The organism is Saccharopolyspora antibiotica (genome assembly GCF_047200635.1).
In the GTDB taxonomy this organism is placed as follows: Bacteria; Actinomycetota; Actinomycetes; order Mycobacteriales; family Pseudonocardiaceae; genus Saccharopolyspora_C.
Map to the genome: position 1 here is coordinate 1 of NZ_JBJZOI010000010.1, position 57671 is coordinate 57671.

A 57671-nucleotide genomic window follows, 5' to 3' on the forward strand; every position below is an offset into this window, starting at 1 on the left:
GGGGGGGGGGGGGGGGGGGCCCCCCCCCCCCCCCCCGCTCGGGTACCGCGTCGTTCAGACGATCAGGCGAAGGCGTTCTGGACGACCTCGGCCTGCTCGACGTCGTGGACCGCCTTGAGGCCGGTGGCCGGGGCGGCCATCGGACGCCGCGACACGCGCCGCAGATCGCGCAGCCGCTCGGGGAACAGCTCCGGCAGCGCCAGGCCGAGGAACGGCCACGGACCCTGATTCGCCGGCTCCTCCTGCGCCCACCGGACGTCGGTGGCGTTGGGGTAGCGCTCCAGCAGCGCGCCCAGCTTGCGGTGCGGCAGCGGGTACAGCTGCTCCAGCCGCACCACGGCCGTGTCGGTGTGGCCCTGCTTCTCCTTCTCGGCGGCCAGCTCGTAGTAGAGCTTGCCGGAGCAGAGCACGATCCGGCGCACCGCCGACGGGTCGGGCCGTGACGGGTCGTCGATCACCGAGGTGAACTTGCCCTCGGTGAAGTCGGTGACCGAGCTGGTCGCGGCCTTCATCCGCAGCATCGACTTCGGCGTGAACACCACCAGCGGACGGTTGATGCCGTCCAGCGAGTGCCTGCGCAGCAGGTGGAAGTGGTTCGCCGGGGTCGACGGCAGCGCCACCGTCATCGAACCCTCCGCGCACAGCTGCAGCCAGCGCTCGATGCGCGCCGAGCTGTGGTCGGGCCCCTGGCCCTCGTGGCCGTGCGGCAGCAGCAGCACCACGTCGGAGCGCTGGCCCCACTTGGCCTCACCGGACGAGATGAACTCGTCGATGATCGACTGGGCGCCGTTGAAGAAGTCGCCGAACTGCGCCTCCCACGCCACCAGGGCGTCGGGGTAGGCGACCGAGTAGCCGTACTCGAAGCCCATCGCGGCGAACTCGGACAGCGCCGAGTCGTAGACGAGGAACTTCGCCTGGTCCGCACCGAGGTTCTGCAGCGGCGTGTACTCGGAACCGGTCTTGCGGTCGATGAGCACCGAGTGCCGCTGGCCGAAGGTGCCCCGGCGCGAGTCCTGGCCGGTCAGCCGCACCGGGCGGCCTTCCATCGCCAGGGAGCCGAAGGCGAGCAGCTCGCCGAAGCCCCAGTCGATCTCGCCCTCGCGGGCCATCTTCGCGCGCCGCTCCAGCACCGGCTTGACCCGCGAGTGCGGGGTGAAGCCGTCGGGCAGGTTGACGTGCGCGTCGGCGATGCGCTCCAGGGTGTCCTTGGAGATCGCGGTGATCAGCTTGGTCGGCACCACCTGCTCGGACTCCACCGAGGGGCTCGGCTCCGGCGGGTGCTTCTCCAGCTCGCGGACCTCGTTGAAGACGTGCTCCAGCTGACTGGCGTAGTCCTTGAGCGCCTTCTCGGCCTCCTCGACGGTGATGTCGCCGCGGCCGATGAGGGACTCGGTGTAGGTCTTGCGCACGCTGCGCATCTTGTCGATGGCGTCGTACATCGCCGGCTGCGTCATCGACGGGTCGTCGCCCTCGTTGTGACCGCGACGGCGGTAGCAGACCATGTCGATCACGACGTCCTTGCCGAACGCCTGGCGGTACTCCACCGCCAGCTTCGCCACCCAGACGCAGGCCTCGGGGTCGTCGCCGTTGACGTGGAAGACCGGCGAACCGATCATCTTCGCCACGTCCGTCGAGTACTTGCTCGACCGCGAGTGCTCCGGGGCGGTGGTGTAGCCGACCTGGTTGTTCACGATCACGTGCACGGTTCCGCCGGTGCGGTAGCCGCGCAGCAGCGACAGGTTCAGCGTCTCGGCGACCACGCCCTGACCGGCGAACGCGGCGTCGCCGTGCAGCAGCACCGGCAGCACCGTGAAGCCCTCCTGGCCCTTGTCCAGGATGTCCTGCTTGGCGCGGACGATGCCCTCCAGCACCGGGTCCACGGCCTCCAGGTGCGAGGGGTTCGAGGTCAGCGACACCTTCGTCTCGCCGTCGCCGAACATGCGGAAGTACTTGCCCTCCGCGCCCAGGTGGTACTTGACGTCACCGGAACCGTGCGCCTGGCCCGGGTCGAGGTTGCCCTCGAACTCGCGGAAGATCTGCGAGATGGGCTTGCCGACGATGTTGGCCAGCACGTTGAGGCGACCGCGGTGCGGCATGCCGATGACGACCTCGTCGAGGTCGGCGGCGGCCGAGGAGTCCAGCACCGCGTCCAGCAGCGGGACCACCGTCTCGGCGCCCTCCAGCGAGAACCGCTTCTGCCCGACGTACTTGGTCTGCAGGAAGGTCTCGAACGCCTCGGCGGCGTTGAGCTTCGAGAGGATGTACTTCTGCTCGGACTGCTCGGGCTTCTCGTGCGGCTTCTCCACCCGCTTCTGCAGCCAGTCGCGCTCGTCCGGCTCCAGGATGTGCATGTACTCGACGCCGACCGTGCGGCAGTACGAGTCGCGCAGCACCCCGAGCACGTCGCGCAGCGACATGCGCTCCTTGCCCGCGAAACCGCCGACCGGGAACTCCCGGTCCAGGTCCCACAGGGTGAGGCTGTGCGAGAGGACGTCGAGGTCGGCGTGCCTGCGCTGCCGGTAGTTCAGCGGGTCGATGTCGGCCATCAGGTGACCGCGGGTGCGGTAGGCGTCGATCAGCTCCAGGACCCGGGCGGTCTTGTCCACCGCGCCTTCCGGGATGTCCTGGGTCCAGCGGATCGGCTCGTACGGGATGCGCAGCGACGAGAAGATGTCGTCGAAGAACCCGTCCTCGCCCAGCAGCAGCTGGTGCACCTTGCGCAGGAAGTCACCGGACTCCGCGCCCTGGATGACCCGGTGGTCGTAGGTCGAGGTCAGCGTGACGATCTTGCTGATGCCCATCTCGACCAGGGCCCGCTCCGAGGCGCCCTGGAACTCGGCCGGGTAGTCCATCGCCCCGACGCCGATGATCGCGGACTGGCCCTTGGTCAGCCGCGGCACCGAGTGGTTCGTGCCCGAGGGGCCCGGGTTCGTCAGCGAGATCGTGGTGCCCGCGAAGTCGTCCGCGGTCAGCCCACCGGTGCGGGCCTTGCGGATCATGTCCTCGTAGGCCTGCCAGAACTGCTGGAAGGTCATCTCCTCGCAGCCCTTGATGGAGGCCACCACGAGGTTGCGCGAGCCGTCCTTGGCGGGCAGGTCGATCGCGAGACCGAGGTTCACGTGCTCCGGGGTGATCGCCGCGGGCTTGCCCTTGGCGTCCTCCCCGTAGTGCCGGTTCATGTTCGGGAAGTCCCGCACCGCCCGCACCAGCGCGTAGCCGATGAGGTGCGTGAACGAGACCTTGCCGCCCTTGTTCCGCTTGAGGTGATTGTTGATCACGATGCGGTTGTCGAACAGCAGCTTCGCCGGAACCGCGCGCACGCTCGTCGCGGTCGGCACCTCCAGCGACTGCTCCATGTTCTTGGCGATCGCCGCGGCGGCACCGCGCAGCGGCTTGGCCTCCTCGCCGTTCCCGGAGCTCTTCACGGGAGCGGCCTTCGCGGCCTGCTTCGGCGACGGCTTCGCCGCGGGCGCCGCCGGTGCCGCGGGCGCGGCGGCCGGGCGGGCCTGCCCGTTGCCCGCGCTGCGCGGGGCCGTCGCAGTCGTCGTTCCCGACACCGTCGTCGTGGTCGCGGTCGACCCGGCGGCTGCCGCGGTGGACGGGTTGTCAGCGGCTACCGAGACCGAGGTCGCCTGCCCCGGCTTGTAGTCGGCGAAGAACTCGTGCCACGCGGAGTCCACCGAAGCGGGATCCTGGAGGTACTGCTCGTACATCTCCTCGATCAACCACTCGTTGGGGCCGAACTGTGACGCAGGGCTGCTGCTGGACACGGCTGGCGTTCGCCTCGATCCATCTGCTCGTGATGTACACACACTCAAGCACCAGGCTAGCGGTCCGATTCGTGCGGTTGGCACACAGTGCGGACCTGCCGGGGAAGAGCTCGGTCACAGGATCGATCAGGAAAACCCCTCACCAGGCAATCCCGACCCCTCCGCGGGGGCGAGGTGGATCACCGGTCTCCCGTGCTGCGCGCCGACTCCTCACCGGGTACCCGGTCGCTCTCCGATCCCTCTGTCGCACCCGCGCACTACAACGTTTCGGTGACAACCGGTGTTCCCGCCTTGCGAGATGATGTCGTCCGATTCGCGGGAACCGGTCACGCGGCGTGCCCGAACCGCCCTGCTCGGTGATCCCCGGGGCGGGTTCCCGTCACCGCGAGGCCCCGCTCAGGAGGACGAGCGCACGACCTCGTGCGGCTCGCCCGGGACCTCCTCGCCGAGCGCCTGGTCACCGGCCCGCCACAACCGCGCGTAGTGCCCGTCCAGCGCGATCAGCTCCTCGTGCGCGCCCTCCTCCACCACGCGGCCCCCGTCGATGACCACGATCCGATCCGCCCGCGCCGCCGTGCCCAGCCGGTGCGCCACCACGAACGTCGTCCGCCGCGCCGCCGCCCGGTCGCTCGCCGAGACCACCAGCGACTCCGTCGCCGGATCCAGCGCCGCCGTCGCCTCGTCCAGCAGCAGCAGGTCCGGGCCCACCAGCTCCGCGCGGGCCAGCGCCACCAGCTGCCGCTGACCCGCCGACAGCTCCCGCCCCCGCTCACCGACCTGCTGGCGGAAGCCGCCGTGCAACATCGTGATCCCCGGTAGTGCCCCCACGTCCCGCGCCGCGCGCTCCACCTCGGCGTCCGAGGCCGCCGGGTGGCCGTAGGCGATGTTCGAGGCCACGTCCCCCGCGAACAGGTAGCCCTCCTGGGGGACGACGGCCAACCGGTGGTGGAAGCCGGTCAGGTCGTAGCGCCGCACGTCCACCCCGTCGACCAGCAGCTCTCCGTCGGTCACGTCGTAGAACCGGGCCAGCAGCTTCACCAGCGTCGACTTGCCCGCGCCCGTCGGCCCCACCAGCGCCACCGTGGTGCCCGCGGCGACCCGCAACGAGACGTCCCGCAGCGCGGGCCGGTCCGTGCCCGGGTACTGGAACGAGACCGAGCGCAACTCCACCTCACCGGCCAGCCGGGCCGGCACCGCCAGCGGCTCCGCCGCCTGCGGGACCGAGGTCGGCGTGCGCAGCAGGTCCCCGATGCGGCGCAACCCCACCCGAGCCTGCTGGTAACCGTCGAACACGCCCGAGAGCTGCTGCACCGGCGAGAAGAACATCCCCAGGTACAGCAGGAACGCCACCAGCACGCCCGCCGTCAGCTCGCCCTGGGCCACCCGCGTCGCACCGGCCCCCAGCACCACCGCCTGCGCCAGCTCCGAGAGCAGCGCCGTGAACGGGAAGTAGGTGGCGATGTAGCGCTGCGCCCGCAGCCTCGACCGGCGGTAGGCGTCGCTGCGCTGCGCGAACAGCTTCGCCGAATACCTCTCGCGGCGATGCGCCTGCGCCACCCGCAACCCCGAGACGTTCTCCTGCAGGTCCGCGTTCACCGTGCTGACGCGCTCCCGCGCCTCCGCGTACGCCGTCGACGACGCCCGCCGGAAGATCACCGTCGCCACCACCAGCAGCGGCAGCACCGCCAGCGCCAGCAGCGCCAGCGACAGGTCCGTCACCAGCAGCGCCACCGCGATGCCCACGATGGTGAAACCGCTGACCACCGCCGTGGCCAGGCCCGTCTGCAGGAACGACGACAGCGCGTCCACGTCCGTCGTCATCCGCGTCATGATCCGGCCCGCGAGCTCCCGCTCGTAGTAGTCCAGGCCCAGCCGCTGCAGGTGCGCGTAGCTGCGCACCCGCAACAGGTACAGCAGGGTCTCCCCGGTGCGGGCCGTCACCACCGTCTGCGCCTTGATCACCAGCCAGCTGACCAGCGCGATCGCCCCGCCGATCGCCGTCACCTGCCACAGCGTCACCGGATCGCCCGCGCCCACGCCCGAGTCCACGCCCCGCCGCACCAGGGAGGGCAGCGCGATCGACCCCAGCGCGTCGGCCGCCACCAGCAGCACCGTCAGCGCCAGGCCCCAGCGGATCGGGCGCAGCAACCGCGCCAACCGGAACCCCGGATCCGGCGCGGTCGCGTCCACGCCCGGCAACCGCGGCGCGTCCTCCGCCGCCGGGAGCCGGTCCAGCCCGGCCGCCAACTCCGGGGTCAGCGGGGAACCAGCGCCCGCGTCGGCCTCCGGCTCCGGCTGCTTCGGCCACAGCGCCGGAGTCGGCCCGTCGTCGGCGCACTCCTCCGCGCCGCCGGCGCAGGCCGTGTCGATCGACTCGCCCGGGCCCGCCAGCAGCGAGCGGAACAGCTCGCAACGCTCCTCCAGCTCCCGCTGCGTGCCCACGTCCACCACCCGGCCCGCGTCCAGCACCGCGATCCGGTCCGCCAGCGCCAGCGTCGAACGCCGGTGCGCGATCAGCAGGGTGGTGCGCTGCGCCGTCACCGAGCGCAGCGTCTCGTGGATCGCCGCCTCCGTCGCCGGATCCACCGCCGAGGTCGCGTCGTCGAGCACCAGGATGCGCGGATCCGACAGCAGCGCCCTCGCCAGCGCCACCCGCTGCCGCTGCCCGCCCGACAACGTCAACCCGCGCTCGCCGACCACCGTGTCGTAGCCCTCCGGCAGCGCCGAGACGAACCCGTGCGCCTCCGCCGCCCGCGCCGCGGCCTCCACCTCCGCGTCCGAGGCGTCCGGCCGCCCGTAGGCGATGTTGCCGCGAATCGTGTCCGAGAACAGGAACGCCTCCTCGAACACCACCCCCACCGCGGCGCGCAACGACTCCAGCCGCACGTCGCGCACGTCGTGCTCCGGTCCGCCGTCAGCGGCACCGATCCGCACCGCGCCCCGCTGCACGTCGTAGAAGCGCGGCAGCAGCAGCGACACCGTGGACTTGCCCGAGCCCGCCGGCCCCACCAACGCCACCGTCTCGCCCGGCTCCACCTGCACCGAGACCTCGCGCAGCACCCGCCGGTCGCGGGTGTAGCCGAAGTCCACGTCCGCCAGCCGCACCCGCAGCGGAGCCTCGGGCAACCGCACCGCCCCCGGCCGGTCCCGGACGTCGGGGCGGGAATCGATCAGATCCGCGATCCGCTCCACGCCCGCGCGGGTCAGCTGGCCCTGCACCAGCACGCTCGCCATCATCCGCGCCGGGCCGCCCAGCATCGCCATGTACGCCGCGAACGCCACGAACGTGCCCAGCCCGACCTGACCCTGCAACGCCATCCAGCCGCCGAGCCCCAGCACCCCGACCTGGCCCGCCGCGGGCAGCACCGACAGGCTCGCCTGCGGGAACGACGTCATCCGCGCCGTGCGCAACCGCTCCGCGAACAACCGCCGCGCCCTCGACTCCAGCCGGGACACCTCGCGGGCCTCCTGCCCGAAGCCCTTCACCACCCGGACCCCGGCCACGGTCTCCTCGACCTGCTGGGCGATGTCCGCGGCCCGCTGCTGCGCCGACCACGTCGCCGGGAACAACCTCTTCCGGCTGCGCGCCGTCACCAGCGCGATCAGCGGCACCACCACCAGGATCACCAGCGTCAGCACCGGCGACAGCCACAGCATCGCCACCAGCGCGAACACCAGCAGCACCACCGTGCCCGCCGCCATCGGCAGCATCGCCAGCAGCGCGTACACCAGCTGCAGGTCGGTGATCGCCCGGGACGCCACCTGGCCCGTGCGCAGCGCGTCCTGCTTGCCGCCGTCCAGCCGCTGCACCGAGGCGAACACCGCGCGCCGCAGGTCGTGCTGCACGTCCAGCGCCAACCGGCCCGCCGAGTAGCGGCGCACGAACGCCGCGCCGAACCGGACCACGCCCAGCAGCGCCAATGCCCCCGCCAGCCACCACAGCCGGCCCGTGACGCCCGCGACCGCGTCGTCCACCGCCGCCTTCGTGATCAGCGGCACCAGCGCTTCCAGGCCCATCGCCCCCACCGATGCGCCCATCGCGAGCGACACCGCGACCGGGTGGCGCCAGCAGGCGGTGGAGAGCCGACGGATCCAACCAGGACGGGGGTGTTCGCTGCCGGAGTCGCTCACCACGCCAGGTTAGGTCCCCGCACCGACACCCCGCGGCACCCGACCGGGCCCCGGCCCGCGGAGGGGAACCTCCCCGCAACGGGAGCGAGGAGGGGAACCTCCCCGCACCCGAATCGCGGGACCCTCAGGTGATGTCGCGACGCCGGCTGAAGTACCAGCCGCCCACGACGAACAGCGCCACGTAGCCCGCGAAGGTCAGCAGGCTCAGCCACCACGGGTGCGCGTAGGAGCCGCCGAACAGGAAGTGCAACGCCTCGAACAACCCCTGCGGCACGTACTGCTCGTCGGCGCCCGCCGTCGCGCTGATGAAGATCGGCACCGCGAGGTTCCCGACGATCCCGCTGCCCGCCGCGCCCGGCAGGTACGCGCTCACCGCGGTCGCGTCGGACCCGATCAGGAACAGATCCACGACGAACTCGAACACGAACTTGTAGACCAGCAGCACGATGATCACGATCACCGGGTTCGCCACGACCGCGCCGAACCCGACGCCGAGCAACGTCCACAGCACCATCGCCAGCAGGCCCGCCGCGCACACCACGAACCAGTCGGTGCCCTCGCCGAAGCCGTCCACCCCGGCACCGGCCAGCGCGCCCAGGCTCGCGGACAGCACGTTCGCCAACCCGTAGAGCAGTCCCAGGTTGGTGTAGGCGATGAGCTTCGCCACCAGCACCGCGCCCCGCGGGTTCCCCGTGAGGTAGGTGGTGGTGATGCTCTTGTTCCGGTGCTCCCCGGAGAACGCCAGCGCCCCCACCAGCGCGGCGAAGATCGTGCTGAAGTTCGTCGACATCGACATCGTCAGCAGGCCCAGCGGCAGCGGCCGACCGATCTCCTGCTCGATCGTGGACATGTAGCCGAAGCCGGTGCCCATCCAGCTCGCCCCGAAGCTGAGCAGCGCCACCGGGATCAGCAGCGCCCACCAGAGGTTGGTGGTGAAGATCTTCCGGAACTCGGACTTGACCAGGCCGTCCATCAGATGCCACCCCCGAATCCGCTGTGCTGCTGGTACGGGTCGTAGCCACCGCCGGGTGGCGGACCGCCCGGCGGCGAGTACTGGTCGCCGACGTACTGACCGCTGGTGAGCTGGAAGAACAGCCGTTCCAAATCGACCTGCTCCTCCTGCATCCCGTAGATCGCGACCCCCGCCTGCAGCGCCAGCTCGGCCACCGAGCGGGAATCCGAGCCCAGCACCGCGATCCGCCCGTCCGGTACCTGCTCCACGCCGAGCCCCGCCGCCCGCAGCGCCTGCACCAGGACGGCGGGGTCGCCCGCCTGCACCAGCACGCGGCTGCGCTGCTGCGCCCGCAGCTGATCGAGGTCGCCGTTGTAGACGCACTGACCGCGGCTGACGATGACCACGTGATCGACGGTGTGCTCCATCTCCCGCAGCAGGTGGCTGGAGACCAGCACGGTGCGGCCGGAGGCGGCGAAGGACTTCAGGAAGCCCCGCAGCCACGCGATGCCCTCCGGGTCCAGCCCGTTGGCGGGCTCGTCCAGGATCAGCACCTGCGGATCGCCGAGCAGCGCCGTGGCCAGCGCCAGCCGCTGCCTCATGCCCAGCGAGTACCCGCCCGCCGCGCGCTCCGCGGCGCCGCTGAGGCCGACGAGGTTCAGGGCTTGGTCGACCTGCTGGTCGGGCACGTTCATCGCCGCCGCGTAGCAGCGCAGGTGGTTGCGGGCGCTGCGCGACGGGTGGAAGCTCTGCGCCTCCAGCACCGCGCCCACCACGGTGGCGGGATTGCGCAGGTGCGTGAAGGGCACCCCGTTGACGGTGGCGCTGCCCGAGGTCGGGTTCACCAGCCCCAGCACCATGCGCAGCGTGGTCGTCTTGCCGGAACCGTTCGGGCCGAGGAACCCCGTCACCACCCCGGGATGCACGGCGAAGCTGAGATCGCGGACCGCGCTGACCGGCCCGAAGTTCTTGCTCAGGTTCTGCACCAGGATCCGGCCACTGCCGTCGTGCACGCGCTCCTCCATCGTCGTCGGCCCCGCCGTCCCCCGAGCGGAACGCGGACGATCAGACTCGGACGCGGGGCTGTCCCATCCTGCCTGACCGGTCCGGCCGGATGGGGCGGAGTGCGCGAATCATCCGGCGCCGTGCCCCGGCCACGAGATCGGCCACTCGCTCACCGGGGCGCCGTCGGGATCGCGGCGGTGGTGCCGGGCCGAGGGCTCGGCGGGTGAGCGGGCTCCCGCCTGCGGGCCGGGGACGGCCGCACCGCGGGAGCGGGCGTCCGGTTCGGCGCTGCCGCGATCGCCGAGCAGCATCCGGTGCACCACCAGCCACGACTCGCAGGGCCAGGTCCGGCCGCGCACCGCGCCCGAACAGGCGGGACAGCGGCCGTCCGCGTCCGGGCGGTGCGCGTCCAGCAGGGCGCGCAGGCCCACGAGGAGCCGGTGCAGCTCGGACCGGGCCACCGGCAGCAGCGCCTCGGCCTCGCCCTCGTCGGCCACCCGGTCCAGGCGGGCCAGCCGGTCCAGCACCGCGGCCCGCATCCTCGCCTCGTCCACGTGGTCTCCCCGCCTCGTCCCACCACCGCGCGAGGCGCGGAGGTGAGAGCGGACCCGCCGCCCCGCGAGGCCGGTGGGGCGCCACCGGCCTTCGCGCACTCCCATCGGCAGGGCGGCGGGCGGGCTGCACCGAACTCACCGCATCGAGTGATCGTCGCGCATCCTGCGGGCACCGCAGGACGATCACGCAGCGCACGTCGGTAAACACGCTTTCGTGGCCTACACTGGGCAGTGGCGGCCCAGCTCCCGGTGACCCCCAGGCTGGTCGAGCGGGCCGCCTTCACACCAAACGGCGAACCGGTCCCCGGACAGGTGAGCTCGCGTCGCGCAAGCCGATCATGCGAGCACCCGGGCCGGATCGGTGCCGGGCAGTCCGTGGGCCTGCGCCACCGCGCCGCTCAGCAACAACCCGCCGTGCGTGCTCAGCCCCGCCGCCAGCGCCGCGTCCGCCCGGCACGCCGCCCGCCACCCCGCGTCGGCGATGCGCAGCGCGTACGGCAACGTCACGTTCGTCAGCGCGTGGGTCGAGGTGTTCGGCACGGCACCCGGCATGTTCGCCACGCAGTAGAACACCGCGTCGTGCACCCGGTACGTCGGATCGTCGTGCGTCGTCGGTCGCGAATCCTCGAAGCAGCCGCCCTGGTCGACCGCGATGTCCACCAGCACGCACCCCGGCTTCAGCCTCGCCACCAGCTCGTTCGACACCAGCTTCGGCGCCCGAGCGCCCGGGATGAGCACCGCGCCGATCACGAGGTCCGCCGAGCGCACCGCCGACTCCACCGCGTAGCCGTTGGACGTGACCGTCCGGATCGAGCCCCGGTAGTCGCGATCGATCTCCCGGAGCCTGTCCACGTTGGTGTCCAGCAGCTCCACCTCGGCGCCCATGCCCAGCGCCACCCTCGCCGCGTTCAACCCCGCGACCCCGCCGCCGATCACCACGACCCGCGCGGGCGGGACCCCCGGGACCCCGCCCGGCAGCACCCCGCGCCCGCCCTGCGGGCGCAACAACGCCTGCGCCCCCACCTGCGGCGCGAGCCTCCCCGCCACCTCGCTCATCGGTGCCAGCAGCGGCAGGCCGCCCGTCGCGCTCTGCACCGTCTCGTAGGCGAGCGCGGTCACCTCGGCCCGCAGCAGCTCGGCCGTGAGCTCCGCCGACGCCGCCAGGTGCAGGTAGGTGAACAGCACCTGGCCCGCCCGCAGCAGGGGGAACTCCGAGGGCACCGGTTCCTTCACCTTGAGCACCAGCTCGCCCTCGGACCACGCGTCTCCGGCGGTCGGCACGAGCGTCGCGCCCGCCGCGGCGTACTCCTCGTCCGGGATCGCCGATCCCTCCCCGGCCCCGGTCTCCACGAACACCTCGTGGCCGCGGACGCGCAGCTCGTGCACCCCCGCGGGGGTGCACGCCACCCGGTACTCGTGGTTCTTGACCTCACGCGGAATCGCGACCTTCATCCCAGCGGCCTCCTGTCTCAGCCCGTGCTCTTCCCGCATCATCCGCCCCACCCCGTCCCCCTCGCGCCCGGCCGGCGTGTGATCCGGCGCCGGAGAGCGTTGACAGGAGGGGGCGCCCGTCTATCGTTGCCGGGCACGCACACAACCGAACACGCGCCGCGAAACCCGGGCGGGAGAGCCCCTGAGCGATCAGGGCGCCGAAGGAGCAAGCCCTCCCCGCACACTCTCAGGCCCCCATGACCGTCCGGGCGAGGCGACTCTGGAAAGCGCGCGCTCCGGCGCCGCACCCACGGTGCAAGCCGCCACGCAGCGGCGAAGCTCTCAGGTTCCGAAACAGAGGGGGAGGCCCGCGAACCCCAGGGCACACCTGTGCCCGCGATGGTGAGGAGCCTCCATGCCCCTGCCCGAACAGCTCGGCTACACCGAAGAGCACGAATGGATCGAGGACCGCGGCGACCTGGTGCGCATCGGCATCACCCCGTACGCGGCCGAGGCCCTCGGCGACATCGTCTACGTGCAGCTCCCCGAGGTCGGCGAGCGGATCGAAGCCGGCCAGCCCTGCGGTGAGCTCGAATCGACCAAGTCGGTCAGCGACCTCTACGCCCCGGTGACCGGCGAGGTCGTGGCCGTCAACGAGGCGACTGCCGACGACCCCGCGGTGGTGGGCGCGGACCCGTTCGGCGGTGGCTGGCTGGTCGAGGTGCGGGCGGAGTCGCGCGGTGCTGTGCTCACGGCGCAGGACTACGCGCGGCTGACCGGTGCCGAGTAGGCCGGGCGGGGGGACGAGCTGTGGCGATCAGCGTGTTCGACCTCTTCTCGGTGGGCATCGGCCCATCGAGCTCCCACACCGTCGGGCCGATGCGCGCGGCCGGGACGTTCGCCGCGCGACTGCGCGCCGACGGCGTGCTGGAGCAGGTCACCAGGGTGAAGGCCGAGTTGTTCGGGTCGCTCGGCGCGACCGGGCACGGACACGGCAGCCCGAAGGCGGTGCTGCTCGGGCTGGAGGGCCACGAACCCGAGACGGTCGACCCGGCAGCGGTCGAGGACCGGGTGGCGGCGGTCCGCGCCGAGGGGCGACTGCTGCTGGCCGGGGCGCACCGCCTGCGCTTCTCGGTGGACCGCGACCTGGTGATGCACCGGCGCAAGTCCCTGCCGGTGCACCCCAACGGAATGCGGTTCACGGCGTTCGGCGCGGACGGTGAGCTGCGCAGCGCGATCTTCTACTCCGTCGGCGGTGGTTTCGTGGTCGACGACGAGGCCAGCGGTGCCGATCGGATCAAGCCGGACGAGACGCCCGTGAAGCACCCGTTCCGCACGGGGGACGAGCTGCTGGCCGCGGCCGCCGCCACCGGAGCCCGGATCAGCGACCTCATGCTCGACAACGAGCTGTCCTGGCGCTCGCGCGAGCAGGTGCGCGCGCAACTCCTGCACATCTGGTCGGTGATGCGGGAGTGCGTCCAGAACGGTTGCCGCAACGGCGGCGTGCTGCCGGGCGGGCTGGCGGTGCCGCGGCGAGCGGCGTCGATGCGGGCCGGGCTGACCGAGCAGGACGATCCGATGGAGTGGCTCACGTTGTTCGCGCTCGCGGTCAACGAGGAGAACGCGGCGGGAGGGCGCGTCGTCACGGCGCCCACCAACGGAGCGGCGGGGATCGTGCCCGCGGTGCTGCACTACTACGTCCGGTTCGTGCCCGGTGCCGACGAGGACGGCGTCGTGCGGTTCCTGCTCGCCGCCGGGGCGGTCGGTGCGCTGTTCAAGGAGAACGCGTCGATCTCCGGTGCCGAGGTGGGGTGCCAGGGCGAGGTCGGGTCGGCCTGCTCGATGGCCGCCGCCGGGCTCGCCGAGGCGCTCGGGGCGACTCCGCGGCAGGTGGAGAACGCCGCCGAGATCGCCATGGAGCACAACCTCGGCCTCACCTGCGACCCCATCGGGGGCCTGGTGCAGATCCCGTGCATCGAGCGCAACGCGGTGGCCTCGGTCAAGGCGGTCACGGCCGCGCGGATGGCGCTGCGCGGCGACGGCAGCCACGTCGTCTCCCTGGACAAGGTGATCAAGACGATGCGGGAGACCGGGCGGGACATGAAGGTCAAGTACAAGGAGACCGCGCGCGGCGGGCTCGCCGTCAACGTCATCGAGTGCTGACCCCGGCCTCCGGCCGCGCGACCCACCCGAGATCATCCCCCGCGGACTGCGAGGAAGGGAGCTTTCCTGTCACCGGTGACAGGAAAGCTCCCTTCCTCACACATGGTTGTGCGCAACTGAGTTGCGGGCAATCGAAACCGGGGTTAGTGTCGATCTCGTGCAGGAGGCGCGGATGAGTTCGGACTCGAGGCTGTCGCTGGACCGGCAGGTGTGCTTCGCGCTCTACAGCGCGTCGCGCTCGTTCACCAACCTGTACCGGCCCTTCCTCGACGAGCTGGGCCTGACCTACCCGCAGTACCTCGTGATGCTGGTGCTCTGGGAGCACGACTCGCTGGCGGTCAAGGAACTCGGGACGCGGCTGCGACTCGATTCCGGGACCCTGTCCCCGCTGCTGAAACGGCTCGAAGCCGGTGGCCTGGTGGAACGGACGCGGAGCGCCCGCGACGAGCGCTCCGTCGACATCCGCCTCACCGGCGCCGGCCGCGAACTGCGACAGCAGGCGGAGCGCATCCCGCCCCGCCTGCTCGCCGCCAGCGGCCTGGAGCTCGGCGAGATCGAGGAACTGCGGGCGGCTCTGGAACGGCTGACCACCAACGTGGACGAGGCCGCTCGCCGCGCCAAGGCGGCGGTCGCCGCGGGCGAACCCATCGCCGACGAACTCCTGCGCGGAACAACGACACGAGGAGACTGAGATGGCAGCGCTGTACACGGCAGAGGCGACCGCGACCGGCGAAGGCCGGGGCGGACGCACCCGGTCCTCCGACGGGGTGCTCGACCTCGACCTCGCGGTGCCGCGCGACATGGGCGGGCCCGGTGGGGACTCCACCAACCCCGAACAGCTGTTCGCCGCCGGGTACGCGGCGTGCTTCCACGGCGCGCTGCAGCTGGTCGCCCGCAAGGCCAAGGCGGACATCACCGACTCCTCGGTGACCGCCCAGGTCGGGATCGGCAGCAACGGCTCCGGCGGCTACGCGCTCAGCGTCAGCCTCACCGCGCACCTGCCCGGCGTCGAGCGGGAGCAGGCGCAGCAGCTCGTCGAGCAGGCCGACTCCGTCTGCCCCTACTCGAACGCCGTGCGCGGCAACGTGCAGATCGACCTCGCGGTGGCCTGAACCACCGTCGTCCGACCGAGCCGGGCCCGCCGAGGCCCGGCTCGGTCACGTCAGCAGCACGTACAGCGCCGCGATCCCGCCCGCCACCACGGCGAGCCCGGTCAAGGCCGCCTGCAGCACGCCGTCCGGCAGCGGGGCCTCCGCCCGCAGGCATCGCTCCGCCTGCCGGTGCCTGCGCCAGGTCAGCACCGTGATCGTCACGGCCAGCGGGATCGCCACCGCCGCGCACACCGCCGCGGCCACCGCGGAGCGGTGCACCAGCAGCCGCAGCAGCACCATCAGGCCCACCACGAAGGTGAGCCCGGTGCGCAGCCACGCCAGCGTCGTGCGTTCGATCTGCAGGCCCGGATCCCACGGCCCCTCGTGCTCGGCCACGATCAGAACCCGCTGACCAGCAGCAGCACCATCGCGCTCACCCCGATCACGCCCAGCCCGACGCCGAGCACGGGCGCCAGCGCGGGTGGCGGCAGCGGTGCCTTCTTGCGCAGCGCCCGCTCCATCGTCATCCACCTGCCGAACGCCGCCACGCTGCACGCCACGCCCGCGAGCACCAGCAGCACCGCCAACGAGGTGCGCAGCGGATCGGGCCCGGTGGTCGAGGCGGCGTTGAGCGCCTCCACCCCGACGCCCGCGGCCATCAGAGCCAACGCGGTGCGGATCCACGCCAGGAACGTGCGCTCGTTGGCGAGCGTGAACCGGGGATCGGGTTCCTCACCGACTCCGTAGATCCGGCGCGGCCAGCGGCGGCCGGGAGGAGCGTCGTTGTCGAGAGCCATGAACTCCACGGTAGTGCGGCCGGAGCAACCCACCGCCGCAGAGGGCCTCGTCAGGGCTGCTCCGCGCAGCAGGCCGGCCCCCGCGGAGCGCGTGAGCCGGGGCTGTTGCGGATCAGAAGTCGAAGACCGGACCCGCGTTCGTCGCCGCGACGCAGTCGTTGCCGAACTCCTTCTGGAACTTCACCGGGCGGCCCTGCCAGGTCCCGTGCGCGGTGGCCACCACGGGGCGCAGCACCAACGGGCACGGAGCCCCGGCGTGCTCCTGACCGACCAAGTCGAAGTTGCCCGCCGCCGCGAGCAGGCTGGCGCACGCGGCCTGCGCCTTCGGGTGAGTGCCGCCGGTCGGTTCGCAGCGCAGCGACACGGTGCGCGGCGCTTCGACGCGGGACTTGCTCGCGATCGTGAGCGTGAGGTGGCTCGTCGTCGAACTCGCGCTCGCCGTCGCCGGGGTGAGCATGAGGACGGCCAGCGTCGCGAGGAGAAAACCGCGGATGAACCGGGTGCCAGGCATGTCGGTGCGCCTCCAAGAGGTCGAGTGGATTGCTCCGCACAGATTTATCGGCATCGCGCGGCCGATTTCCGCACCTGAACTCGAAGAACACCGGATCGTGCGGAGGTGTCACCCGCCTCGATCACCGAGGGGTGATCAAAAGTGGCTGCAACCGCGGAGGCGGCTCACTCGACAGTGTGCGGAGTGCTCGTCCCCGCAGCTCCACGACGGCCCGTACCCGCACCCGCACGACGAGGCGGACGGTGACAGGAAGGGAACCTTTCTGCCACCGGTGGCAGAAAGGTTCCCTTCCTCGCGGAAGTCGCGGCGTGGGGTCAGCGGTAGAGGGCGTCGAGGAGGTCGGCGTACTTGTCGTGGATCACCCGGCGCCGCAGCTTCAGGGCCGGGCTGAGCTCGCCGCCCTCCGCGCCCCACGGCCGGTCCAGCAGCCGGTGGGCGAGCACCTGCCCGGACGGGCCGAGCCCCGCGTTGGCCGCCGCCACCGCGCGCTCGACCTCCGCGAGCACCTCGGGGTGGCGGGCCAGCTCGTCGAGCCCGCCGCGTATCCCGCGAGCCCGCGCCCAGTCCGGCGCGGAGTCCTCGTCGAGCACGAGCAACGCCACCACGTGCGGACGTCCCTCCCCGAACGCGAGCGCGTGACCGATCAGGGGGTGGGCGCGCAGCGCGTTCTCCACGACGCTCGGCGCGACGCTCTCCCCGCCGGAGCTGATGATGAGCTCGCTCTTGCGATCGGTGATGGTGAGGTATCCGCCCGCCGCGGCCCCGACATCACCGGTGCGCAACCAGCCGTCGCGGTCGGTGGCCGGCCGGATCAGCCCGTCCTCCTGGAGATGTCCCGCGCAGACCTGCGGGCCGCGCACCAGCACCTCCCCGTCCTCGTCGGTGCTCAGCTCCATCCCGGGCAGGGCCTTCCCGACGGTTCCGAAGCGGACCGCCCCCGGGCTGTTCGCGGTGGCCCAGCCGCTCGACTCGGCGCAGCCCCAGGTCTCGAAGATCTCGAACCCCAACCCGGCGAACAGGTCCAGCACCTCGCGGCGGATCGGCGCCGCTCCGCTCGCGCCCCACGCGGTCCCGTCGAGCCCGAGCCCGCCGAGCACCTCCCGCTTCTCCGCCGGAGTGCGCGGGGTGGGCAGGGTGCGCGCGATCGCGGCCAGCCGCTCCCACATCCGAGGGACTCCGAAGAACAGGTGGGGGCGAACCCGGGGCAGCAACCGGATCGCCTCGCTGATGCCGTCGCAGAAGTGCACGTGCGCGACGTCGTGGAGCGCGGAGTAGAGGTTGGTGGCGCGTTCGGCCATGTGCGCCATCGGCAGGTAGCACAGCGAAGTCGTGTGCGGCGGCACGCCGGTCACCTGCTGCCGCGCGGCAGCGGCCGAGAGCACGTTGCGGTGAGTGAGCACCACCGCGCGCTGGCCGCCGAGCGCGTCGGGGGAGTAGTGCACGGTGGCGGCGGCGTCCGGCGTGACGTTCTCGGCGTGGCGGTGCACCACCGCCGGATCGCGATCGAGCTGCGCCCGCCCGCGCGCCCTCAGCTCCTCCCAGGTGCCGAATCGGTCGTCCTCCCCGGGGGCCGCGGACTCGTCGAGCACCACGACGTGACTGAGCGCCTCCGGCTCGCGCAGCGCCGCCGACCAGCGGCGAACCTGGTGGGCGTTGCTCAGCACCGCGATGTGCGCGCGGCTGTGCCGCGTCACCTCCCGGACCTCGCCGGAGCTCAGCGCCGGGTGCAGCGCGATGGGCACCGCCCCGAGGTGGGTGATGGCGACGTCGGCCAGCCACTGCTCGGCGCTGTTGGACATCATCAGCACCGCGGTCTGGCCGGGTCGCAGTCCCAGGTCGACGAACCCGGCGGCGAGCTCGTGCACGGCCTCGGCCGCTTCCCCCCAGGTCCAGGTGCGGCCGTCGGCGGTCAGCGCCGGGCGGTCGGGGTGTTCGGTGGCGTTGCGGGTGAACAAGTGCGGAATGGTCGCGGGCGGCGCCTGCACCGCAGTCTCCGCGGTTGTGCTCATTTTGTTCCTCCACTCGCACGGCCAGTGATGCCAGTCACTGTCGCTCCGGCGATGAAACCGCACGGGAGGTCGCTTTGGCCAGTGGGCGTGCGGGCGCCGTCCACCGGGACGGGCGAGCCCGCTCGCCCGGGGCCGCGCGGACGTTGATCCGGCGGCCCGGCCGCGCCGCCGGGGCACCCGCGCTCCTCGCCCGGCGCGATTCCTCGCTCGCACCGCCGGGCGCCCCGCCCCCGGCCGGGCACCGGAGGGCAGGTGACAGGAAGGGCGCTTTTCTGTCACCGGTGCGAGAAAGGTTCCCTTCCTCGCGGTGGGAGCGCGGGTGGCGGGAGGGGAACTTCCCCGTCACCGGTGACCGGAAGGTTCCCTTCCTCGCAGAAGTCAGACGTGGTCGCGGATGACGTCGTTGACGGCGTTCTGGAAACCGTTGACGAGGACCTGGATGGTGAGCGGCCGGAGCTGGTCGGTGGCGACCCGGACGTGTTCGCGCTCGTCCTCCGGGCGCCCCCGCTCCAGGTAGGGCCGCAGCACGTTGGCCGCGAACAGCTCGCGCAGCTCGACGGCGATCTGCGTGGTGTGCTGTTCGACGATGCCCTTGGCCTGCAGCAGCATGTCCAGCGGGAGCCCGAGGTCGAGAATCTGCAGCCCCACCCCGAGCATCGCGGTGTTCGGCAGCCGAACCCGGCTGAGGTCGTCGTCGAGCTCCTGGAGGATGCCGAGGGAGATGAGCCGGTGCACCAGGTCGTCGTCGAGCTGCCGCCCGGCGCGCTGGCTGAGCTCGTGGCGGGTGAGGTCCTCGCTCTGATCGCTGGTCCACGGCGCGAGCAGCGCTCGCTGCAGCGACAGGTCCTCGGGGGTGGCGTCCTCCGGGATCCGCTCCAGGTGGCGTTCGATCGCCGAGAGCGTGAATCCCAGCGCCTGCAACTCGCGGATGAGGTCGAGGCGCGCCAGGTGATCGCCGCCGTAGAGGCCGAGCCTGCCGCGCAGCCGGGGCGGCGGGAGCAGGCCGCGGGAGGCGTAGAACCGCACGGTGCGCACGGTTACTCCGGCGCGGGTGGCCAGTTCGTCGATGGTGAGCTCTTCGTCCCCGGTGCGGAGCATGGTCGGGAAGGATACTCCTTGACCGCTGTGACACCAACGATGTAACACTAATTGCGTCGCGACACGTTGTCGTGCGCGGCGACGAGCCGCTGGCAGGAGAGGTGCAGGCGTGACGGCAGAAGGCAACGGCGGCCCGCTGGCCGGAGTGCGAGTGGTGGAGCTGGCCGGCCTCGGCCCCGCTCCGTTCTGCGGGATGCTGCTGGCGGACCTGGGCGCGGACGTGATCCGCGTCGGCCGGCCCGGCCGCGGACCGGGTGAGCACGACCTGCTCGACCGGGGCAAGCGGGCGATCTCGGTGGACCTCAAGCACGAGGGCGGCGCGGCGGCGGTGCTGGCGCTGGTCGAGCGCGCGGACGTGCTCATCGAGGGTTTCCGTCCCGGCGTCGCGGAACGTCTCGGCGTCGGTCCCGAGCGGTGCTGGGAGGTCAACCCGAAGCTGGTGTTCGGCCGGATGACCGGGTGGGGCCAGGACGGCCCGCTGGCGGCCACCGCGGGCCACGACATCGGGTACATCGCGCTGACCGGGATGCTGCACGCCATCGGCCGCCGCGGCGGGCCCCCGCAGGTCCCGGCGAACCTGGTGGGCGACTTCGGCGGCGGCGCGATGTACCTGGCGGTGGGAGTGCTGGCCGCGCTGCTCCAGGCCCGCACCAGCGGGCGCGGGCAGGTCGTGGACGCGTCCATCGTGGACGGTGCGGCGCACCTGGGTTCGATGCTGTACGGCTTCGCCGCGGCCGGGAGCTGGAGCGATCGGCGGGGCACGAACCTGCTCGACACCGGAGCCCCCTACTACGACGTGTACGAGACCTCGGACGGCGAGCACGTGGCGGTGGGTGCGCTGGAACCGCAGTTCTACGCCGAACTGCTCGACCGCCTCGGCCTCGCCGGCACCGCGCCGGACCGCGACGACCCGGCCAACTGGCCCGCGCTGCGCGCGCTGCTCGCCGACACCTTCCGGCAGCGCACCCGCGCGGAGTGGACCGAGGTCTTCGACGGCAGCGACGCCTGCGTCGCCCCCGTGCTGTCCATGCGGGAAGCGAGCGAGCACCCGCACGTGCGAGCCCGCGGCACCCTGCCGAGCCCGGGCGGGGTGCTGCAGCCCGCGCCCGCCCCCCGGTTCTCCCGGACCCCGAACGCGCCCCCGCGCCCGATCCCCGCCCCGGGCACCGCCGTGCTGGCGGACTGGGACGTGCGGGGGGCGACCGAACTGCTGGCGTCCGGCGCCATCCACCAGGCCCGAGAGGAAGCGTGACCCCATGCGCAGGGAGCTGTTCGACGACGAGCACGAGGCGTTCCGCGAGACCGTGCGGGAGTTCATCGCCAGGGAACTCACCCCGCACCAGGAGGAGTGGGAGGCCGCGGGCGCGGTCAGCCGCGACGCCTGGCGAGCGGCCGGCGCGCAGGGCCTGCTGGGCATGGCCGTCGACGAGTCCTACGGCGGGGGCGGCGTCGACGACTTCCGGTTCAACGTCGTGTTCGACGAGGAGCTCGTCAGCGCCGGGGTCTACGGCTTCGGCGTGCCCGTGCACAACGACATCAACATCCCGTACCTGACGCGGCTGGCCACCGAGGAGCAGAAGCAGCGCTGGCTGCCCGGGTTCTGCACCGGGGAGATCATCACCGCGATCGCCATGACCGAACCCGGCGCGGGCAGCGACCTGCAAGGCATGCGCACCACCGCGGTCCGCGACGGCGACCACTACGTGCTCAACGGCCAGAAGACGTTCATCTCCAACGGCATCAACGCCGATCTGGTGATCGTCGCCGCCCGCACCGACGCGGAGGCGGGCGCGCACGGCGTCAGCCTGCTGGTCGTCGAGCGCGGCATGGACGGCTTCGAGCGCGGCCGCAACCTGGAGAAGATCGGCCAGAAGTCCCAGGACACCGCCGAGCTGTACTTCAACGACGTGCGGGTCCCGGTCGCCAACCTGCTCGGCGAGGAGGGCCAGGGCTTCATCTACCTGATGCAGAACCTCCCGCAGGAGCGGTTGTCCATCGCCGCCGGCGCCATCGCCGGAGCCGAGAAGATCCTGGAGATCACCAAGCAGTACTGCCGGGACCGCACCGCCTTCGGCCGCCCCATCGGCAAGTTCCAGCACACCCGCTTCGAGCTCGCCGAGATGGCGACCGAGGTGCAGATCGGCCGGGTGTTCGCCGACCGCTGCGTCGCCGACCACGTGCGCGGGGAGCTGAGCGCCGAGCACGCCGCGATGGCCAAGTGGTGGCTCACCGAGCTCAACAAGCGGGTCGTGGACCGCTGCCTGCAACTGCACGGCGGGTACGGGTACATGATGGAGTACCCCGTGGCGAAGGCCTACCTGGACGCCCGCGTGCAGACCATCTACGGCGGCACGACTGAGATCATGAAGGAGATCGTGGGGCGCTCGCTCGGGATCTGACGAGGAAGAGGTGCGGCATGGACTGGACGGTCACGCCCGGCGGAGATCGGACCCTGTCGGCCCTGCTGCCCTCGGCGCTCGGCGCGCTCGGCGTCGCGGGAGGGATCGACCGGATCGGCCTCCCGCGGTGCCGGGCCGTCGCCGTGCTGCTCCTCGACGGGCTCGGCTGGTCGCTGCTGCACGAGCACGCGGACGACGCCCCGTTCCTGGCCTCGCTGGCCACCGGCGCCCCGCTGCGCGCCGGGTTTCCCACCACCACCGCCACCAGCCTCACCTCGCTGGGAACCGGACTCGACTCCGGGGCGCACGGCATCGTCGGCTACTCCTTCGCCGACCCCGCCGTGGGCGTGCTGCACCCGCTCGCCTGGGCCGTGCGCGAAGCCCCCGGGCGGAACCGGAACGTGCTCGACGAGTTCCCGCCGGAGCTCGCGCAACCCGAACCGACCGCCCTGGAGCGCGCCGCCGAGGCCGGGGTGCGGGTGCGGACCGTGGTGCCCGCCGAGTTCCGCGGCACCGGACTGACCCGCGCCGCGCTGCGCGGCGGGGAGTTCCGCGGGGTGCGCACCCTCGGCGAGCTGGGCGCCGAAGTCCTCGACGCGCTCACCGGCGAAGGCCCCGCGCTCTGCTACGGCTACCACGGGCACCTCGACCAGCTCGGCCACGTGCACGGTCCCGGGTCGCCGTCCTGGCGGATCCAGCTCGCGCAGATCGACCGGCTCGTGGAGACCCTCGCGAACCGGCTGCCCGCCGGAGCCGCGCTGCTGGTCACCGCCGATCACGGCATGGTCGGGGTCGACCCCGCCGAGGCGCTCGACGTGGACACCACGCCCGAGCTGTCCGAGGGGGTGCGGATGCTCGCCGGCGAGGCCCGGGCCCGCCACGTCTACGTCGATCGCGGCGCGCGGGAGGACGTGCTCGCGGCCTGGAGCGCCGCCGTCGGCGAGCGCGGGCTGGTGCGCACCGGCGAGCAGGCCGCCGCCGACGGCTGGTTCGGGCCGGTGGTGACCGACCGGGCGCGGCGGCGCATCGGCGACGTCCTCGCCGTGATGCGGGACTCCGCGATCATCCGCGGCACCGCCGAGCCCGCCGAATCCGCACTCCGCGGCCAGCACGGCTCCCTCACGGAGGCGGAGCAGCTGGTCCCCCTGCTCGTCGCCCGGAACTGACGGGCCCGCGCGGGGGAGAGGCGGAACCTAGCGCAGGAAGGAATCGGGGGCGTGGTCGTCGTCCGGGTCGTCGCCGCGCGGGCGGCGGGACGCGGGGGGCGCCGGGGCCGGACGCTGCTCGGCACCCGGCTCGGCGGGCGGGGTCGCGCCGTGGGCCTGGTAGGCCGCGCGGAACTGGTCGGCGCGGTCGCCGAGCACCGGTTCCACGGTGGCGTTCATCGCCTCCGCGGCCTGCTGGGTCGCCTGCCGGATCGTCTGCATGATCGAGTTCTGCAGCTCGGAGTGGGAGCGCCGCATCGCCTCCGGGCTCAACCTCAGGTCGAGCACCGCGCCGGAGGGCGCGACGGTCGCCGACACGGCCCCGTCCTGGCTGCGCGCCTCACCGCGGACCGCCCCCATCTCGTCCTTGAGCCGCGCCGCGGCCGATGCCTGCTCCTCGAAGCGGGCCATCATCTCGCGGATGCGCTGCTGAGCAGTGGACATGCGAAGTCTCCCCCGATCTCGAACGTGTGCCGGAAGAGCCTAACCAGCTGGCGCCGGACGCCGGGACCGTTCGGCGGATCCGGGGGCGCGAGCCCGCTCGGCGGCTCCCAACGAGGCCGCGCGCGAGCAGAATGGGAGGAGTCGGAGCAGCGGTGCGTCCTCTTGTCTCCCAGTCGCCCCGCGCCTACAGTTCCCGTTGTTCGGAACATTAATTCCGAATGGTGAAATCCTCGATGTTGAGGAGGCGTGCCCATGCCCCCGGCCAGCACCCCGGCCGCCGAAGCCGACCTCACCGAACTCGCACGCGCCCTGCGCGCCGCGCTGCCCGCCGAATCGGTGATCACCGATCCGCAGCGGCTGCGCACCTACGAGTGCGACGGGCTCACCAGCCACCGCGTCGTGCCCGGCATCGTCGTGCTGCCCCGAACCGCGGAACAGGTGCGGCAGGTCGTCGCCGCCTGCGCCGCCCGCCGCGTCCCCTTCGTCGCCCGCGGCTCCGGAACCGGCCTGTCCGCCGGCGCCCTCCCGCACGCCGACGGCGTCCTCGTCGTCACCTCCGCGATGCGCCGCATCCTGGAAGTCGACATCGCCAACGAACGCGCCGTCGTCGAACCCGGCGTGATCAACCTCGACGTCACCGCGGCCGCCGCCCCGCACGGGTACTACTTCGCACCCGACCCCTCCAGCCAGCAGGTGTGCTCCGTCGGCGGCAACGTCGCCGAGAACTCCGGCGGCGCGCACTGCCTCAAGTACGGCTTCACCACCCACCACGTGCTCGCGCTGCAACTCGTGACCCCCGACGGCGAAGTCGTCGAACTCGGCGGGCCCGCGCGCGAAGCCCCCGGCTACGACCTCCTCGGCGCGTTCATCGGCAGCGAAGGCACCCTCGGCGTCGTCACCCGGATCACCGTGCGGCTGCTGCGCGCCCCCGAAGCGGTGCGGACCATGCTCGCCGGATTCCGCTCCACCGACGACGCGGGCGCCGCCGTCTCCGCCATCATCGGCGCCGGAGTCACCCCCGCCGCCGTCGAGATGATGGACGCGCTCGCCATCGAAGCCGCCGAACAGGCAGTGCGCTGCGGCTACCCCGAGGGCGCGGGAGCCGTGCTCGTCGTCGAGCTCGACGGACCCGCCGCCGAGGTCGACCACACCTTCACCCAGGTGCGGCGGCACTGCGAGGACCACGGCGCCTTCGAGATCCGCGTCGCCGTCGACGACCAGGAGCGCGCCACCATCTGGAAGGGCCGCAAGTCCGCCTTCGCCGCCGTCGGGCGGATCAGCCCCGACTACATCGTGCAGGACGGCGTCATCCCCCGGACCGCGCTGCCCGAAGTCCTCGGGCGCATCGCCCGCCTCTCCGCCGACTCCGGGGTGCGGGTCGCCAACGTCTTCCACGCCGGGGACGGCAACCTGCACCCGCTGGTGCTGTTCGACAGCGCCGAACCCGGCGCCGCCGAACGCGCTGAAGCCGTCTCCGGGGCCATCCTCGACCTGTGCATCGAGCACGGCGGCTCCATCACCGGCGAGCACGGCGTCGGCGCCGACAAGGTCAAGTACATGGGACGGATGTTCACCACCGACGACCTCGACACCATGCAGCTCCTGCGCTGCGCCTTCGACCCCGCCGGGATCTGCAACCCCGGCAAGGTCTTCCCGACGCCCCGGCTGTGCGGCGAAGTGCCCGGTCCCCGACGCGGCGTGCACCCGCTCACCGAGGCCGGATTGGCGGACGAGTTCTGATGCCCGCGACCGCCGCCGCCCTCGCCGCCGCAGTGGACGACCGCCTCCGCGCCGCCACCGCGGCCGACGACATCGCCGGGATCCGGCCCACCTGGGTCGCCGAAGCCGACAGCACCGACCAGGTGGCGGCACTGCTGCGCACCGCCGCCGCGCACGGCCTCACGACGCTGCCCCGCGGCTCCGGCGGCAAGCTCGACTGGGGCGCCCCGCCCGGCCCCGTGGACCTCGTCCTCGACCTGTCCCGGCACCGCGGCGTCGTCGAGCACGCGGCGGGCGACCTCGTGCTCACGGCCCGCGCGGGCACCCCGCTGCGCGACCTGCGCGAAGCGGTCGCGCGCGCGGGGCAGCAACTGGCCATCGACCCCCCGTTCCCCACCGCCACCGCGGGCGGCACCGTGGCCACCGCCACCTCCGGCCCCGGCCGGTACCACTTCGGCGGCGTGCGCGACCTGCTCATCGGCGTCACCGTCGTGCTCGCCGACGGAACCACCACCACCTCCGGCGGCACCGTCGTCAAGAACGTCGCGGGCTACGACCTCGGCAAGCTCTACACCGGCTCCTTCGGCACCCTCGGCGTCATCACCGAGGTCGTGTTCCGCCTGCACCCGCTCCCCGCCGAACGCCGCTGGATCACCGCCACCGCCGAGAGCACCGCCGACGCCGCCGCCCTCGTCGCCGCCCACCGGCGCAGCCGCGCCGCGCCCACCGCCCTCGAACTCGACCGCCCCGAACCGGGCGCGCCCCTCACCGTCAGCGTCCAGCTCGAAGGCAGTCCCGGCACCACCCACGACCGCGCCACCGAACTCGCCCGCAGCACCGGCGGCCAGGTCAGCGAACGAGCCCCCGCCTGGTGGGGGCAGGCGCCCGCCACCGGCACCCGGCTGCGCCTCGGCACCGAACCCGCCGCCCTGAGCGGCCTCCTCGACACCGCCGACCGCGCCGCCCGCGACACCGGCCTCCCGCTCGCCCTGCGCGGCTCCGCCGGGCTCGGCGTGCTGCACGCCTTCTTGCCGGAGCACGCCGAACCGGGCGCCGTGCGCGATCTCGTCACCGCGCTGCGCGCCCACCCCGGCTACACCGCCGTCGAACGCGCCGAACCCGCCGTGCACGGCCTCCTCGACCCGCAAGGGCCGCGCCCCGCGGTGCTGCACGCCCTCCACCGGCAGATCAAGGACCGCTTCGATCCCGAACACCGGCTCGCCCCCGGCCGCCTAGCGGGAGGAACACCATGACCGGATCGTTCAGCAGCCCCGACCCGGAACGGCGCGCCCTCGTCGACGACTGCGTGCACTGCGGGTTCTGCCTGCCCACCTGCCCCACCTACGACCTGTGGGGCGAGGAGATGGACTCCCCGCGCGGGCGAATCCAGCTGATGAAGGGCGGTCTCGAAGGCGAACCGCTCACCAGCACCGTCGTCGGCCACATGGACGCTTGCCTCGGCTGCATGGCCTGCGTCAGCGCCTGCCCCTCCGGGGTGCGGTACGGGCCGCTCATCAACGACACCCGCGCCCAGATCGAGCGTGAACACCCCCGCGCACTCGGGGAGCGGCTGCTGCGCACCGCGATCTTCACCGTCTTCCCGCACCCGCGCCGACTGCGCGCGCTGCGCGGCCCCCTCGCCCTCTACCAGCGGCTGCGCCTCGGCGCCCTGCTGCGCCGCACCGGGATCAGCGAGCGGCTGCCCTCACGGCTGCGCACCGCGGAATCGCTCGCGCCACCCATCACCCGCGCGCCCCGGCTCGGCCACCGCGTCCCCGCGCGAGGCCGGCGGCGCGCCACCGTCGGCCTGATCACCGGCTGCGTGCAGAGCGCGTTCTTCCCCGACGTCAACGCCGCCACCGCCCGCGTCCTCGCCGCCGAGGGCTGCGACGTCGTCATCCCGCCGAAACAAGGTTGCTGCGGCGCGCTCAGCGAGCACTCAGGACGCGAAGAGGAAGCCATCGCGTTCGCGCGGAACCTCCTCGACACCTTCGAGGACGCCCGCGTCGACCACGTCGTCATCAACTCCGCCGGGTGCGGGTCCACGCTCAAGGACTACCCGCGGCTGCTGCGGCACCACCCCCAGCACGCCGCGAAGGCCGAGCGATTCGCCGGGCAGGTCCGCGACATCGCCGAACTGCTCGCCGAACTCGGGCCCGTCGCCACCCGCCACCCGCTGCCCGTCACCGCCGCCTACCACGACGCCTGCCACCTCAGCCACGGTCAGGGCATCCGCGCCCAGCCGCGCGCGCTGCTGCGGGACATCCCCGGGCTCGACCTCCGCGAGATCAACCGGAGCGAGCTGTGCTGCGGCTCCGCCGGGATCTACAACCTGCTGCAACCCGACGCGGCCCGAGAGCTCGGCGACCGCAAGGCCGCCCACGTCAGCGAGACCGGGGCGCGGCTGCTCATCACCGCCAACCCTGGTTGCTCCATGCACATCCGGGCCGCTCTCGAACGCCGCGGAGACCACGTCGCCGCGGCCCACACCGTCCAGGTCCTCGACGCCTCGATCCGAGGAGCCCCGCCGACCACCCTGCTCACCTGACGCCGGGGTGAGAGGAAGGGAACCTTTCTGCCACCGGTGGCAGAAAGGTTCCCTTCCTCTCACCGGCCAACCGCGCGGAGCGGCCGGCGGTCAAGCCGCTGGACGCACCCCGGGACGGCTCCGGACGGCGCTACCGAGCTGCCCCGGCCGCGGTTATGGTCGCCGTCTCACGGTGGCCTCCGCCCCGAAGGAGTGGTCGTGTACCAACAGGTCCTGGCCCCGCTGTTCGGATCGCTCGGTTGGAGCGCCCTGGCCGCCTCGCTGCCGCTGCTCGTGCTGTTCGCCCTGCTCGGACTCGTGCGGATGACGGCGTGGAAGGCCTCGCTCATCGCACTGGCCGTGGCGCTCGCGGTCGCGATGGTCATCTACCCGATGCCCGCGGACCAGGCGTTGCTCTCAGCCGCGCTCGGTGCCGCGTTCGGGTTCTTCCCGATCCTGTGGATCGTCATCAACGCCATCTGGATCTACCAGATGACCGTGATCACCGGGCACTTCGACGTGCTTCAGCGCAGCTTCTCCCGGATCAGCGGGGACCGGCGCATCCAGGCCGTCATCATCGCGTTCTGCTTCGGGGCGCTGCTCGAAGCGCTGGCGGGCTTCGGCACGCCCGTCGCGATCACCACCGTCATGCTGCTCGCACTCGGGATCAGCCCGATGACCTCCGCGGTCGTCGCCCTGGTCGCCAACACCGCGCCCGTCGCCTACGGCGCGCTGGCCTCCCCGCTGGTCACCCTCGCCAGCGTCACCGAACTGCCGCTCGCCGAGCTCGGCGCCCTGACCGGCAGGCAGACCCCGGTACTCGCGGTGTTCGTACCGGTCGTCCTGGTCGGCATCATCGACGGGATGCGCGGCGTGCGGGAGACGCTGCCCGCCACCCTCACCTGCGGGATCACCTTCGCCGTGGCGCAGTTCGTCGCGGCCAACCACGTGTCGGTTCCGCTGACCGACATCATCGCCGCGCTCGTGGCGGCCGGAGCGACCGTCCTGCTGCTGCGCGTGTGGTCGCCATCCGGTGCCGAGCCACCCACCACCGCGAACCCGGACGGCCGCACCCAGGTGCTGCGCGCCCACGCCCCCTACCTGATCATCATCGCGGTGTTCGTCGCCGCCCAGCTCGGCCCCGTCGCCGACCTGCTCGACGCCACCACGGTCACCTTCGGTTGGCCCGGGCTCGACGTCCGGGATGCCGGCGGGGAGATGCTTTCGATCACGGAGTTCAAGTTCAACTGGCTGTCGGGAGCCGGATCGCTGCTGCTCATCGCCGGCCTGCTTACCATCCCCGCGATCGGGATCGGAGGTCGTGCCGCGCTCGGCCGCTACGGCGCCACCTACCGGCAGCTCGCCTGGCCGATCGTCACCGTGATGACAGTGCTCGCGATCGCCTACGTCATGAACACCTCGGGGCAGACCGCGACGCTCGGGACCTGGATGGCCGCGGCCGGTGGGCTGTTCGCGTTCCTCTCGCCGATCCTCGGCTGGCTCGGCGTCGCCGTCACCGGATCGGACACCTCGTCGAACTCGCTGTTCGGAGCACTGCAGGTCACCGCAGCAGAACACGCCGGGATGGACCCGATGCTGGCCGCCGCCGCGAACGGCTCCGGCGGCGTGCTCGGCAAGATGATCTCCCCGCAGAACCTGGCGATCGCCGCCGGAGCCGTCGGCATGGCGGGGCGGGAGGGCGACCTGTTCCGCCGTGTCCTGCCCTTCAGCCTCGGCTTCCTGCTGATCATGTGTTTGCTGGTGTTCCTCCAGTCGACACCGGTGCTGGCCTGGATGACCCAGCTGTGAGGGGGAGCCCCTCTGCCACCACCCGCCCCACCCCGGGCGACCCCTCCGCCCCGTCGCGGACGCCGCGAGAAAGGGAACCTTTCTGTCACCGTTGGCAGAAAAGCGCCCTTCCTCGCTGTCGCGGGGATTGACTGTGACAGTGGTGGTGTCACACTCTGGATGGAGCATCAGGCCGCAACGAGGAGGCACGCCGCCCATGTCCGAGGCGCTCGTCTACGACGCGATCCGCACTCCGCGGGGTCGCGGCAAGAACACCGGATCGCTGCACGGGACCAAACCGATCAGCCTGGTAGTCGGCCTGATCGATGAACTCTGCAAGCGCCACCCGGAACTGGACCCCGCGCTGATCGACGACCTCGTCCTCGGCGTCGTCTCGCCAGTCGGAGACCAGGGCGCCGACATCGCGAAGACCGCGGCCCTCGCCGCCGGACTGCCCGACACCGTCAGCGGCGTCCAGCTCAACCGGTTCTGCGCCTCCGGCCTCGAAGCCGTGAACACCGCCGCGCACAAGGTTCGCTCCGGCTGGGAGGACGCGGTGCTGGCGGGCGGCGTCGAATCGATGTCCCGCGTGCCGATGGCCTCCGACGGCGGCGCCTGGGCGATGGATCCCGAGACCAACTACGACACCTCCTTCGTCCCGCAGGGCATCGGCGCCGACCTGATCGCCACCGTCGAGGGCTTCGACCGCGCTACCGTCGACGCCTACGCGGCCGAATCGCAGGCCCGCGCCGCGAAGGCGTGGGCCGACGGCCGCTTCTCCCGCAGCGTGGTGCCCGTGGTCGACCGCAACGGCCGCACCGTCCTCGACCGGGACGAGCACATCCGCGCCGACACCACCGTCGACAGCCTCGGGAACCTCAAGCCGTCGTTCGCCGGCATCGGTGACATGGGCGGATTCGACGCGGTGGCCCTGCAGAAGTACCACTGGGTCGAGAAGATCGACCACGTCCACACCCCCGGCAACTCCTCCGGGATCGTCGACGGCGCTGCGCTGGCGCTCATCGGCAGCGAGCGCCTCGGCGAGCGCACCGGGCTGCGCCCCCGCGCCCGCATCGTGTCCGTGGCGCTCAGCGGCGCCGACCCGACGATCATGCTGACGGGTCCCGGCCCCGCCGTGCGCAAGGCGCTGGCCAAGGCGGACATGAGCATCGACCAGATCGACCTGATCGAGATCAACGAGGCCTTCGCCGCGGTGCCGTTGCGGTTCATGCGCGAGTTCGGCGTCTCGCACGAGAAGGTCAACGTCAACGGCGGTGCCATCGCGATGGGGCATCCGCTCGGTGCGACCGGAGCCATGATCCTCGGGACGCTCCTGGACGAGCTCGACCGTCGCGAGCAGCGCTTCGGCGTCGCCACCCTCTGCGTCGGTGGCGGCATGGGCATCGCCACCATCGTCGAGCGGCTCAGCTGACCCCACCCGCACCCGGAGCCGCCCCGGCCGCTGCGCACCGCGAGGAAGGGAACCTCTCTGCCACTGGTGGCGGAGAAGCTCCCTCGCTCGCACCGTCCGCCGCAGCCCGGACCGCGCGCTCGCGAACCACGAAGGACGTTTCCGCCATGAGCGAGCAGAGCACCATCCGCTGGGAGCAGGACGACGACGGCATCGTCGTGCTCACCCTCGACGACCCCCAGCAGCAGGCGAACACGATGAACGACCGCTACCTGCGGTCGATGGAGGAGACCGTCAACCGCCTCCAAGCCGAACGAGACACGATCACCGGGATCGTCATCACCTCAGCTAAGAAGACCTTCTTCGCCGGGGGAGACCTGCGCGACCTCGTGCGGGTCCGCCCGTCCGGCGTCGAGCAGTTCGCCCAGGTCAGCGCTGCCTCCAAGCGCCAACTGCGCATCCTGGAAACACTGGGCGTCCCCGTCGTGGCCGCGCTCAACGGCACGGCGCTCGGCGGCGGTCTGGAGATCGCGCTGGCCTGCCACCACCGCATCGCCCTCGACGGCCCGAAGACCCGCTTCGGCCTGCCCGAGGTCACCCTCGGCCTGCTGCCAGGAGCGGGTGGCGTCGTGCGCACGGTCCGGTTGCTCGGCATCGCCGACGCACTGCTCGAGGTCCTCACCCAAGGGCAGCGGCTGCGCCCCGGGAAAGCCCAGGAGATCGGCCTGGTGGACGAGGTCGTGGCCGACGCGGAAACGCTCCTGAACAGGGCCAAGGAGTGGATCAGGGCCAACCCGGACGCCGTGCAGCCGTGGGACGCGAAGGGCTACAAGATCCCCGGCGGTGCCCCGTCGAACCCGAAGGTCGCCGCGAACTTGCCAGCCTTCCCCGCGAACCTGCGCAAGCAGCTCAAGGGCGCGCCGATGCCCGCGCCGAAGAGCATCCTCGCCGCGGCCGTCGAAGGTGCCCAGGTGGACTTCGAGACCGCGCTCGAGATCGAGGGCCGCTACTTCGTGGAACTGGCCGCCGGCCAGACCTCGAAGAACATGAGCAAGGCGTTCTTCTTCGACCTCCAGCACATCAACTCCGGCGGCAGCCGCCCCGAGGGGCACGAGGCGTGGAAGGCGAGCAAGGTCGCCGTGCTCGGTGGCGGCATGATGGGCGCCGGCATCGCCTACGTGTGCGCGAAGGCCGGTATGCAGGTCGTGCTCAAGGACATCTCGGCTGCCGCCGCGGAGAAGGGCAAGGCCTACTCGGAGAAGATCCTCGACAAGGCCGTCGGCAAGGGCCGCGCCACCGCCGCCGAGCGCGACGAAGTGCTCGCCCGCATCACCCCGACCGACCAGAACGACCGCCTCGCGGGCTGTGACCTGGTGATCGAGGCCGTCTTCGAGGACACCAGGCTCAAGCACCAGGTTTACGGGGAGGTCGAGGGCGTCGTCGAGGGCGACGCGCTGATCGCCTCCAACACCTCGACGCTGCCGATCACGTCGCTCGCCGAGGGCGTGCGGCGCCGCGAGGACTTCATCGGCCTGCACTTCTTCTCCCCGGTCGACAAGATGCCCCTCGTCGAGATCATCTGCGGTGAGCAGACCAGCGACCGGGCGCTGGCCAAGGCCTTCGACGTCGTCCAGCAGATCAAGAAGACCCCGATCGTCGTCAACGACAGCCGCGGCTTCTTCACCAGCCGCGTCATCGGGACCTTCCTGCACGAAGGCGTCGCCATGCTCGGCGAGGGCATTCACCCCGCCACCATCGAGCAGGCCTCGAACCAGGCCGGATTCCCCGCCCCGGTCCTGCAGCTGTTCGACGAGCTCACCCTCACCCTGCCCCGCAAGATCCGCGAAGAGACCAAGCGGGCCGCTGAGGAGGCCGGCGACACCTGGGCGCCGCACCCGGCCGACGCGATCATCGACCGCATGGTCGAGGAGTTCGAGCGCCCCGGCCGTTCCGGCGGAGCCGGGTTCTACGAGTACACCGACGGCGCTCGGACCGGCCTGTGGCCCGGGCTGGTCGAACGGCTCGGTGCGGGCAGCGCGGACCCGGCGCAGGTCGACCTGCGCGATCTCGTCGAGCGGTTGCTGTTCATCCAGGCCATCGAGACCGTCCGCTGCCTCGACGAAGGCGTGCTGCGGTCGGTGCCGGACGCGAACATCGGCTCGATCTTCGGCATCGGCTTCCCCGCGTGGACCGGGGGAGTCGTGCAGTACATGAACGGCTACCCGGGAGGCCTCGCCGGGTTCGTCCGCCGCGCCGAGGAGCTCACCGAACGCTACGGGCAGCGGTTCGCCCCGCCGGAATCGCTCGCCCGCAGGGCCGAGGCCGGTGAGCCCTTCGACCTCGGCGAGCCCGACGCCGAAATCGTCACCGCCACCTCCGCGGCATGACAGCAAGGGGGCTTTCCTGCCACCGGTGGCAGGAAAGCCCCCTGGCACCACCCGGCCCGGCCCGTCCGCGGACGCGGACTCGGGGACTGCGAGGAAGGGAACCTTCCTGTCAGGGATGACAGGAAGGTTCCCTTCCTCGCACCGGGGCGGAGCGCGAAAAGGGGCGCCGGACCGCGAGGTCCGGCGCCCCTTCAACAGCGGGGACGTCCGGGGTGCGCTCGTGCGCGCCCCGGGGTCTGGATCACCGCCCGGGCAGCTGCGGGAGCCCGGTGGCGAGGTCGTGCACGATCTGACCGGGCACGGCGGTGACCTCGTCCGCCCGCGTCATGTCCGCGACCTTTCCGGCGGCGGGCACGACGTCGCCCACCGCGGGCAGGTTCCCGCCGCGCAGGTCGTGCTGGAGCAGTGCGTCGGGCCGGACCGCCGGACCGACCGTGTAGCCCTGCGCCGCGGTGAGCGCGAAGGCGGTGTCACCGGCGGACACGCCCTGGTGGTCCTCCTGGCGCGGTCCGACCTCGGCCTCGAGGAAGCCGCCACCGGGCGAGTGCTTGTCGACGAGCCCGGTGTGCCGGGGTTCGACCTCGACGCCGATGGTGGGGCGGGTCTTGGTGAGCTCCTCCAACCGGAGCCGCTCCTGCCCGATGTGCCGGGTGATGCGGGCGGGCTTGCCCTCGCTGAGCAGCGGTTCTCCATCGCTGAGCTCTCCGGCGACGCCGTGCGTGGTGGTGACGATGTCGGCACCGACCTGCTTGACGACGTTGGGAGCGCCGAGACGCAGCTGCGCGTCCACGCAGGGTGCCTTGGTGCTGTGGAACCCAGGAGCGTCCTGCGCTCGGCAGGCGTCCACCGGCACGGTGGCGCCGATGGTGTCGGGCACCGCGGACAGGTCCGGCTCGGCGAGTGCGGGTCCCGGCGCCGCAGCGGCGGTGCCGGCTCCGGCGGCGGCGAAGCCCGCGGCCACGACGGCTGCTTGCAACGTGCGCGTGGTCCAGGGGCGCAAGATCAGTTCTCCTCGGGGTGTCGCGGGTGTGGCGCGGTTCCCGGCCCGGCTCCGGGGTGCGAGGCCGGGGCGGGAACCTGTGCGTCCGTCCGGTGGGCGCGGACCCGAGCGGGTGGCCGTGCCGTGCTGGACGATCAACGCGCTCCACATCGGCGCATCAAGATCCGCACTTGACACCCCGCTCGCGGATAACCCTCGATCGAGTGGATCTAGCCGATTCATCCGGCGGAGTGAGGGAAGGTCAGTCCGAGGGCAGCAGGCTGGGGCTGATCAAGGCCATGAGGTGCTGGGTGGCGTGCTCGGCGGTGATCTCGGGTCGCTTCTCCCGCCAGTACGCCAGCCGCTCGCAGGCGCCGATGATCGACTCGGCGAAGGCCTCCAGCTGGAGCTGGTCCAGATCGGGGCGGGAGGTCTCCAGCAGTCTCGCGGTGAAGCCGGTCTGCTGCTCCCGGGTGGCCTCGAGCGCGGTGTTGACGGTGGCGACGGGGATCGCGGCTTCGGTCCGCAGCAGCGCCCAGGCCTGGGCGTGGTCGTCGGCGAAGCGGAAGAACGCCAGGATGCAGTCGTGCAGCAGGCGGTCCGGTGAGCCCGCGGCACCCTCGGCCGCGGCCGTGGTGGCGTCGAGCAGCTCCCGGCGCGCGCGTTCGACGCAGGCGAGCAGCAGTCCCTCCTTGGAGCCGAAGTACTCGTAGAGCATCGGCTTGGACAGGCCCACGCCCTGCGCGATGTCGTCCATGGAGGTGGCCTGGTAGCCGCGGGTCGCGAAGACGTGCTCGGCGACGGCCAGGATCTGTCGCTCTCGCTCCGCTCTGGGCAGGCGCTTGCGCCGTTCGGTGGGGAAGGGGCTGTCGCCGGCCTGCTGCACGTTCACGGTCCAACCCTATCGAGAACTGCCCGAATGAACCCTACCGAAGGTAACTTACTGATAGTAGGCTACTGGAAGTAGGGAAATCAGGTCGACCAGGGAGGCTCCAATGGCCCAGGCGCCAGGGCAGCGGCACCACACGTCCGTCGTCATCGTGGGCACCGGGTTCGCCGGTCTCGGCACGGCGATCAAGCTCAAGGAAGCGGGCATCCACGACTTCGTCGTGCTGGAGAAGGCCGAGGACCTCGGCGGAACCTGGCGCGACAACACCTACCCGGGCTGCGCCTGCGACGTTCCCTCGCTGATGTACTCCTTCTCCTTCGAGCAGAACCCGGACTGGTCCCGGTTGTTCGCCGAGCAGCAGGAGATCTCCGACTACCTCCAGCGCTGCGCGGACAAGTACGGCATCCGCGAGCACATCCGCTACGGCGCCGAGTTCACCGGAGCCGAGTACGACGACGAGCAGCACCGCTGGCACGTGTCGACCGCCTCCGGCGCGGAGTACGTCGGCCGGGCGCTGGTCTCCGGCCTCGGTGCCCTGCACATCCCCAGCTACCCCGAGCTCGACGGGCTGGAGCGCTTCCAGGGCGAGGTGTTCCACTCCGCGGACTGGAACCACGACTACGACCTCACCGGCAAGCGGGTCGCCGTCGTCGGCACGGGTGCCAGCGCCATCCAGTTCGTGCCGCGCGTCGCCCAGCAGGCCGCCCGGCTGCACCTGTTCCAGCGAACCCCGCCTTGGGTCCAGCCGAAGCCCGACCGCGTCATCCCGAAGTGGGTGCGCACCCTGTTCCGGCGGGTCCCCCCGCTGCAGCGCGCCGCCCGCGCCGCGATCTACTGGACCTTGGAGTTCCGCTCGGTCGCCGTGTTGCGCAGCCGGTTCCTCGGCAAGATCTCCGAGCACCTCGCCCGGCGCTACATCCGCCGCGCCGTGCACGACCCCGAGGTGCGCGAGGCCGTCACGCCCCGCTACTCGATGGGCTGCAAGCGGATCCTGCTCTCCAGCGACTACTACCCGGCCCTCAACCGGCCCAACGTCGACCTGCGCACCAGCGGGGTGGCTGAGGTGAAGGAGAGCTCGGTCGTCACCGGCGACGGGGAGGAGCACCCCGTCGACGCGATCATCTTCGGCACCGGATTCCACGTCACGGACGCCTTCGACCACCTCGACATCACCGGGCGCGGCGGGCGGAAGCTGCGGGACGCCTGGAAGGACGGCATGGAGGCCCACCTGGGCATGACGGTCTCCGGCTTCCCCAACCTGTTCTTCCTGCTCGGTCCCAACACCGGGCTCGGGCACAACTCGGTCGTGTTCATGATCGAATCTCAGATCAACTACGTGCTCAGCTGCCTGCGCCCGATCCACCGCGGCGAGATCGGCCAGCTCGACGTGCGCCAGTCCGCGCAGGACGAGTTCAACCGCGATATCCAGCACCAGCTCTCCGACGCCGTCTGGTCCGCGGGTGGCTGCCAGAGCTGGTACCTGGACGTCAACGGCGTGAACCGGACCATCTGGCCCGGCTTCACCTGGAACTACTGGCTGCGCACCCGCAAGGCCGACCCGGCGGACTTCGAGATCACCGCGGCGGCCCGGCGTTGATGCTTCGCACGAGCGTTCGATACACTCGGTGCGTCGTTGTTGGAACAGCCCCGGCTGACTTCACCCGGTGTGGGGCCGCAGGGCGGGGCGCATCCTGCTAGGGGCTCCGATGCCACAGGCCCGCACGTTGTCGACCGAGCAGATCCGGGAGCTGCGCGAAGAACTGTCGTCCGGCGGCACGCCCACGGTGTGGTTCACCTCCGCTGCGGTCGGAGTGCCGGAAGGGCGCTCCGGCAAGGTCATCGCGCTGGACGATCCGGCCGAGGGCGACTTCATCCAGATCCGCCCCGCCAGCTCCAAGGACGTGCTGTCCTTCTCGGCCGCTGAGGTGACCCTGGAGAAGCCGCCGCGCAAGCGGAAGGAACCCGAACCGGCCTCCCCCGCCCGCACGCCCGAGCCGCCGAAGGTCGCGGCCAAGGCACCCGCACCGAAGCAGCCCGCCGCGCGCCCGGAACCGGTGCGTCCGGAACCGGCTCGCGCCGAGGCGGCCGAGCCCGCGGCGAAACCGGCCGCCCCCGCCGCTCGCCGCAAGCCGAAGCCCCCGGCAGGGGCCACCGTGATGCTCACCGCGGACCAGGCGGGGCAGTGGAACGTGGAGGTCAGCACCGGAAAGAAGCGGGTGCTGCGGCCCACCCCCGTCTCCGCCTCAGCCGTCGCCCAGGCGGCCAAGTCGCTGCACGAGGACGTGGCCGCCGCCGTCGAACCGCTGCTGGAGGCGGCGCGGGACCAGCAGCGCGAGCGCGTCGAGCAGCTTCAGCAGCAGCTCGCCGACGCCCAGCGCATGCTCGACGAACTCACCGAGTGACCCCTCCCGCAACCCGCTGCCGGGCGACTGGCCCCGGCCCGGGAGGTGGTAGGAAGGGAATCTTCCTGCCACGGGTGACAGGAAGATTCCCTTCCTGCCACCCTGCGGGCGCGCGGTTGGTCGGCGGAGCGGCGCCTAGAATCGTGGCGTGACACGAATGCTGACCCCGCGCTGGCTGCTGCTGCACGTGGTGTTCGCGGCGGCGGTGATCGCGACGGGTTTCCTCGCCTGGTGGCAGTGGGACCGGGCGCACGAGGCGGGCGGCAGCTTCCAGAACCTCGGTTACGCCCTGCAGTGGCCGCTGTTCGGCGTGTTCACGCTCTGCATGTGGTTCTGGCTGATCCGCATGGAAGTGCACAGGCGGGACGACGGGCCCGCCCGGTACGGCGCGGAACCGGCGGCCTCCGCGCCCGAGCCGCAACCGGTGCGCAAGCGACCGCTCGTGCCGCCGCCCGCGCCGCGCGTCGACGCCGACGAGGACCCGGTGCTCGCGGAGTACAACCGCTACCTCGCCGAGCTCGACGAAGCGGAGCAGCGGGCCCGCTGATCGTCAGTTGAACGTGATGTCGCCGTTGATCTGCTCGGTCTGAACCAGGGTCCGCACCGAACCGGTGTTCTGGTTCACCACCCGGCTGCGCGTGGCGGACAGGTCGTGGTGCACCTCCGCGCCCGCGGCGCGCAGCTGCTCACCGAACTCCGGATCGTCCTGCGCGACCCGGTCCAGTCGCTCTGCCAGGGCCCTGATCTGCGGTTCTCCCGCATCGCCGGTCTGCGCGGACTCCAGCGCCGCTCGCGTCTCCGAATCCACCTCGCCCCGTCTGCGCAGCAGGCCGCGGACCTTGTCCAGCGCGCCCTGCGCAACCGTCCCCAACGCCGTGGCGAGCTGTCCGCCGAGCGCGTTCGCCAGCGAATCGAAGAACGGGTCGACCATGAGTTTCCTCCGCGCGATCTCGGTGCTCCCGAGTGTAGGTGTTCGCTGCGGCGCACCGGCCCGTTCTACGCCGATCCGCACTGCGATCGGCGGTACGCACCCGGTGATGGTGATCTTCGAGGATTCTCGTGCCCGTCCGTTGCGCCGCTCGGTGGAATTTCGCCGCGTTTCCAGGGAGAACGGTGGTTCCGGAACGTCAGCCGGAGGTCGGCCACGACAGGCCGGTGTGATATCAACGGAGTGACCGACGGAGCAGTTCCAGTGATCTCGCGGCAGAGCTGCCGCGCCTCCCGGAGCGCTCGGAGCCGCCGCCCCGGCCTGGAGACCGGGCCCGCGGGCAGCGGTCGAGATCAGGTCTTCGTAGACATGCGGTGATTGGGGCTGGCGTGCGCAGCGGCGTGCTGTTGAAGATGTTCGGGCTGTGCGTACTGGCCGGTGTGCTGGTCGCCTGCCTGATGATGCCGATGGCGACCGGTGCCGGCGCCGTCGTGAACCAGGCCACCGAGGCCATGGCGAGCATGTCCAGCTCGCTGGCGAAGCGGAACATGCCGCAGGTCTCGGTCGTCACCGACAAGGACGGCGAACCGATCGCCCACTTCTTCGAGGACTACCGGGTCGAGACGAAACCGGAGCAGATCTCCGGCTACATGAAGGCCGCGATCACCGCGGTCGAGGACCGCCGGTTCTGGAACCACGACGGCGTGGACTGGCAGGGCACCATGCGCGCGCTCGCCAAGAACGTCAGCACGGGCGGAACGGCCCAGGGCGCCTCCACGATCACGCAGCAGTACGTGAAGAACTACCTGGTGCACGTCGTCGCCCAGAACGAGGTCGACGCGGAGAAGGCCAAGGAGACGACGATCGCGCGAAAGCTGCGCGAAGCGAAGATCGCCGTCGAGCTCGAGCGCACCATGACCAAGGAGGAGATCCTCACCGGATACCTCAACGTGGTGCCGGTGGGCAACCAGACCTTCGGCGTCGGGGCCGGCGCGCAGACCTACTTCGGCACCACCCCGGACAAGCTCACGATCTCCCAGTCGGCGCTGCTCGCCGCGGTCGTCAACCAGCCCGGCTCGTTGAACCCGCGGTCCAACCCGTCCGAGGCGTTGCAGCGTCGCAACCTCGTGATCGACCTGATGACGGACCCGCACAACCGGCTCCGCATCAGCGAGGAGGACGCGGAGATCGCCAAGCAGGAGCCGCTCGGCCTCACCCCGCAGCTCGGGCGGCCGCCGAACGGCTGCGTCGGCATCGGTGACGGCACCACCGACGGCTTCTTCTGCGAGTACGTGCGTCACTACCTGGAGCGTTCCGGTATCGACGACGAGAAGCTGGAGAAGGGCGGCTACACGATCCGCACCACGCTGGACCGCAAGTCCAGCGACGCGGCGAAGGAAGCCGCGAAGAAGCAGGTCCCGACCCAGACCGATGGCATCGCCAACGCCATGGCCGTGGTGGAGCCCGGCACGGACAAGCACAAGGTCCGCGCCCTCGTCGCCAACCGCGACTTCGGCAACGACCCCAACGCCGGCCAGACCGCCTACGACATCGTCAGCAGGGTGCAGCCCTTCGGCGCCGGGTCGATCTACAAGGTCTTCACCGCGGCCGCGGCCATCGAGCAGGGCATGGGGATCTTCGACAACGTCCCGGTGCCCGCGACCTACACCTCCAGCGTCTACAAGAACGGGACCAACCCCTACACCGTCGGCAATGCCGAAGGCGTGCGGCCCGGTGACCGCACCTTGCAGATGGCGCTCGCGACCTCGCCGAACACCGGTTTCGTCGCCTTGCAGGAGCGGGTCGGGCTCAACAACGTCGTCGACATGGCCTCCAAGCTCGGCCTGCGCCAGGGCATGAACGGCGTCAACAGCAGCGGCTCCACCCTCGACGACGACGGCTCCAACGGGCCGTCCCAGGCGGAAGCGGTCAAGCGGAACAAGCGCGGCGCGTTCACCCTCGGCTACACGCCGACCAGCGTGCTCGAGCTGTCGAACGTGGGCGCCACCATCATGAGCGGCGGCACCTACTGCCCGCCGACGCCGCTGGAGGAGATCCGCGACCGCAACGGCAACGAAGTCCCGATCAAGGAGGCCCCCTGCGAGCAGGTCATCTCCCCTGAGGTCGCCGGTCAGCTCGCGCAGGGCATGAGCAAGGACGACACCGACGGCACCTCCAGGGCCGCGGCTCAGGCCGTGGGCTGGAACCGGCCGATGATCGGCAAGACGGGCACGACGCAGGAGAGCAAGTCCGCGGCGTTCCTGGCCGCCACCCCGCAGCTGTCCGGTGCGGTCCTGACCTACGCCGACGGCTCCCGCCCCCGCGGCATCTGCGACGGCGGCGGCGAGGCCCCGCCGTACCTGTGCGGCGAGGGCAACATCTTCGGCGGCAAGGTGCCCGCGCGGACCTGGTTCGACGCGATGACCCGGATCCACGAGGGGCTGCCGGTGATCCCGCTCCCAGGCGGTCCGCCGCCCGCACCGTGATCGAAACCGCGGCGCGATGAGGGGCCGTCCGCTTCGGCGGACGGCCCCTCCCCGTCTTCGACACGGGTCGGTGGCAGGAAGGTTCCCTTCCTGCCACCGACCCGCGACGGGATCAGCGGCGGCTCAACCGGCGGACGCCGCGAGAAAGCCCGGACGGTTCTTCCTCGCCGGCCTGCACCGGGAGCTTCCCGAGCAGCACCAGCAACAGCACCGCCAACGCCAGCACCAGCCAGCCGGACCAGCCGAGCAGTCCCGAGCTGATGTTGTCCACCGGGCTGCCCGAGGCGCTGAACAGGATCCCGAACCCGGCCGCCGCGTTGACGAAGCCGCGCGCGATCGCGGCGGGCCAGACGTTCCCGGAAGCCAGTCGCAGCCAGCCCAGCAGCGCGCTCAGCAGCACGCAGAAACAGCCCATCATGATGAACGCGACCACGACCGGCGCGTTCGGGTAGTTGTAGCCGAGGATCAGCAGCGGGGCGTGCCACAACGCCCACAGCAGGCCCGTCACCAGGAACGCGGCCGGCTGCCCCAGCGGCAGCAGCGCTGAGGTCAGGTATCCGCGCCACCCGATCTCCTCGCCGATCGCCGGCAGCACGTTGAGCCAGCCCAGCAGCACCACCTGGACGAACTGCACCAGCACCAGCGACGGCGGGATGCCCTCGCCCGCCGAGCCGAACTGCTCCGCCAGACCCGAGAACCCGGTCCAGTCCGCCCGGTAGACGCCCAGCAGCGAACCGAGCAACAACGCCAGCAGCATCAGCACCAGCGGGCCCAGCCACGCCAGCACCGCCTTCCCCCACCAGCTCCGCGGCCCGCCGCCGCCGATTACCCCCACCGCGCGCCACGGGGCCGGTACGGGACTGATCCACCTGGTCACCACCACGGCGGACACCGCGGGCACGAACAGCATCGCCACCAGCAGCAGCGGCGCCCACTCCCACGTCAGCCCCGCACCCGTCACCCACAGCGGGACGGTCATGGCCCACGAGATCGCGTAGGTCAGCCCGACGAAACTCAGCACGCCTCGAACATCAACCCGATCACCCACCCCACCATCCTGCCAACCACCCGCTCGCCCCCGCGCGATGCTGCGAGGAAGGGAACCTTTCTGCCACCGGTGACAGAAAGGTTCCCTTCCTCGCAACGACCCCCGTGACAGCATGAGACGCATGACGACCTTGCTGCCTTCCACGGAACGGGCGCTGCTCAGACGGCTGGCCATCGAGCAGAGTCACAGCCGCGTGCCCTCGATGACCGCGGGTATCGTCCGCGACGGCCATCCCATCTGGACCGGCAGCAGAGGGCTCGTCTCGGGACGGCCGCCGACCTCGGACACCCAGTACCGCGTCGGGTCCATCACGAAGTCCTTCGTCGCCACCCTGGTGCTGCGTCTGCGCGACGAAGGTCGTCTCAACCTGGAGGACAAGCTCGACCAGCACGTGCCGGGCACGGCCATCGGAGATCGCAGCATCGCTCGCCTGCTCTCCCACACCAGCGGCCTCAGCGCGGAACCCGTGGGGGAGTGGTGGGAACGCACGCCAGGCGGCTCGGCCGACGACCTGGTGGCAGGGGTCGACCAGGACGCGATCCGGCCTCGCCCGCGGCACGGTTTCCACTACTCCAACACCGGATTCGGAATCTTGGGAGAGCTGGTCGGTCGGCTGCGCGGGCACTCCTGGTACGAGGCCCTGGAGCAGGAGGTGCTGCTCCCGCTCGGCCTCAGCAGGACGACGTTCGGGCCCGAGAGCCCGCACGCCCAGGGCTGGGCCGTGCACCCGTGGGCGGACGTGCTGCTGTCGGAACCCGCGGAGGACGGCGGCGCCATGGCCCCGGCGGGGCAGCTGTGGTCGACCTTGGACGACATGCTCCGCTGGGCGCGGTTCGTCGCCGGGGACACGGCCGAAGTGCTGCATCCGGACACGGTGGCGGAGATGCGCGCGCCTGGGGCCGTGGACGATGGCGACGCATGGCGCGTCGGATTCGGACTCGGATTGCAGCTGATCAGGCACCAGGGACGCAGGCTCGCCGGGCACTCCGGGTCGATGCCGGGCTTCCTCGCCACCGTGATGGCGGACCCCGCGGACACGACCGGCGTCGTCTTCATGGCCAACGCCACCGCAGGCGTCTCGTCGGCACTCATCACCGACCTGCTCGATCTGCTGGAGGCGCACGAGCCGCGAATTCCGGACACGTGGGTTCCCGGCCCGGAGGTCGATCCTGCGCTGCTCGAACTCACCGGCCAGTGGTACTGGGGGCCTTCGCCGTACGTGCTGCGGATCCTCCCGGATGGTCTGCTCGACCTGGTGCCGTGGCAGGGGCGCGGGCGTGCTTCCCGCTTCCGCCGCAACGACGGTGGGACGTGGACCGGCCTGGACGGCTACTACGCAGGGGAGCAACTCCGTTTCGGCCGCTCGGCCGAGGGCACCGTCACTCACCTCGACCTCAACACCTTCATCTTCACCCGCACCCCCTACGACCCCGACGCACCGATCCCCGGCGGGGTCACCCACTGGCGCAGCACCCCCTGACGCGGGGCGGGATTCGAGCAAGGGAACCTCTCTGCCACCCGTGACAGAAAGGTTCCCTTGCTCGTAGCCACTCCGTGCGGCGGTAATTAAGAAGATCAGCGGGTGGCGTCGGACGCTCCAGCGAGTGCTAGCAAGGACCACACCGGGCAAAACCGTTGTGGCAACTGCGGTGGCGGCTCAGATCGCGAGCGGAGCGGAGTTCGTCCGCGTCCTGATGGGAAGAGCTTCCTCGTCCCGGGCAGGCAGGACGTGGGTGCATCGACTGCGCAGAAATTCGGAGAGCATCACCGTCGCCTGCCTGGCCTCGCACGACACCGTCGAGGCGCTGCATGGCCTGGCTGCGTCCGTGCGCGCGTCGCGGCGAACCTGTGACTCGGCGAACTGGCTTCGACTCGCCTGAACCGCAGCGTCAGGCGCGGCCAGCGGCCATCCTGGTAGGCGTGCCCGAAGATCTTCGCGTCACCGCCACCTGGACCATCGCCGCCGTCGAGCTGTCCGAACGGTTCTCGCGCTCATCCGGACCCGGTGGGCAGCACGTCAACACCTCGGACTCCCGTGTCGAGCTCACCTTCGACTTGGAGCATTCGACCCTGTCGGAGCGGATGCGGCAGCGCGCGTTCGAAAGATTGGGAACGCGGATCAGCAACGGCACCATCACGATCGTCGCGTCGGAACACCGCAGTCAGCTGCTCAACAGGCACGCAGCCAGAGAACGCCTCGCCGCGCTGCTCGCCGACGCGGTCGCGCCTGAACCGCCAGCCCGGCGCCGGACCAAGCCCACCGCGGGATCCCGCCGACGTCGGCTCACCACCAAGAAACACCGTGGCCAGGTGAAGCGGCTCCGTCGGCGAGGTGACCCGGGCGACAGCTGAGGCGCGCACGTCGAACGTCGGGCTAGCCTCGGCTGCAGGTACGAGCAGAGAGGACGACGCTCATGCGGACTGCTTGGGTGCTGCCTGGCGGATCGACCTTCGGATCCGTCCAGGCCGGTCTCGCCAGTGCGCTGGCGGAAGCCGGCGTTGAACCCGATCTGCTGGTGGGAACCTCTGCCGGATCGTTGAACGCAGCTTGGATCGCGGGAGATCCTTCGGTTCGAGGCATGACGAAGCTGCGGGAGCTGTGGCGCTCCATGCGGCGATCCGATGTGTTCCCCATCCAGCCGACGCGGATCCTCGCCGGGAAGCTCGGCATCACCAACCACTTGATGAGCAGCGGTGGACTCGCGAGATGGCTCTTCAACACGCTGCCTTACCGCACGTTCGAGCAGGCCGAGGTCGACCTCACGGTGACCGCGACCGACGTCGACACGGGAGCCGCCGTCTACTTCGATCACGGTCCGGTGCTCCCGCCACTGGTGGCCTCTTGCTCGATCCCCGGGTTGTTCCCACCGGTCGAGGTCAGCGGACGGTGGCTCGTCGATGGTGGTGCGGTGGCGTTCATGCCGATCAGTCGGGCCGTGGCGCAGGGGGCGGAGCGGGTGTTCGTGCTCCCGTGCGGGGGCGCCGAGCCGTTCACGTTCGAACGCCCCAAGCGCGGCGTCGGAGCCGTTGCGACGTTGCCCGCGCCCAAAATGCCGCCGCGGTCGGTGAGTGGCGTCAACGGCGCTGCGCTGGGAGCCGCGATGCTCGCCACCGCGCGCCTCGACATGCAGCTGAACTCAACGCGTTGCGAGCTCTACGTGCTCCCCGCGCCTTCCACACTCGGGTTGTCCCCGTACTCGTTCTCGCACTCCTCTGCGCTCATCGACGCGTCCTGGGCGGTGGCGAAGGCGTGGTACCCGCGGGCGCGCCCCCTTTCCGCCGGCCCGGTTGACGCCGCCGGAAATTCTGAATCCGTCAACCCGGCCCCCATCCCCCTCGGCTGATCAAGATGAGGAAGGGAACTTTCCTGTCCCGTGTGACAGGAAGGTTCCCTTCCTGATAAGCCCCTGGTATGGGCGAGGTGAAGATTGCGGGTCCAGATTCCCGGGCGGGTTTGAGCGCCGGAAGGCACGAGCATGGCGTCCGCATCCGGTCCAGGGGGCTGTTCATTTCTCGATTTTTCCGTTACTCGTTCGCGGACTCGATCTGGGCTTCGACGTCGGGACGAGGACGTAGCGCAGCTGCTCGCAGTGCTCGGCGGATGCTGGTGATGACCTGATCTGGATTGTTGAGCAAGTCGCTCGGGAGGATCTGCAGCACCGAAATCCCGTGCACGGCGTAGCGGGTGTTCCGCTTGATCGTCGCGGCGTAATCCGCTTTGGAGAAGTGGAAGGCGACTGAATCGAACTCCACGGCGAGTCCCACGTCGTCGAACCACGCATCGGGAAGACCGATGTACTCCCCGCGCGAGCTGAACACCGGGATGTTCCACGCCGGGTCCGGCAGATCCGAGTTTTTGATCAACTCGAGCGCGTGGAGCTCAGCAGCGGATCTCACGTCGGCCGTCATGGCGGCCAAGATCTCTCTGGGTAGCCCGGTACCACGGCGGTTACCTCGGTCCATTTCCCGCACGAGCGCCTTGGCGGTGCAGCCGGGCACGCGCTGCATCGCCTCGATCAACAAGGCTGCGATTGTTTCCCGCGGCTGCCACGTGCGGGCTGCGTCCATGACCGCCCTAGTGGGCGGAGCCAGCGGAATCCCGTCTTCGGTGACCGCCTCGGGCAGGCGAGTAGTGCGCTCGAACTTGATCCGTTCGCTTCCCTGGATCCGCTTGCCGTGCGGGATCAAGACATGAATCGGAGCACTGTCGTCCGCGGTGGTAAGGCCGTGCAGGCGTGCACCGTGCATGCCTGTGATCATGGCTGTGGGACCGGCGCGCAGCAGGGCTGCTGTGATCAGATCATCTGTGTTCGGGAGCCCTGGTGCGGCGAGGATGATTCCCGGCAGGAGCCGAGTCCACGGACCATCTGCTCGTGCGCGTCGGTAGCTGGTTGATTGTGACACCCCCATCCTCTCCAGCTCGGTGACGTGGAAAACCCGTCGGGGAAGTGATTGCACGAGGGCGGGGACGATGACCGTCGATGACATGCTTTGACTATCAGTGATGAGCAACGAAATGCAGGTGTCGTCATTCGCCGGTGTGTCGGCCGGGGCCATCCAGCGCCCGTCGAAGAGAGGAAGGGAGCGTTCCAGCCACGCATGACTGGAACGTTCCCTTCCTCGTGCTGTCGTCGTCCGATTCTGGGGGGTATCGATTGGCTCGGCTGGTCAATCAGGGCAGCACGGCCATGGCCGCGATCTCGAGGCGGCCAGAGGTCTGGGGTGCGTGATGGCAGAGGACGAACCCGGCTCTTGTCGCGTCGAGCGCGTGAGGAAGGGAACCTTTCTGTCGCCCGTGGCGTGAAGGTTCCCTTCCTCTCGTTCTTCAGGATGGGTGGGGTGGGGGAGGGGGTCGTCGAGGAGGGCTCCCGCGGGGCTGCGGGTAGTTTTGCCCGTTTGCTCGCGGCGCAGTCGAGGGTGGTGCCGCCGGGGTTGACCAGCAGTGCTCCGCGCCGTGGTTCGGCAGGCGTGGTGCGGAGAGCAGGGGCGCGAACACCAGGTGAGGCTGCGGCGACGTGAACCGGACACGGTGAGTGACTGAAAGTGCTACCCGAATGGGGTTTGCCAACCAAATTTGAACATGATTATCGTTACCGCGCGCTAATGGCAACCGTGCGGAGGAGTCGGAGTGGGTCACCTGTTGATGGTGGAGAGCTGGGTCGGGGCGATGAGCACGTTGTTGCCTCGCGGGATCCGGGACGGGGGTCACCGCTTCACCTTCCTGACCCGGGACGTGCACCACTACCTGCGCGCGTGGCGAAGGCCGGAGCCGCACCCGCTGCTCGGTGCCGAGAACGTCCTGACCGCCGAGACCAACGACGTCCCGTCCCTGGTGGAGCACGTGGCGCGCCTGCAACCGGTGCTCGGGTTCGACGGGGTGCTGACCTCCTGCGACTACTACCTGGGCGCCGTCGCGCACCTCGCCGAACACCTCGGTGTGCCCGGCTCCCCGCCGGAAGCGGTCCGCAACGCCTGCGACAAGGGGCGGAGCCGGTTGGTCCTTCGCGAGGCGGGCGTGCCCGGTCCCGCGTTCGCTCTGGCGGAGAGCACCTCCGGGCTGCGTGAAGCCGCCGCCGCGCTGGGTTACCCGCTGGTGATCAAGCCGGTCGACCTGTGCGCGGGCATGTTCGTGCGCACGATCACCAGCGACGCGGAGCTGGGCGAGGCGATGCGCGACCTGGCGGGCTTCCCGGTGAACGCGCGCGGCCAGCGGCGCAGCACCACCGTCCTGCTCGAAGAGCTGCTGACCGGACCTGAGGTGAGCGTGGAGGCCGTGACCTCGCGCGGCAGCACCACCGTCGTCGGAGTGACGGACAAGAGCCTCGGCGGCGACCCCTGGTTCGTCGAAACCGGGCACATGTTCCCCGCCGCGCTCGACGAGGCGACCGAGCGGGCGGTCAGCGCCGTCGCCGTCTCCGCGATCGAGGCGCTGGGGCTCGACGACACCGTCACCCACACCGAGATCAAGCTGACCCCCGCCGGGCCGCGCCTCGTCGAGGTCAACCCGCGTCCGGCGGGCAACCAGATCACCGAACTGATCCGCCGCGTCACCGGTGTCGACCTGCCCGCCGTGCACGCGCAGCTCGCCGCGGGGGAGGCGCCCCGGTTGGCGACGACCGCCTCCGGTGTGGGCAGTGCCGCGATCTCCTTCCTGCTCCCACCGCGGACCGGCCCCATCGCCCGCATCGACGGGGCGGAGGAGAGCCTCGCGGCAGACGGCGTGGTGGACGGGGTCTTCAAGGAGCCCGGTCACGTTGCGGGCGCGGCCAGCAGCAACAACCACTACCTCGGCCACGTGATGACGACCGATCGGCGGCCTGGTGCGGCGCGGAGCCGGGCGGAGGAGGCGATCGCCTCGCTGCGCGTCGTCTACACCGAGGATCTGGTGGGGGCATGAGGGGAACCTCCCTGTCACTCGACCGCTTCGCGGCGGAGGTGGCGGACGGCCTGGCTGGTGACGAGGTCGGCGAGGCGGAGGTGAGCGTCGGATTCCTCACGCAGCAGGGCGCCCGGCACGCCGGCCGGGGGCGCTCCTACCGCAACCACGTGCTGAGCCTCCGCGTGGAGGACGCCGTCGGCTCCTGCGCGGTCGAGCCGGGCCTCCTCACCGATGAGCTCGTCGTGGACTGCGTCGGCAGCCCGGTGCGCGCGCTGCTGCGGCACCCGGAACCTGCGGTGCGGATCGCGGCGCTGGACGCCTACCTGATGTGGCGGCACCCGCACCACGAGCACGGCGAGGAAGTGCGCCTGCGGCGCGGCAGCTCCCTGAACAAGTCCGTGCAGCGCGCCCAGCAGGTCGTCGACCTGCTGCCGACGCACGTCGGCCGGGTGCTGGTGATCGGCGTGGTGAATTCGTTGCTGGAGCGGCTGCGCCACCGCGGGGTGAACTACGTCGCGTGCGACCTCAAGGGCGGCACGACCGAGTGGGGTGAACCGATCGCGCGGGACGCGATGTCCGAAGTGGACGGATGTGATGCGGTTCTGGCGTCTGGGATGGTCGCGGGCAACGGCACCTTCGACCCGTTGCTCGGCCGGGCCAGGGACACCGGCATCCCGCTGGTCCTGTTCGCCCAGACCGCGAGCGGGATCCTGCCGTGGTTCCTCGGCTCCGGGGTGACCGCGATCTCCGCCGAGCCGTACCCGTTCTTCTGGCTCGACGGCGGTCCCAGCTCGATCTACCGCTACCCGCAGAAACCGGGGAAGGATCTTCGTTGATCGACGTGAGCACCAGCCCGGCCAACCCCGATCTGCTGTCGCTGCTGCGGGACACCCCGGTCACCCGGATCAGCACCCCGCTCCCGGGCGAGCACCCGGGCTTCTGGGCGAAGCTGGAATGCCTCGGTGCCGGGGGGATGAAGGCGCGCGCCGCCGTGTCGATGCTGCGCGGAGCCCGCGAACGCGGCGACCTCCGGCCCGGCGACCCGGTGGTGGAGTCGACCAGCGGCACCCTCGGTGTGGGCCTCGCCTTCGCCGGGCAGGCGCTGGGACACCCGGTGGTCCTCGTCGTCGACCGCGAGCTGGAACGCAGCATGCGGTCGCTGCTGCGCGCGCACGGCGTGCGCACCGAGGTCGTCGAACATCCGCACCCCGTCGGCGGCTGGCAACAGGCGAGGCTCGACCGGGTGCACGAGCTGTGCGCGGAGCTGCCGGGTGCCTACTGGCCCGACCAGTACAACAACCCCGACAACCCGGCGGGCTACGAGCGGCTGGCCGACGAGCTCGTCGCCCAGCTCGGCGCGGCCGACGTCCTGGTGTGCAGCGTCGGTTCCGGCGGGCACAGCGCGGGAGCGGTCCGCGCGCTGCGCCGGCACTGGCCACGGCTGCGCCTGATCGGGGTGGACACCGTCGGTTCGACGATCTTCGGCCAGCCCGCTCGGCGCAGGCTGATGCGCGGGCTCGGCAGCAGCATCTTCCCGCGCAACGTCGCCTACCCGGAGTTCGACGAGGTGCACTGGGTGGGGCCGGTGGAAGCGGTGGACTCCTGCCGCAGGCTCGCCGCGCACTCGTTCGTCAGCGGTGGCTGGAGCACCGGAGCGGTCGCCCGGGTGTCGGCGTGGGCGGCTCGCCGCGAACCCGGGTCCCGAGTGGTCACCGTCTTTCCCGACGGACCGCACCGCTACCTGGACACGATCTTCGACGACGAGTTCTGCCGCGAGCACGGCCTGTTCGACGCGGAGCCCGCGACCAGGCCGACGGAGATCGACGATCCGGCGGGCACTGAGGTGCGGGGTTGGGCGCGCTGCGCGCGCGTCCGCGACCCCGCCCGCGCCTGGGAGGTGCCCGCGTGAGGCTCACCTGGCAGACCGGGACGCTGCGGCTGCGGGAACCATTCCGGATCTCCCGATCGGTCATGCACGAACGGGACGCCGTGTGGATCGAGCTGGACCACGACGGCAGCACCGGGCACGGCGAGGCAGTCACCAGCGTCTACTACGACCTCGACGTGCCGGAGATCGTCGCGCAGCTCGACGGGGTGCGCCCGCTCGTCGCGGAGGCGGTGGATCCCGGCGCGCTCGTCACCGCAGTCCGGCACTGGCCCGGCCTCGCCCCCGGGGTGCGCTGCGCGCTGGACGCGGCCGCCCACGACCTGACCGCCCGCCAGCGGGGCATCACCGTGCGCGCGCTGCTCGACCTGCCACCCACCGGTGAGCTGCCGACCGCCCGCACCATCGGGATCACCGGCACCGAGCACGCCGTGCGCACGGCCCGGGAACTCGTCGGCAGCGGCTTCACCGTGCTCAAGGTGAAGCTGGGCGACGGTCCCGAGGAGCGGGCCAGAGTGGCCGCGATCCGGGAGGCCGCCCCCGATGTGGAACTGCTGCTCGACCCGAACGGAGCGTGGGCGCCTGAGCAGGCGCTGCGGAACCTCGACGCGCTCGCGCCGCTCGGGATCTCGGCGGTGGAACAGCCCGTCGCCCCCGGCTCGCCCGCCGAACTCGGCCGCATCGCCCGCCTCAGCCCCATCCCGGTGATCGCCGACGAGGACGCGCAGACCGTCGCCGACGTGCGCGCGCTCGGCTCCTCCGTGCACGGGGTGAACGTGAAGCTCGCCAAGTGCGGCGGGATCGGTGCCGCGCTCGAGATCGTGGAGGCGGCCCGTTCCGCCGGGATGGACGTGATGCTGGGCTGCCTCGTCGCGAGCTCGCTGGGCATCGCTCCCGCCGTGCACCTCGCCGGATGCGCCCGCTGGATCGACCTCGACGGGCACCTGCTGCTCGCCGAGGACCCGTGGGACGGCATCGGCGGTACCGGTGGGGCGCTGCGGCTCAGCGGCGAGCCGGGGCTGGGCGTGCGGCCCAGGGGCTCGCCGTGACCACCTGGCGGCTCGTCCGCGGCTTCCCGCTCGCGGTGCGGGTGCTGCTGGTGAACCAGCTCGGGGTGAACATCGGCTTCTACCTGCTCATCCCGTACCTGGCCGGATACCTCGGGCACGACCTGGGCATGTCAGCCGCGCTGGTCGGAGTGGTGCTGGGAGTGCGCAACCTGAGCCAGCAGGGACTGTTCCTCATCGGCGGCACCGCCTCCGACCGTTTCGGGGCGCGCGGAGTGATCATCGCTGGGTGCGCCCTGCGGGCCGTCGGGTTCGGACTGTTCGCGCTCGGTCCGTCGCTGCCGGTGCTGCTGCTCGCCTCCGGTATCAGCGGACTCGCCGGCGCGCTGTTCAATCCCGCGGTCCGCGCCTACCTCGCGCAGGAGGCGGGGGAGCGTCGAGCCGAGGCCTTCTCGCTGTTCACCGTGTTCGCCAACACCGGGGCCCTGATCGGACCGCTGCTGGGCAGCGCACTCGTGCTGGTCGGCTTCACCACCTCCGCGTTCGTCGCCGCGCTGGTCTTCGCGCTGCTCACCGCCGCGCAGGTGGTGGTGCTGCCGCGCCGGTCGGTACCACCCGCGCGCGGCAGCGTGCTCGGCCAGTGGCGCGGCGTGCTCGCCGACAAGCGCTTCCTCGCGTTCACCCTGGCGTTGGCCGGGATGTTCACCTTGCAGAACCAGCTGTACCTGGTGCTCCCGGTGGAGGCTGCCCGCCTCACCGGTTCCGGGGGCTCCGTCGCGGCCGTGTTCGTCGTCTCCACGGCGGCCGGACTGCTGCTGCAGGTGCGGATCACGCGGCACTTCCAGCGGGTCTGGTCCCGAGGGCGGTCCATCGCGGTCGGGATGGGCTTGATGGGGATGGCGTTCCTCGCCACCCTCCTCGCCGGAATCGCGCCCCCGGCCGCGCCCCCTGAAGACGCGGCCCGAACGCTGCTCCGGCTGAGTCCGGTGCTGGTGGCGACGTTCGTGCTCACCGCCGGGCTCATGCTGGCGCAGCCCTTCGTCAACGAACTCATCCCCGCGTTCGGCCCGGATTCGCTGTCCGGCACCTACTTCGGGATCTTCTACCTGGCTTCCGGAGTCACCGCCGCTGCGGGGAACGCGTCGATCGGCTGGATCGGTGATCTCGCCCCCTGGGCGCCCTCCGCGCTGTGCCTCGGGATCGGGCTCACCTCCGCGGCCGCGGTCTTCGAGTTGCAGCGGCGCGGCCTCGTCGGACCCGAACCCACCACGACACCAGGAGCTTCCGCGTGCGCAACGACGCCAACTTCCTGACGGACAACCCCGAGCTCTACGAGCACCAGTTCCCCGACCCGGAAAATCTCGCCGCCCGGTTCGTCCTCGACCTCCTCGACCGGTACGGGACGGGCAAGCGACTGCTCGACGTGGGATGCGGCACCGGGCGCGATGCCGCGCACTGGGTGCGCAACGGCTGCGACGTGACCGGCGTCGACAGCTCCACCGCGATGATCGAGCACGCGCGCCGACGGTGCCCGGAAGGGAGGTTCGTGGTGCAGGACATGCGCGAGCTCGACCTCGGCACCGACTTCGACGTGATCACCTGCTTGGACAGCGCGTTCCTCTACTGCCACACCAATGCGGAGCTGGACGGGTTCCTGGCTCGTTGCCGGGCGCTGGTGCGGCCCGGTGGGCTGCTCATCGCGGAGATGCGCAACGGTGCCTTCTTCCTCGGCAACACCGAACTGCTCGACGGAGTCCGGGAGCGGTCGGTCAGCTGGCAGGGCGTCGACTACCGGTCGCGCACCCGGCTGTGGATCGACCACGCCGAGCAGCTGCTGCGCAGGGAGCGCAGCTGGGACTGGCCCGGTTGCCCGGAGGTCCTCACCCAGCGCTCCGCGTGGCGCTTGCTGTTCCCCCGGGAGCTCGACCGGATCCTGGCGCAGGCCGGGTTCGAGGTCCTCGCCCTGTTCGACCACCCGGGTCCCCGCACCGACCCTCCCTGGAGCGCTGACGCACCCCTCAACACCTCGCTCGCAGGCGACCGCCTCCACCTCGTCGCTCGCCCCACCCCTGACCGGCACTGAGAGGAAGGGAACCTTTCTGCCACCAGTGGCAGAAAGGTTCCCTTCCTTCCAACACCGCCGGGTGTGCGGGGAGATCGCTTGTCGGGTTATTTGAAAAAAGTTATCGTTTCCGGTTGGAAGTTGCTGGGAGCGGTGAGGGGTGCGGTGGATGGGGTGGGAGAGGACTGCGACGGCGAGCTCCGTGACGAGGCGGGGTTTCCTCGGGTTGACGGCCGCTGCCGCGTGGACGGGACTATCGGGATGCGCTTCCGGCGGCCCCGGAGCGGGGGCGGGGCCACCACGGGCAGGCGGGCGGTTGCGGGCCGTGTTCCCGGGCGGCGGGGCCGATGAGGTGCTGGATCCGCACACGACCGACCTGTACGCCGAGGTGGCCAGGGCGAAAGCCATGTTCGACAAGCTCGCCGAATACGGCTCGGACATGTCTCCGCAACCGAGGCTGGCCGAACGCTGGGAGTCGAGCGCCGATCTCCTGACCTGGCGGGTGCCGCTGCGCCAGGCCTCATTCCACGATGGACGCCCGGTGCGCGCAGCCGACGTGCTCACCAGCTACGCGCGCATCGTGCGGCCCGACAGCACCCGTCGCGCCAAGGCCAGCCTCTCCGTCATCGACCTCGCGGGCAGCCGCGCCATCGACGACCGCACCGTCGAGTTCCGGCTGAAGCGGCCCTACGCCGAATTCCCGAATGCGCTGGCGACCCTGGGCGCCTACATCGTTCCGGAAGGCGAGGAGGACTTCAGCCGCCCCATCGGGTCCGGCCCGTTCCGGTTCACCTCGTTCGAACCGGGGCGCAGCTTCCTCGCCACCCGCAACCCCGACTACTGGGAAGGTGCTCCGCTGCTCGACGAGCTGGAGGTCCTCGTCAGCAACGACGAGTCGGCCCGGGTGAACGCCCTGCTCGGCGATCAAGCGGATTACGCGCACGACCTGACCGCCACGACCGCGCGCAGCCACGAGGCTGCCGGGCGAGTGCAGATCCACCGGTTACCGCTGAGCAACTTCCACGCCTTGGCGATGAAGGTCGACCGGCCTCCGTTCGACCGCGTCGAGGTCCGGCAGGCGTTCTTCCACCTGATCGACCGCGAGGAGCTGGTCCGCTCGGTCCTGCAGGACTCCGGCGAGGTCGCCAACGACCTGTTCGGCAAGCACTACCGGTACTACGACGAATCCCTGCCCCAACGGCGGCAGGACCTGGGGCGGGCAAAGGAGCTGCTGCGGCGCGCGGGGGCGGAGAACCTCACGGTCGAGCTGCTCACCTCCGAGGCCTCCCCGGGGTTGCGCGAGGCCGCGCTGGCCTTCGCGGACCAGGCCCGTGAAGCCGGGGTGACGATCAACGTGACCTTGGGGAACAAGGACACGTACTGGTCGGACATCGGCCAGCGCGGTTCCCTGGTCAGTTACCGCTCCGGGGCGATGCCGATCGAATCGCACATCTCGCAGCGGCTGCTGTCGGACTCGACGACGAACAACACCAAGTGGCAGCGCCCCGCATTCGATGCGCTCTACCAGCGAGCGCAGTCCACATCGGACGAAGCGCGACGCGGCGAGGTCTACCGGGAGATGCAGCGTCAGCTCTACGAGGAGGGCGGATTCCTCTGGTGGGGGGTGTCGGATTGGATCGTGGCGTCCTCCAACAGGGTCGGCGGGATCGATGACCGCGCGCCGGCGAACACCCTGGACTGGGCTCGCTTCGACAAGGTGTGGCTCGGGTGAGCCTGTCCGGTTACGTGCTCCGGCGCGTCCTGCTCGGGATGGTGCAAATCCTCCTCGTCGTGGTCCTCGTGTTCCTGTTGACCGAGGCGCTGCCCGGGGACGCGGCGGTCACCATCGCCGGTGACAACCCGGATCCGGCGATGATCGAGCTGTTGCGGGAGCAGCTCGGACTCAACGCCCCGCTCTGGCAGCGGCTCGGCGACTGGATCCTCAACGCCAGCCAGGGAGATTTCGGCCAGTCCCTGCTGGGGCCGCGTTCCGTGCTGGACATCATCGGAACGTCGGTCGGGCCCACGCTGCTGCTCGCGGCCCTGGCCTTGGCCCTCATCATTCCGGTCTCGCTCGGGCTGGGGCTGCTCGCGGCGCAACGCGAAGGCCGGTTCACCGACCGCGCCATCACCTCGGCGACCCTCGGGCTGTACGCCGTGCCCGAGTTCGCGATGGCGATCCTGCTCGTCACCGCCTTCGCCGTGCAACTGGGCTGGCTGCCGCCGACCGCTGTCGGCGGCAGCGATCTGCTGAGCCGACCCGCCGTGCTGGTGCTGCCGGTGCTGGTGCTGCTGCTCCGGCCGATCTGCTCGCTGAGCAGGCTCGTTCGGGCCGGGATGATCGACGCGCTGAACTCGGGGTACGTGCGCCAAGCCCGCCGCAACGGGCTCTCCGCCGCCCGGGTCCGGCTGCTGCACGCACTGCCCAACGCGATCGTGCCCGCCGTGCAGCAGCTCGCGAGGACCGCTGATTGGCTGATCGGCGGAGTGATCGTGGTGGAAGCGCTGTTCGTGATCCCCGGTCTCGGCACCACGCTGATCGACGCGGTCTCGGCGCGCGACCTGCCCGTCGTCCAAGGGCTGTCGGTGTTGCTCGCGGGTGTGACCGTCCTGGTGAACCTGGCCGCCGACATCGCCGCGAAGATCCTCGTCCCGGCTGCGGAGGTCTCGCGTTGAGACGTTTCCTGCTGCCCGGGCTGCTCATCGCGGTGCCCGTGCTGCTGGCGCTGTTCGGGCCGATGTTCGCTTCCGCGGATGGGGACAAGGACATCGCCTTCGGAAGCGGTGCCGGACACGTGTTCGGCACCGACTTCGTGGGCCGGGACGTGTGGAACGAGGTGCTGCTCGGTGGACGTTCGGTCGTGCTCGCCGCGGTCGCCGCGACTGCCTGCACGTACCTGCTCGCCGTGCCGCTCGGTCTCGCGGCCGGGATGAGCCGGAACCGGCTCGTGGACGAGGCGGTGATGCGGCCGCTGGACGTCCTGCTGGCGGTGCCGTCGATGCTGCTGCTGTTGCTGCTCGCCTCAGCTGCGCCGAACGTGACCTGGGTGCTCGTCCTGATCGTCACGGTGATCAACCTCCCGGATGTCATCAGGTTGGTGCGGGCCTCGGCGCTCGCGCTCTCCGCCCGCCCCGCCGTCGAAGCGATGCGCCTGCAGGGGGAGCACCGGGCCCGCATCGGACTCGGCTACGCGGCGAGGGCCATGCTGCGACCCCTCATGGCCGATCTGGGCACGCGGTTCACCGGAGCCGTCTACCTCATCGCGTCCGCGAGCTTCCTCGGAGTCGGCGTCGCGCCTCAGGCCAGCGACTGGGCGGCCATGGTGGAGCGCAACCGGACCGGCCTGTTCCTGCAGCCCTGGGCCGTGGTCCTGCCAGCACTGCTGATCGTGGCACTGTCGGTGGGAGTGAACCTGGCCTTCGACCAGCTGCTGCGCGGCCGGCGGCGAGAGGTGCGCCCGTGAACGTCGTCGACGTCGGTGATCTGACCATCACGCTCGCCGCGAAGACACTGGTCGCCCGGGTCTCGTTCACCCTGCCCGCCGGTGCGGTGACCGCGCTGGTGGGGGAGTCGGGCAGCGGCAAGACCACGACCGGACTGGCCCTGCTCGGCGAGCACCCGCACGGGGCCGAGGTCGAGGGCACGGTACTCGTCGCGGATCAGCGGGTGAGCCCGGGTGTTCCGCCGGAACCGGGCACGATCGGCTACATCCCGCAACACCCCGCCGCGGCCCTCAATCCGGTCCGGCGGGTCGGTTCGGTGCTGCGGGAGATCGCGCGCAGGCACCTGGGTCCGACCCCGCGTCCGGAGCGCCGGGCACGGGTGCGGGACGCGGTCTCGACCGCGCTGCGCAGGGCACGGATTCCCGAGGGTGAAGCTCTGCTCGATCGGTACCCGCATCAGCTCTCCGGCGGTCAGCAGCAGCGCATCGTGCTCGCCCAAGCGCTCGTCTGCGACCCCGCCGTGATCATCGCCGACGAGCCGACCACCGGGCAGGACGCGCTCACCCGCGGGCAGATCGTCGACGAGCTGCGCGCACTCGCGGAACAGGGCATCGCGGTGCTGCTGCTCACCCACGACCTCGACGTGGTGCGGAGACTGGCGCACCACGTGCTGGTCATGAGGGCTGGAGCGGTCGTTGAATCGGGGCCGGTGGACGAGGTGTTCGGCACGCCGCGGCACGAGTACACCCGGTTGCTCGTCGGCTCCCAGC

At 71.2% G+C, this 57671-nt stretch carries 47 protein-coding genes and 1 riboswitch (1 of these 48 running past the window's edge); of the genes, 30 read left to right on the forward strand and 17 right to left on the reverse strand.

The genetic code is table 11. The features are described 5' to 3' along the window. Positions 1-62: 62 nt before the first annotated feature. The 6 genes from ACL03H_RS09985 to ald all read right to left on the reverse strand — a co-directional run bounded on the left by ACL03H_RS09985 (position 63) and on the right by ald (position 11864). Positions 63-3713 (reverse strand): multifunctional oxoglutarate decarboxylase/oxoglutarate dehydrogenase thiamine pyrophosphate-binding subunit/dihydrolipoyllysine-residue succinyltransferase subunit, encoded by a 3651-nt coding sequence (locus tag ACL03H_RS09985; protein WP_412810862.1) that lies wholly within the window; start codon positions 3711-3713, stop codon positions 63-65. Between the two features lie 453 nt (positions 3714-4166). Continuing rightward, positions 4167-7904, reverse strand: a complete 3738-nt coding sequence (locus ACL03H_RS09990; protein WP_412810863.1) for an ABC transporter ATP-binding protein — start codon at positions 7902-7904, stop codon at positions 4167-4169. A 121-nt stretch (positions 7905-8025) separates the two neighbouring features. Beyond that, positions 8026-8874, reverse strand: coding sequence for an ABC transporter permease (locus tag ACL03H_RS09995; protein WP_412810864.1), 849 nt, complete (start codon positions 8872-8874; stop codon positions 8026-8028). Then, the gene (locus tag ACL03H_RS10000) at positions 8874-9866 is read right to left on the reverse strand and encodes an ABC transporter ATP-binding protein (RefSeq protein ID WP_412810865.1); all 993 of its coding nucleotides are present in this window, start codon (positions 9864-9866) and stop codon (positions 8874-8876) included. Before ACL03H_RS10000 ends, ACL03H_RS09995 begins: the two co-directional genes overlap by 1 nt. A 120-nt stretch (positions 9867-9986) precedes the next feature. Continuing rightward, positions 9987-10412: a hypothetical protein gene (locus ACL03H_RS10005; RefSeq protein ID WP_412810866.1), complete on the reverse strand. Its 426-nt coding sequence runs from the start codon at positions 10410-10412 to the stop codon at positions 9987-9989. 336 nt (positions 10413-10748) lie between these two features. Then, positions 10749-11864, reverse strand: coding sequence for an alanine dehydrogenase (gene ald / locus ACL03H_RS10010; RefSeq protein WP_412810867.1), 1116 nt, complete (start codon positions 11862-11864; stop codon positions 10749-10751). Positions 11865-12024: 160 nt separating this feature from the next. After that, positions 12025-12117: riboswitch (glycine riboswitch) on the forward strand. Between the two features lie 141 nt (positions 12118-12258). Here ald and gcvH point away from each other — a divergent pair. From gcvH to ACL03H_RS10030, 4 genes are all read left to right on the forward strand, one after another. Further along, the gene (gcvH, locus tag ACL03H_RS10015) at positions 12259-12633 is read left to right on the forward strand and encodes a glycine cleavage system protein GcvH (RefSeq protein WP_412810868.1); all 375 of its coding nucleotides are present in this window, start codon (positions 12259-12261) and stop codon (positions 12631-12633) included. 20 nt (positions 12634-12653) lie between these two features. Beyond that, positions 12654-14006 carry an L-serine ammonia-lyase gene (locus tag ACL03H_RS10020; RefSeq protein WP_412810869.1) on the forward strand — a complete coding sequence of 451 codons (1353 nt, stop codon included), beginning with the start codon at positions 12654-12656 and terminating at the stop codon, positions 14004-14006. Between the two features lie 172 nt (positions 14007-14178). After that, positions 14179-14697 (forward strand): MarR family winged helix-turn-helix transcriptional regulator, encoded by a 519-nt coding sequence (locus tag ACL03H_RS10025; protein WP_412810870.1) that lies wholly within the window; start codon positions 14179-14181, stop codon positions 14695-14697. Between the two features lies 1 nt (position 14698). Continuing rightward, positions 14699-15118 carry an organic hydroperoxide resistance protein gene (locus ACL03H_RS10030; RefSeq protein ID WP_412810871.1) on the forward strand — a complete coding sequence of 140 codons (420 nt, stop codon included), beginning with the start codon at positions 14699-14701 and terminating at the stop codon, positions 15116-15118. 45 nt (positions 15119-15163) lie between these two features. Here ACL03H_RS10030 and ACL03H_RS10035 read toward each other — a convergent pair whose 3' ends face one another. From ACL03H_RS10035 to ACL03H_RS10055, 5 genes are all read right to left on the reverse strand, one after another. Next, a complete protein-coding gene (locus tag ACL03H_RS10035) occupies positions 15164-15493 on the reverse strand; it encodes a DUF202 domain-containing protein (RefSeq protein ID WP_412810872.1) in 330 nt (109 codons plus the stop codon). Between the two features lie 2 nt (positions 15494-15495). Then, entirely contained in the window at positions 15496-15894 is a 399-nt protein-coding gene (locus tag ACL03H_RS10040; protein ID WP_412810873.1) for a YidH family protein, read from the reverse strand. 112 nt (positions 15895-16006) lie between these two features. Further along, the gene (locus ACL03H_RS10045) at positions 16007-16405 is read right to left on the reverse strand and encodes an SSI family serine proteinase inhibitor (RefSeq protein ID WP_412810874.1); all 399 of its coding nucleotides are present in this window, start codon (positions 16403-16405) and stop codon (positions 16007-16009) included. Positions 16406-16719: 314 nt separating this feature from the next. Then, positions 16720-18414, reverse strand: coding sequence for an AMP-dependent synthetase/ligase (locus ACL03H_RS10050; RefSeq protein WP_412810875.1), 1695 nt, complete (start codon positions 18412-18414; stop codon positions 16720-16722). A gap of 378 nt (positions 18415-18792) precedes the next feature. After that, positions 18793-19512, reverse strand: coding sequence for a MerR family transcriptional regulator (locus ACL03H_RS10055; protein ID WP_412810876.1), 720 nt, complete (start codon positions 19510-19512; stop codon positions 18793-18795). A gap of 109 nt (positions 19513-19621) precedes the next feature. Here ACL03H_RS10055 and ACL03H_RS10060 point away from each other — a divergent pair, with 109 nt between their 5' ends. Genes ACL03H_RS10060 through ACL03H_RS10070 form a run of 3 tightly spaced genes read left to right on the forward strand, consistent with a single transcriptional unit; the run spans position 19622 to position 23077 of the window. Next, positions 19622-20764 (forward strand): CaiB/BaiF CoA transferase family protein, encoded by a 1143-nt coding sequence (locus ACL03H_RS10060; protein ID WP_412810877.1) that lies wholly within the window; start codon positions 19622-19624, stop codon positions 20762-20764. Positions 20765-20768: 4 nt separating this feature from the next. After that, positions 20769-21911: an acyl-CoA dehydrogenase family protein gene (locus ACL03H_RS10065; protein ID WP_412810878.1), complete on the forward strand. Its 1143-nt coding sequence runs from the start codon at positions 20769-20771 to the stop codon at positions 21909-21911. A gap of 17 nt (positions 21912-21928) precedes the next feature. Continuing rightward, positions 21929-23077 carry an alkaline phosphatase family protein gene (locus ACL03H_RS10070; RefSeq protein WP_412810879.1) on the forward strand — a complete coding sequence of 383 codons (1149 nt, stop codon included), beginning with the start codon at positions 21929-21931 and terminating at the stop codon, positions 23075-23077. Between the two features lie 27 nt (positions 23078-23104). Here the strand turns inward: ACL03H_RS10070 and ACL03H_RS10075 are convergent, their stop codons facing one another. Then, positions 23105-23560: a YbaB/EbfC family nucleoid-associated protein gene (locus tag ACL03H_RS10075; RefSeq protein ID WP_412810880.1), complete on the reverse strand. Its 456-nt coding sequence runs from the start codon at positions 23558-23560 to the stop codon at positions 23105-23107. Between the two features lie 252 nt (positions 23561-23812). Between ACL03H_RS10075 and ACL03H_RS10080 the strand changes: the two genes are divergently transcribed. The 6 genes from ACL03H_RS10080 (at position 23813) to ACL03H_RS10105 (ending at position 33392) form a co-directional block, all read left to right on the forward strand. Beyond that, positions 23813-25300, forward strand: coding sequence for an FAD-linked oxidase C-terminal domain-containing protein (locus ACL03H_RS10080; RefSeq protein WP_412810881.1), 1488 nt, complete (start codon positions 23813-23815; stop codon positions 25298-25300). Further along, on the forward strand, positions 25300-26532 hold the full coding sequence (locus ACL03H_RS10085) for an FAD-binding oxidoreductase (RefSeq protein ID WP_412810882.1): 1233 nt from the start codon (positions 25300-25302) through the stop codon (positions 26530-26532). The genes ACL03H_RS10080 and ACL03H_RS10085 overlap by 1 nt, the downstream gene beginning before the upstream one ends. Next, entirely contained in the window at positions 26529-27827 is a 1299-nt protein-coding gene (locus ACL03H_RS10090) for a (Fe-S)-binding protein (protein WP_412810883.1), read from the forward strand. Before ACL03H_RS10085 ends, ACL03H_RS10090 begins: the two co-directional genes overlap by 4 nt. 198 nt (positions 27828-28025) lie before the next feature. After that, complete coding sequence (locus ACL03H_RS10095; RefSeq protein WP_412810884.1) at positions 28026-29615, forward strand: L-lactate permease; 1590 nt, start codon at positions 28026-28028, stop codon at positions 29613-29615. A gap of 196 nt (positions 29616-29811) precedes the next feature. Beyond that, positions 29812-31026 carry an acetyl-CoA C-acetyltransferase gene (locus ACL03H_RS10100; RefSeq protein ID WP_412810885.1) on the forward strand — a complete coding sequence of 405 codons (1215 nt, stop codon included), beginning with the start codon at positions 29812-29814 and terminating at the stop codon, positions 31024-31026. A 146-nt stretch (positions 31027-31172) separates the two neighbouring features. Further along, positions 31173-33392 carry a 3-hydroxyacyl-CoA dehydrogenase NAD-binding domain-containing protein gene (locus tag ACL03H_RS10105; RefSeq protein ID WP_412810886.1) on the forward strand — a complete coding sequence of 740 codons (2220 nt, stop codon included), beginning with the start codon at positions 31173-31175 and terminating at the stop codon, positions 33390-33392. A 241-nt stretch (positions 33393-33633) separates the two neighbouring features. Here ACL03H_RS10105 and ACL03H_RS10110 read toward each other — a convergent pair whose 3' ends face one another. Further along, complete coding sequence (locus ACL03H_RS10110; protein WP_412810887.1) at positions 33634-34392, reverse strand: hypothetical protein; 759 nt, start codon at positions 34390-34392, stop codon at positions 33634-33636. A gap of 241 nt (positions 34393-34633) precedes the next feature. Further along, the gene (locus ACL03H_RS10115) at positions 34634-35263 is read right to left on the reverse strand and encodes a TetR/AcrR family transcriptional regulator (RefSeq protein ID WP_412810888.1); all 630 of its coding nucleotides are present in this window, start codon (positions 35261-35263) and stop codon (positions 34634-34636) included. 103 nt (positions 35264-35366) lie between these two features. On the opposite strand from ACL03H_RS10115, the gene ACL03H_RS10120 reads away from it, so the two are divergent. The 3 genes from ACL03H_RS10120 to ACL03H_RS10130 all read left to right on the forward strand — a co-directional run bounded on the left by ACL03H_RS10120 (position 35367) and on the right by ACL03H_RS10130 (position 38209). Continuing rightward, positions 35367-36857, forward strand: a complete 1491-nt coding sequence (locus ACL03H_RS10120; protein ID WP_412810889.1) for a flavin-containing monooxygenase — start codon at positions 35367-35369, stop codon at positions 36855-36857. A 109-nt stretch (positions 36858-36966) separates the two neighbouring features. Next, positions 36967-37662: a DUF6319 family protein gene (locus ACL03H_RS10125; protein WP_412810890.1), complete on the forward strand. Its 696-nt coding sequence runs from the start codon at positions 36967-36969 to the stop codon at positions 37660-37662. 157 nt (positions 37663-37819) lie between these two features. After that, on the forward strand, positions 37820-38209 hold the full coding sequence (locus ACL03H_RS10130) for a hypothetical protein (protein WP_412811037.1): 390 nt from the start codon (positions 37820-37822) through the stop codon (positions 38207-38209). Positions 38210-38212: 3 nt separating this feature from the next. Here ACL03H_RS10130 and ACL03H_RS10135 read toward each other — a convergent pair whose 3' ends face one another. Beyond that, positions 38213-38593, reverse strand: coding sequence for a hypothetical protein (locus ACL03H_RS10135; protein ID WP_412810891.1), 381 nt, complete (start codon positions 38591-38593; stop codon positions 38213-38215). Between the two features lie 410 nt (positions 38594-39003). Here ACL03H_RS10135 and ACL03H_RS10140 point away from each other — a divergent pair, with 410 nt between their 5' ends. Then, positions 39004-41076, forward strand: coding sequence for a transglycosylase domain-containing protein (locus tag ACL03H_RS10140; RefSeq protein ID WP_412811038.1), 2073 nt, complete (start codon positions 39004-39006; stop codon positions 41074-41076). Positions 41077-41188: 112 nt separating this feature from the next. Here ACL03H_RS10140 and ACL03H_RS10145 read toward each other — a convergent pair whose 3' ends face one another. Then, a complete protein-coding gene (locus tag ACL03H_RS10145; RefSeq protein WP_412810892.1) occupies positions 41189-42097 on the reverse strand; it encodes a CPBP family intramembrane glutamic endopeptidase in 909 nt (302 codons plus the stop codon). 148 nt (positions 42098-42245) lie between these two features. Here ACL03H_RS10145 and ACL03H_RS10150 point away from each other — a divergent pair, with 148 nt between their 5' ends. From ACL03H_RS10150 to ACL03H_RS10160, 3 genes are all read left to right on the forward strand, one after another. Next, positions 42246-43604, forward strand: a complete 1359-nt coding sequence (locus ACL03H_RS10150) for a serine hydrolase domain-containing protein (protein WP_412810893.1) — start codon at positions 42246-42248, stop codon at positions 43602-43604. Between the two features lie 440 nt (positions 43605-44044). Beyond that, positions 44045-44476, forward strand: coding sequence for an alternative ribosome rescue aminoacyl-tRNA hydrolase ArfB (arfB, locus tag ACL03H_RS10155; RefSeq protein WP_412810894.1), 432 nt, complete (start codon positions 44045-44047; stop codon positions 44474-44476). Positions 44477-44538: 62 nt separating this feature from the next. Continuing rightward, positions 44539-45468: a patatin-like phospholipase family protein gene (locus ACL03H_RS10160; protein WP_412810895.1), complete on the forward strand. Its 930-nt coding sequence runs from the start codon at positions 44539-44541 to the stop codon at positions 45466-45468. A gap of 181 nt (positions 45469-45649) precedes the next feature. Here the strand turns inward: ACL03H_RS10160 and ACL03H_RS10165 are convergent, their stop codons facing one another. Beyond that, positions 45650-46612, reverse strand: a complete 963-nt coding sequence (locus ACL03H_RS10165; RefSeq protein WP_412810896.1) for a hypothetical protein — start codon at positions 46610-46612, stop codon at positions 45650-45652. A gap of 640 nt (positions 46613-47252) precedes the next feature. On the opposite strand from ACL03H_RS10165, the gene ACL03H_RS10170 reads away from it, so the two are divergent. From ACL03H_RS10170 to ACL03H_RS10215, 10 genes are all read left to right on the forward strand, one after another. Beyond that, the gene (locus ACL03H_RS10170) at positions 47253-48521 is read left to right on the forward strand and encodes an ATP-grasp domain-containing protein (protein ID WP_412810897.1); all 1269 of its coding nucleotides are present in this window, start codon (positions 47253-47255) and stop codon (positions 48519-48521) included. After that, the gene (locus ACL03H_RS10175; RefSeq protein WP_412810898.1) at positions 48518-49339 is read left to right on the forward strand and encodes a Rossmann-like domain-containing protein; all 822 of its coding nucleotides are present in this window, start codon (positions 48518-48520) and stop codon (positions 49337-49339) included. The genes ACL03H_RS10170 and ACL03H_RS10175 overlap by 4 nt, the downstream gene beginning before the upstream one ends. Continuing rightward, positions 49336-50412, forward strand: coding sequence for a PLP-dependent cysteine synthase family protein (locus ACL03H_RS10180; protein ID WP_412810899.1), 1077 nt, complete (start codon positions 49336-49338; stop codon positions 50410-50412). The genes ACL03H_RS10175 and ACL03H_RS10180 overlap by 4 nt, the downstream gene beginning before the upstream one ends. Further along, the gene (locus ACL03H_RS10185) at positions 50409-51437 is read left to right on the forward strand and encodes a dipeptide epimerase (protein ID WP_412810900.1); all 1029 of its coding nucleotides are present in this window, start codon (positions 50409-50411) and stop codon (positions 51435-51437) included. The genes ACL03H_RS10180 and ACL03H_RS10185 overlap by 4 nt, the downstream gene beginning before the upstream one ends. Further along, positions 51434-52708 carry an MFS transporter gene (locus tag ACL03H_RS10190; RefSeq protein ID WP_412810901.1) on the forward strand — a complete coding sequence of 425 codons (1275 nt, stop codon included), beginning with the start codon at positions 51434-51436 and terminating at the stop codon, positions 52706-52708. The genes ACL03H_RS10185 and ACL03H_RS10190 overlap by 4 nt, the downstream gene beginning before the upstream one ends. After that, the gene (locus ACL03H_RS10195; RefSeq protein ID WP_412810902.1) at positions 52684-53478 is read left to right on the forward strand and encodes a class I SAM-dependent methyltransferase; all 795 of its coding nucleotides are present in this window, start codon (positions 52684-52686) and stop codon (positions 53476-53478) included. The genes ACL03H_RS10190 and ACL03H_RS10195 overlap by 25 nt, the downstream gene beginning before the upstream one ends. 304 nt (positions 53479-53782) lie before the next feature. Next, positions 53783-55189: an ABC transporter substrate-binding protein gene (locus ACL03H_RS10200; protein WP_412811039.1), complete on the forward strand. Its 1407-nt coding sequence runs from the start codon at positions 53783-53785 to the stop codon at positions 55187-55189. Next, entirely contained in the window at positions 55186-56133 is a 948-nt protein-coding gene (locus tag ACL03H_RS10205; RefSeq protein ID WP_412810903.1) for an ABC transporter permease, read from the forward strand. The genes ACL03H_RS10200 and ACL03H_RS10205 overlap by 4 nt, the downstream gene beginning before the upstream one ends. Beyond that, positions 56130-56921, forward strand: a complete 792-nt coding sequence (locus ACL03H_RS10210) for an ABC transporter permease (protein WP_412810904.1) — start codon at positions 56130-56132, stop codon at positions 56919-56921. Before ACL03H_RS10205 ends, ACL03H_RS10210 begins: the two co-directional genes overlap by 4 nt. Further along, positions 56918-57671 carry the 5' portion of an ABC transporter ATP-binding protein gene (locus ACL03H_RS10215; protein WP_412810905.1) on the forward strand. The gene runs 818 nt beyond the window's last position, so 754 of the gene's 1572 nt are visible here — the first part of the coding sequence; its start codon is at positions 56918-56920; its stop codon lies beyond the right edge, outside the window. The genes ACL03H_RS10210 and ACL03H_RS10215 overlap by 4 nt, the downstream gene beginning before the upstream one ends.

Bases quoted from the DNA above. Each gene is read 5' to 3' on its own strand.
- ACL03H_RS10025 (WP_412810870.1), top strand. From the start codon at position 14,179: ATGAGTTCGGACTCGAGGCTGTCGCTGGACCGGCAGGTGTGCTTCGCG.
- ACL03H_RS10050 (WP_412810875.1), bottom strand. From the start codon at position 18,414: ATGAGCACAACCGCGGAGACTGCGGTGCAGGCGCCGCCCGCGACCATT.
- ACL03H_RS10090 (WP_412810883.1), top strand. From the start codon at position 26,529: ATGACCGGATCGTTCAGCAGCCCCGACCCGGAACGGCGCGCCCTCGTC.
- ACL03H_RS10065 (WP_412810878.1), top strand. From the start codon at position 20,769: ATGCGCAGGGAGCTGTTCGACGACGAGCACGAGGCGTTCCGCGAGACC.
- ACL03H_RS10045 (WP_412810874.1), bottom strand. From the start codon at position 16,405: ATGCCTGGCACCCGGTTCATCCGCGGTTTTCTCCTCGCGACGCTGGCC.
- ACL03H_RS10160 (WP_412810895.1), top strand. From the start codon at position 44,539: ATGCGGACTGCTTGGGTGCTGCCTGGCGGATCGACCTTCGGATCCGTC.
- ACL03H_RS10150 (WP_412810893.1), top strand. From the start codon at position 42,246: ATGACGACCTTGCTGCCTTCCACGGAACGGGCGCTGCTCAGACGGCTG.
- ACL03H_RS10130 (WP_412811037.1), top strand. From the start codon at position 37,820: ATGCTGACCCCGCGCTGGCTGCTGCTGCACGTGGTGTTCGCGGCGGCG.
- ACL03H_RS10070 (WP_412810879.1), top strand. From the start codon at position 21,929: ATGGACTGGACGGTCACGCCCGGCGGAGATCGGACCCTGTCGGCCCTG.
- ACL03H_RS09995 (WP_412810864.1), bottom strand. From the start codon at position 8,874: ATGGACGGCCTGGTCAAGTCCGAGTTCCGGAAGATCTTCACCACCAAC.
- ACL03H_RS10175 (WP_412810898.1), top strand. From the start codon at position 48,518: ATGAGGGGAACCTCCCTGTCACTCGACCGCTTCGCGGCGGAGGTGGCG.
- ACL03H_RS10125 (WP_412810890.1), top strand. From the start codon at position 36,967: ATGCCACAGGCCCGCACGTTGTCGACCGAGCAGATCCGGGAGCTGCGC.
- ACL03H_RS10165 (WP_412810896.1), bottom strand. From the start codon at position 46,612: ATGTCATCGACGGTCATCGTCCCCGCCCTCGTGCAATCACTTCCCCGA.
- ACL03H_RS10100 (WP_412810885.1), top strand. From the start codon at position 29,812: ATGTCCGAGGCGCTCGTCTACGACGCGATCCGCACTCCGCGGGGTCGC.
- ACL03H_RS10140 (WP_412811038.1), top strand. From the start codon at position 39,004: ATGTTCGGGCTGTGCGTACTGGCCGGTGTGCTGGTCGCCTGCCTGATG.
- ACL03H_RS10040 (WP_412810873.1), bottom strand. From the start codon at position 15,894: ATGGCTCTCGACAACGACGCTCCTCCCGGCCGCCGCTGGCCGCGCCGG.
- ald (WP_412810867.1), bottom strand. From the start codon at position 11,864: ATGAAGGTCGCGATTCCGCGTGAGGTCAAGAACCACGAGTACCGGGTG.
- gcvH (WP_412810868.1), top strand. From the start codon at position 12,259: ATGCCCCTGCCCGAACAGCTCGGCTACACCGAAGAGCACGAATGGATC.
- ACL03H_RS09985 (WP_412810862.1), bottom strand. From the start codon at position 3,713: ATGTACGAGCAGTACCTCCAGGATCCCGCTTCGGTGGACTCCGCGTGG.
- ACL03H_RS10135 (WP_412810891.1), bottom strand. From the start codon at position 38,593: ATGGTCGACCCGTTCTTCGATTCGCTGGCGAACGCGCTCGGCGGACAG.
- ACL03H_RS10105 (WP_412810886.1), top strand. From the start codon at position 31,173: ATGAGCGAGCAGAGCACCATCCGCTGGGAGCAGGACGACGACGGCATC.
- ACL03H_RS10085 (WP_412810882.1), top strand. From the start codon at position 25,300: ATGCCCGCGACCGCCGCCGCCCTCGCCGCCGCAGTGGACGACCGCCTC.
- ACL03H_RS10080 (WP_412810881.1), top strand. From the start codon at position 23,813: ATGCCCCCGGCCAGCACCCCGGCCGCCGAAGCCGACCTCACCGAACTC.
- ACL03H_RS10075 (WP_412810880.1), bottom strand. From the start codon at position 23,560: ATGTCCACTGCTCAGCAGCGCATCCGCGAGATGATGGCCCGCTTCGAG.
- ACL03H_RS10055 (WP_412810876.1), bottom strand. From the start codon at position 19,512: ATGCTCCGCACCGGGGACGAAGAGCTCACCATCGACGAACTGGCCACC.
- ACL03H_RS10120 (WP_412810889.1), top strand. From the start codon at position 35,367: ATGGCCCAGGCGCCAGGGCAGCGGCACCACACGTCCGTCGTCATCGTG.
- ACL03H_RS10030 (WP_412810871.1), top strand. From the start codon at position 14,699: ATGGCAGCGCTGTACACGGCAGAGGCGACCGCGACCGGCGAAGGCCGG.